General features: G+C 53.4%; 53 protein-coding genes (1 of these 53 running past the window's edge). 10 read left to right on the forward strand and 43 right to left on the reverse strand.

Annotated elements, in window-relative coordinates:
• Window positions 1–16: 16 nt before the first annotated feature.
• Window positions 17–238, reverse strand: coding sequence for a DUF1659 domain-containing protein (locus tag C7459_RS17005; protein WP_170119521.1), 222 nt, complete (start codon window positions 236–238; stop codon window positions 17–19).
• Window positions 239–513: 275 nt separating this feature from the next.
• Here C7459_RS17005 and C7459_RS17010 point away from each other — a divergent pair, with 275 nt between their 5' ends.
• The 3 genes from C7459_RS17010 to C7459_RS24195 all read left to right on the forward strand — a co-directional run bounded on the left by C7459_RS17010 (window position 514) and on the right by C7459_RS24195 (window position 2,503).
• Window positions 514–1,089 carry a matrixin family metalloprotease gene (locus C7459_RS17010; RefSeq protein WP_109690485.1) on the forward strand — a complete coding sequence of 192 codons (576 nt, stop codon included), beginning with the start codon at window positions 514–516 and terminating at the stop codon, window positions 1,087–1,089.
• A gap of 14 nt (window positions 1,090–1,103) precedes the next feature.
• Complete coding sequence (locus C7459_RS17015; protein WP_109690486.1) at window positions 1,104–1,781, forward strand: hypothetical protein; 678 nt, start codon at window positions 1,104–1,106, stop codon at window positions 1,779–1,781.
• A gap of 497 nt (window positions 1,782–2,278) precedes the next feature.
• Window positions 2,279–2,503, forward strand: coding sequence for a DUF6431 domain-containing protein (locus C7459_RS24195; RefSeq protein ID WP_425450733.1), 225 nt, complete (start codon window positions 2,279–2,281; stop codon window positions 2,501–2,503).
• On the opposite strand, the gene C7459_RS17020 is transcribed toward C7459_RS24195, so the two are convergent.
• The 11 genes from C7459_RS17020 to C7459_RS17070 all read right to left on the reverse strand — a co-directional run bounded on the left by C7459_RS17020 (window position 2,398) and on the right by C7459_RS17070 (window position 12,620).
• Entirely contained in the window at window positions 2,398–3,081 is a 684-nt protein-coding gene (locus C7459_RS17020) for a hypothetical protein (RefSeq protein WP_109690487.1), read from the reverse strand. The genes C7459_RS24195 and C7459_RS17020 overlap by 106 nt on opposite strands.
• A 27-nt stretch (window positions 3,082–3,108) precedes the next feature.
• The gene (locus C7459_RS17025; protein WP_109690488.1) at window positions 3,109–3,741 is read right to left on the reverse strand and encodes a matrixin family metalloprotease; all 633 of its coding nucleotides are present in this window, start codon (window positions 3,739–3,741) and stop codon (window positions 3,109–3,111) included.
• Window positions 3,742–3,967: 226 nt separating this feature from the next.
• Window positions 3,968–4,186, reverse strand: a complete 219-nt coding sequence (locus C7459_RS17030) for a DUF2922 domain-containing protein (RefSeq protein ID WP_109690483.1) — start codon at window positions 4,184–4,186, stop codon at window positions 3,968–3,970.
• 26 nt (window positions 4,187–4,212) lie between these two features.
• Window positions 4,213–4,434, reverse strand: coding sequence for a DUF1659 domain-containing protein (locus tag C7459_RS17035; RefSeq protein WP_170119521.1), 222 nt, complete (start codon window positions 4,432–4,434; stop codon window positions 4,213–4,215).
• 389 nt (window positions 4,435–4,823) lie between these two features.
• Window positions 4,824–5,405, reverse strand: a complete 582-nt coding sequence (locus C7459_RS17040) for an FAD-dependent oxidoreductase (protein ID WP_109690490.1) — start codon at window positions 5,403–5,405, stop codon at window positions 4,824–4,826.
• A 103-nt stretch (window positions 5,406–5,508) separates the two neighbouring features.
• Window positions 5,509–7,359 carry a WD40 repeat domain-containing protein gene (locus tag C7459_RS17045; RefSeq protein ID WP_109690491.1) on the reverse strand — a complete coding sequence of 617 codons (1,851 nt, stop codon included), beginning with the start codon at window positions 7,357–7,359 and terminating at the stop codon, window positions 5,509–5,511.
• 12 nt (window positions 7,360–7,371) lie between these two features.
• Window positions 7,372–8,445 (reverse strand): formylglycine-generating enzyme family protein, encoded by a 1,074-nt coding sequence (locus C7459_RS17050; RefSeq protein WP_109690492.1) that lies wholly within the window; start codon window positions 8,443–8,445, stop codon window positions 7,372–7,374.
• Window positions 8,446–8,461: 16 nt separating this feature from the next.
• Window positions 8,462–9,271 carry a hypothetical protein gene (locus C7459_RS17055; protein ID WP_109690493.1) on the reverse strand — a complete coding sequence of 270 codons (810 nt, stop codon included), beginning with the start codon at window positions 9,269–9,271 and terminating at the stop codon, window positions 8,462–8,464.
• Window positions 9,255–10,037 carry a hypothetical protein gene (locus C7459_RS17060; RefSeq protein WP_109690494.1) on the reverse strand — a complete coding sequence of 261 codons (783 nt, stop codon included), beginning with the start codon at window positions 10,035–10,037 and terminating at the stop codon, window positions 9,255–9,257. The genes C7459_RS17055 and C7459_RS17060 overlap by 17 nt, the downstream gene beginning before the upstream one ends.
• A gap of 2 nt (window positions 10,038–10,039) precedes the next feature.
• Window positions 10,040–10,774 (reverse strand): ATP-binding cassette domain-containing protein, encoded by a 735-nt coding sequence (locus C7459_RS17065; RefSeq protein WP_109690495.1) that lies wholly within the window; start codon window positions 10,772–10,774, stop codon window positions 10,040–10,042.
• A gap of 16 nt (window positions 10,775–10,790) precedes the next feature.
• Window positions 10,791–12,620, reverse strand: coding sequence for a WD40 repeat domain-containing protein (locus C7459_RS17070; protein ID WP_109690496.1), 1,830 nt, complete (start codon window positions 12,618–12,620; stop codon window positions 10,791–10,793).
• Window positions 12,621–13,147: 527 nt separating this feature from the next.
• Here C7459_RS17070 and ribA point away from each other — a divergent pair.
• Together ribA and C7459_RS17085 are read left to right on the forward strand one after the other, a co-directional pair.
• Complete coding sequence (gene ribA, locus C7459_RS17080) at window positions 13,148–13,774, forward strand: GTP cyclohydrolase II (RefSeq protein ID WP_109690498.1); 627 nt, start codon at window positions 13,148–13,150, stop codon at window positions 13,772–13,774.
• Window positions 13,771–14,517 (forward strand): class I SAM-dependent methyltransferase, encoded by a 747-nt coding sequence (locus C7459_RS17085; protein WP_109690499.1) that lies wholly within the window; start codon window positions 13,771–13,773, stop codon window positions 14,515–14,517. Before ribA ends, C7459_RS17085 begins: the two co-directional genes overlap by 4 nt.
• A gap of 242 nt (window positions 14,518–14,759) precedes the next feature.
• Here C7459_RS17085 and spoVT read toward each other — a convergent pair whose 3' ends face one another.
• From spoVT to yabG, 20 genes are all read right to left on the reverse strand, one after another.
• Complete coding sequence (gene spoVT / locus C7459_RS17090) at window positions 14,760–15,302, reverse strand: stage V sporulation protein T (RefSeq protein ID WP_109690500.1); 543 nt, start codon at window positions 15,300–15,302, stop codon at window positions 14,760–14,762.
• A 308-nt stretch (window positions 15,303–15,610) separates the two neighbouring features.
• The gene (locus C7459_RS17095) at window positions 15,611–16,546 is read right to left on the reverse strand and encodes a peptidylprolyl isomerase (RefSeq protein WP_109690501.1); all 936 of its coding nucleotides are present in this window, start codon (window positions 16,544–16,546) and stop codon (window positions 15,611–15,613) included.
• Complete coding sequence (gene mfd / locus C7459_RS17100) at window positions 16,533–20,075, reverse strand: transcription-repair coupling factor (RefSeq protein WP_109690502.1); 3,543 nt, start codon at window positions 20,073–20,075, stop codon at window positions 16,533–16,535. The genes C7459_RS17095 and mfd overlap by 14 nt, the downstream gene beginning before the upstream one ends.
• A gap of 64 nt (window positions 20,076–20,139) precedes the next feature.
• A complete protein-coding gene (locus tag C7459_RS17105; protein WP_109690503.1) occupies window positions 20,140–20,373 on the reverse strand; it encodes an anti-sigma-F factor Fin family protein in 234 nt (77 codons plus the stop codon).
• 46 nt (window positions 20,374–20,419) lie between these two features.
• Window positions 20,420–20,980: an aminoacyl-tRNA hydrolase gene (gene pth, locus C7459_RS17110; RefSeq protein ID WP_109690504.1), complete on the reverse strand. Its 561-nt coding sequence runs from the start codon at window positions 20,978–20,980 to the stop codon at window positions 20,420–20,422.
• A gap of 79 nt (window positions 20,981–21,059) precedes the next feature.
• Entirely contained in the window at window positions 21,060–23,018 is a 1,959-nt protein-coding gene (locus C7459_RS17115; protein WP_109690505.1) for an ABC transporter substrate-binding protein, read from the reverse strand.
• 130 nt (window positions 23,019–23,148) lie between these two features.
• On the reverse strand, window positions 23,149–23,784 hold the full coding sequence (locus C7459_RS17120) for a 50S ribosomal protein L25 (RefSeq protein WP_109690506.1): 636 nt from the start codon (window positions 23,782–23,784) through the stop codon (window positions 23,149–23,151).
• Window positions 23,785–23,894: 110 nt separating this feature from the next.
• Complete coding sequence (locus C7459_RS17125) at window positions 23,895–24,854, reverse strand: ribose-phosphate diphosphokinase (RefSeq protein WP_109690507.1); 960 nt, start codon at window positions 24,852–24,854, stop codon at window positions 23,895–23,897.
• Between the two features lie 18 nt (window positions 24,855–24,872).
• Window positions 24,873–26,258, reverse strand: coding sequence for a bifunctional UDP-N-acetylglucosamine diphosphorylase/glucosamine-1-phosphate N-acetyltransferase GlmU (glmU, locus tag C7459_RS17130; RefSeq protein WP_109690508.1), 1,386 nt, complete (start codon window positions 26,256–26,258; stop codon window positions 24,873–24,875).
• Window positions 26,259–26,509: 251 nt separating this feature from the next.
• The gene (gene spoVG, locus C7459_RS17135) at window positions 26,510–26,791 is read right to left on the reverse strand and encodes a septation regulator SpoVG (protein ID WP_109690509.1); all 282 of its coding nucleotides are present in this window, start codon (window positions 26,789–26,791) and stop codon (window positions 26,510–26,512) included.
• A gap of 200 nt (window positions 26,792–26,991) precedes the next feature.
• Window positions 26,992–27,372, reverse strand: a complete 381-nt coding sequence (locus C7459_RS17140; protein WP_109690510.1) for a RidA family protein — start codon at window positions 27,370–27,372, stop codon at window positions 26,992–26,994.
• Window positions 27,373–27,385: 13 nt separating this feature from the next.
• On the reverse strand, window positions 27,386–28,201 hold the full coding sequence (gene purR, locus C7459_RS17145; protein WP_109690511.1) for a pur operon repressor: 816 nt from the start codon (window positions 28,199–28,201) through the stop codon (window positions 27,386–27,388).
• 74 nt (window positions 28,202–28,275) lie between these two features.
• Window positions 28,276–29,124: a 4-(cytidine 5'-diphospho)-2-C-methyl-D-erythritol kinase gene (ispE, locus tag C7459_RS17150; RefSeq protein WP_109690512.1), complete on the reverse strand. Its 849-nt coding sequence runs from the start codon at window positions 29,122–29,124 to the stop codon at window positions 28,276–28,278.
• A 132-nt stretch (window positions 29,125–29,256) separates the two neighbouring features.
• Window positions 29,257–31,902, reverse strand: coding sequence for a cyanophycin synthetase (cphA, locus tag C7459_RS17155; RefSeq protein WP_109690513.1), 2,646 nt, complete (start codon window positions 31,900–31,902; stop codon window positions 29,257–29,259).
• The gene (locus C7459_RS17160; protein WP_109690514.1) at window positions 31,899–32,720 is read right to left on the reverse strand and encodes a cyanophycinase; all 822 of its coding nucleotides are present in this window, start codon (window positions 32,718–32,720) and stop codon (window positions 31,899–31,901) included. The genes cphA and C7459_RS17160 overlap by 4 nt, the downstream gene beginning before the upstream one ends.
• Window positions 32,721–32,878: 158 nt before the next feature.
• A complete protein-coding gene (locus C7459_RS17165; RefSeq protein WP_109690515.1) occupies window positions 32,879–33,061 on the reverse strand; it encodes a small, acid-soluble spore protein, alpha/beta type in 183 nt (60 codons plus the stop codon).
• Window positions 33,062–33,170: 109 nt separating this feature from the next.
• A complete protein-coding gene (locus tag C7459_RS17170; protein WP_170119523.1) occupies window positions 33,171–37,706 on the reverse strand; it encodes an SdrD B-like domain-containing protein in 4,536 nt (1,511 codons plus the stop codon).
• A gap of 25 nt (window positions 37,707–37,731) precedes the next feature.
• The gene (locus tag C7459_RS17175) at window positions 37,732–38,397 is read right to left on the reverse strand and encodes a class D sortase (RefSeq protein WP_170119524.1); all 666 of its coding nucleotides are present in this window, start codon (window positions 38,395–38,397) and stop codon (window positions 37,732–37,734) included.
• A 254-nt stretch (window positions 38,398–38,651) separates the two neighbouring features.
• Window positions 38,652–38,933 (reverse strand): biofilm formation stimulator Veg, encoded by a 282-nt coding sequence (gene veg / locus C7459_RS17180; RefSeq protein WP_109690518.1) that lies wholly within the window; start codon window positions 38,931–38,933, stop codon window positions 38,652–38,654.
• A 188-nt stretch (window positions 38,934–39,121) separates the two neighbouring features.
• Complete coding sequence (gene yabG / locus C7459_RS17185; protein ID WP_109690519.1) at window positions 39,122–39,982, reverse strand: sporulation peptidase YabG; 861 nt, start codon at window positions 39,980–39,982, stop codon at window positions 39,122–39,124.
• Window positions 39,983–40,076: 94 nt separating this feature from the next.
• Here yabG and C7459_RS17190 point away from each other — a divergent pair, with 94 nt between their 5' ends.
• Window positions 40,077–40,883 carry a glycosyltransferase family 2 protein gene (locus C7459_RS17190; RefSeq protein WP_170119525.1) on the forward strand — a complete coding sequence of 269 codons (807 nt, stop codon included), beginning with the start codon at window positions 40,077–40,079 and terminating at the stop codon, window positions 40,881–40,883.
• Here the strand turns inward: C7459_RS17190 and C7459_RS17195 are convergent.
• The 3 genes from C7459_RS17195 to C7459_RS17205 all read right to left on the reverse strand — a co-directional run bounded on the left by C7459_RS17195 (window position 40,878) and on the right by C7459_RS17205 (window position 45,401).
• A complete protein-coding gene (locus tag C7459_RS17195; protein ID WP_109690521.1) occupies window positions 40,878–41,813 on the reverse strand; it encodes a DHH family phosphoesterase in 936 nt (311 codons plus the stop codon). The genes C7459_RS17190 and C7459_RS17195 overlap by 6 nt on opposite strands.
• A 203-nt stretch (window positions 41,814–42,016) precedes the next feature.
• A complete protein-coding gene (locus C7459_RS17200) occupies window positions 42,017–43,582 on the reverse strand; it encodes an esterase/lipase family protein (protein WP_109690570.1) in 1,566 nt (521 codons plus the stop codon).
• A gap of 220 nt (window positions 43,583–43,802) precedes the next feature.
• Window positions 43,803–45,401: an esterase/lipase family protein gene (locus tag C7459_RS17205; protein WP_109690522.1), complete on the reverse strand. Its 1,599-nt coding sequence runs from the start codon at window positions 45,399–45,401 to the stop codon at window positions 43,803–43,805.
• Between the two features lie 230 nt (window positions 45,402–45,631).
• Between C7459_RS17205 and C7459_RS17210 the strand changes: the two genes are divergently transcribed.
• Window positions 45,632–47,131, forward strand: a complete 1,500-nt coding sequence (locus C7459_RS17210; protein WP_109690523.1) for a hypothetical protein — start codon at window positions 45,632–45,634, stop codon at window positions 47,129–47,131.
• Window positions 47,132–47,244: 113 nt separating this feature from the next.
• On the forward strand, window positions 47,245–48,951 hold the full coding sequence (locus tag C7459_RS17215; RefSeq protein WP_109690524.1) for an S-layer homology domain-containing protein: 1,707 nt from the start codon (window positions 47,245–47,247) through the stop codon (window positions 48,949–48,951).
• A 210-nt stretch (window positions 48,952–49,161) separates the two neighbouring features.
• On the opposite strand, the gene C7459_RS17220 is transcribed toward C7459_RS17215, so the two are convergent.
• The 3 genes from C7459_RS17220 to C7459_RS17230 form a co-directional block, all read right to left on the reverse strand.
• Window positions 49,162–49,836: an AlkZ-related protein gene (locus tag C7459_RS17220; RefSeq protein WP_109690525.1), complete on the reverse strand. Its 675-nt coding sequence runs from the start codon at window positions 49,834–49,836 to the stop codon at window positions 49,162–49,164.
• A gap of 91 nt (window positions 49,837–49,927) precedes the next feature.
• Window positions 49,928–50,413: a ribonuclease H-like YkuK family protein gene (locus tag C7459_RS17225; RefSeq protein ID WP_109690526.1), complete on the reverse strand. Its 486-nt coding sequence runs from the start codon at window positions 50,411–50,413 to the stop codon at window positions 49,928–49,930.
• Between the two features lie 59 nt (window positions 50,414–50,472).
• On the reverse strand, window positions 50,473–51,282 hold the full coding sequence (locus tag C7459_RS17230) for a Tle-like phospholipase domain-containing protein (protein WP_109690527.1): 810 nt from the start codon (window positions 51,280–51,282) through the stop codon (window positions 50,473–50,475).
• Window positions 51,283–51,682: 400 nt separating this feature from the next.
• Between C7459_RS17230 and C7459_RS17235 the strand changes: the two genes are divergently transcribed.
• Both C7459_RS17235 and C7459_RS23445 read left to right on the forward strand, forming a co-directional pair.
• Complete coding sequence (locus tag C7459_RS17235; RefSeq protein ID WP_109690528.1) at window positions 51,683–52,264, forward strand: hypothetical protein; 582 nt, start codon at window positions 51,683–51,685, stop codon at window positions 52,262–52,264.
• Window positions 52,265–52,341: 77 nt separating this feature from the next.
• Window positions 52,342–52,503 carry a hypothetical protein gene (locus tag C7459_RS23445; protein ID WP_170119527.1) on the forward strand — a complete coding sequence of 54 codons (162 nt, stop codon included), beginning with the start codon at window positions 52,342–52,344 and terminating at the stop codon, window positions 52,501–52,503.
• A gap of 106 nt (window positions 52,504–52,609) precedes the next feature.
• On the opposite strand, the gene rsmA is transcribed toward C7459_RS23445, so the two are convergent.
• The 5 genes from rsmA to C7459_RS17260 form a co-directional block, all read right to left on the reverse strand.
• Window positions 52,610–53,473, reverse strand: a complete 864-nt coding sequence (rsmA, locus tag C7459_RS17240; RefSeq protein ID WP_109690529.1) for a 16S rRNA (adenine(1518)-N(6)/adenine(1519)-N(6))-dimethyltransferase RsmA — start codon at window positions 53,471–53,473, stop codon at window positions 52,610–52,612.
• Window positions 53,470–54,021, reverse strand: coding sequence for a ribonuclease M5 (gene rnmV, locus C7459_RS17245; RefSeq protein WP_109690530.1), 552 nt, complete (start codon window positions 54,019–54,021; stop codon window positions 53,470–53,472). Before rnmV ends, rsmA begins: the two co-directional genes overlap by 4 nt.
• A 76-nt stretch (window positions 54,022–54,097) precedes the next feature.
• Window positions 54,098–55,279, reverse strand: coding sequence for an FtsW/RodA/SpoVE family cell cycle protein (locus C7459_RS17250; protein WP_109690531.1), 1,182 nt, complete (start codon window positions 55,277–55,279; stop codon window positions 54,098–54,100).
• A 178-nt stretch (window positions 55,280–55,457) separates the two neighbouring features.
• Window positions 55,458–56,705 (reverse strand): ACP S-malonyltransferase, encoded by a 1,248-nt coding sequence (gene fabD, locus C7459_RS17255; protein WP_109690532.1) that lies wholly within the window; start codon window positions 56,703–56,705, stop codon window positions 55,458–55,460.
• A gap of 10 nt (window positions 56,706–56,715) precedes the next feature.
• On the reverse strand, window positions 56,716–57,671 hold the final stretch of the coding sequence (locus C7459_RS17260) for a type I polyketide synthase (RefSeq protein WP_109690533.1). 1,297 nt of this gene lie beyond the right edge of the window; 956 of the gene's 2,253 nt are visible here — the last part of the coding sequence; the start codon falls outside the window, past its right edge; it ends in the stop codon at window positions 56,716–56,718.

Below are 57,671 nucleotides of genomic sequence, written 5' to 3' on the forward strand. Positions count from 1 at the left end.
CCATTTTGGGTGTGAGTTAGATGCGGGTCAGGTCTTGGCGGTTGAGCAACTGGATGTGGTGCAGTCGGTACGAGGTCAAGCTTGCCAGCGCTTCCCCGACCGTGTACACATCGACTTGCGTTGCCGATGGCAGCACGCGGGAGTAGGCTTTGTCCTTGTACTGCGGGGAACCTTTCTCGTCGAAGCCTGTTTGCAGACGCAGCACCATACTCGTCCAGCCTTGGTTGGAATTGATCATCTTGGCATCCCTCCTGGGTGTGTTTGGCCTTACACTCTTACCATGCAGCGAGACGGCCATTTCCGGGACAGGGGATCAAAAAAACTTTTTTTCTCTCCATATTCGGTTCAATAAAATCGCTATGATAAACACCAAAAGGAAAGACAGGCCGTTGGTGAGATCTGACTTCAGAACCGTCTTTCGGTTAAAAATTAAACATTATTGTTTCACATTACAAACTCATATATAATTATAAATCGCTAGCAGATTGTATATCACTCCAAGGAGGAGTACGTATGAAAGTAAAGAAATGGGGACTTGGAATTCTAACTGGTTTACTAGGAATATCGATCGGAACAAGTGCCGCATACGCTTGGACATTGAATTCTAGAGGCTATGCGACACTCCCGGCTTATGTCCACGCCTATAGTGGTTTTTCGCCCGAGACGAAACAAGCGATTAGTACCGCATGCGCCCAATGGAACAACGCAGGTGCAGGTGGGCTCGTCTACCAAAGTTCGTTTGAACATTCCTTGACATCTTATCCAATGCAAAACAATTCCAATGACCTGACACGTGGAACCCGTGGAGACAAATATCTGATGAACACCGCAACATTGGTTAGCTCCTCGACCAACAAAATCGTCGAGGCCGATATCGATATCAACGTCTCATATCCCTTTGCTAACGATGGGTCGAGTGGGAATTATGACATCGGCGGGAATGTTACCCACGAACTTGGGCATCTCTTAGGACTCGAGCATACCACGGATACAGAGGCTACCATGTATGGAACCAGCACGATGGGAGAAACGAAAAAACGGACACTGGAACAGGATAATAAAAACGGAATCCTGTACCTTTATAAATAGGAGGATGAACCATAATGAAGAAAAGAATTGCTACAATCCTCGCCGTTTCCACCGTAGCGGGAGCACTTGGCTATCTTGCTTGGTTTACCCCCTCCCATTCTGAGCAAGTCATTGCAGCAGTCCAACCGAAACCAGAGACACAGCAAGACAAGCCCGACAAGATGGTGGTTCATGGCATCGTTCCATCTAAAACCAAGGCGGAATTAGTCGGAGAATCTGATGTAATCATTCGTGGTAAGGTCAAAGAACTTCTCCCAAGCAAATGGAGTAATCCGAACTGGGAACGTGGTCAAGATGTTAGTAACGTTATTCAGACAGATATACTCGTCCACGTAAACGATATCTTCAAAGGAAAACCCTATGACAAAGACATCGCAGTACGAATTGATAAAGGAAAAGTCGACAACATGACCTGGGAGTCCGACGGATATCCAGACTTCTTACCCGAAGAGAATGTCGTCCTCTTCCTTCGCCAAGACAACAGTGACTTAGCCAAGCCCCAAGAAAACTACTACATTCTGACCGGGATGTTTCAAGGGAAATTCAGTCAGGACTTGAAACACCCCGAGGACATACTTCTACATAACGGCAAGGATGTCCTCGACCCAGCTACGATGTCCGAAGAGATATCAAAAGAAGGAGAAAACTACAAAAAGCTTCTGAAACCCACAGAACCAAAAGGGAACATCTAAGGATTACAAGGCAAGCCCCGAGAGATGAAGTGCTCATTTACTAAAATACAATCAAATACGAGATGAGTGCTCGCACAATGAAAAACCCTCCTGTCAGATGGGCACTTCAGTAGACTCTAGATAAAAACAGGCCGCGAATGGTAATAACCCCCATGGTAGACAAGAGAAAAAGGAAATCGATGAGATGGACTTAATCCTGTCTACCATGAGGGGATACTACCAAAATCCGGCCTGTCTTTATGTTGCCGAGATCTCGATTTTCTCGACGATCCAAATGACCCAAAGCTGAAGTTATTGCCTGTCCAAAGACTGACGGATATAGTGATCACCGCATACATCCTAAAAAGGAAAAGACGACTCTGTATGATGTGCCACTGCGCCAACAGTTGCACCAGTGTCATCCCCCAAAAACGCATCGTCATTGTGTCAAATTTTCAGCTCAAAGAAAATGGAGAACGAGGTGTTTCGTTCGGAGTGCAGAACAGCATATCTACTCTGTGTGTGAACATGACCTTTTCGTAATCGGAAGCCGGAGTCGTACAGTGCGTAAGCCCACCGGTGAAAGAATCACGTACATCATTCGACGTTTACGCTGTAAAGGTTGCGAGCGGTGCTGTTACTTCGTCTTTTTAATCTCATCTACAAGACTATTCTTGTCTTTGCCAGCAAATTCGTTTTGCAGAAAGAAAAGGTCTCCCGTTTCATTGCGAATCTCGTTTTGAACTGTGGCTAGTATCTGTCCAGTCCCTTCATCGAAACGAATTTTGCCTTGGACAGAGCCTGTGATGGTGAAACCCCATTTGGGATCTTTGGTGTCTTTTAGAAAGACGATGTATGAATATCCTGGCTTGATGACGGGCGACCCTTCGCGAGTAACCTCTTCGATGCCTGCAGGCTTTTCGTGACCGCTACTACGTACTTCGTTACCCTTTAGTTTCGAGAAGTCGGAGATACCACCGGACTCTGTAATCGGCACCGTTTTCAAGTTGACATCGCCTTTATATACTTGCTTTACCAGAACATGGGACAAGGTTTGTACGGATGCTGCCGTGTCGCCAAGAATCGTCTCCTGATCCTGTACCTTTACCTCTGCAACAAGATCTGAATTTTGATATAGTTCAACCACGCTCGAATACAGCTTCTCGTAGCTCGCATGAGTTACGACCGCCGGATCTGTAGTTTCATCAATCGCAACAGGCACAGCCGAGCTATTTCTACTCGTTAACCCCACGAAGAGATAAGCAGCAGCACCTACAACCAGAAACATTCCAGCTATAGACCATTTGGTAGTCAATTTCATTTTGCAACCATCCTCTCGGTAGTCGAATCAGTACAACTTGCCGTAAATCTCTTGCACACCGGCAACCTCGTCGTCCGTCGGGCCTTTGGTTCCATAATTGTCGTAACTCGAAGAAGTCTGCAACATCAAGCGATTCGCCGTCCACGAATAGGTTCCGATGTGATCCAAGCCGAATCCATGCCCTGCTTCATGTGCCAACACATGCTGTTGCTTGCCGTTAGGGTCATGATAGGTTGCAGAGGAGTTGAACCAAGAGATTGCAGAATTCGAGTTAATATGCATCTGAGCCCAAGACCATTTCGTCACTCTAGGATCACACGGACTGTTCCCGTCATAGAATGCGGTCCAACCCAATTCGTTCACATCTGCATGATACTCGGAATGGAAGTCCATTACCGAAGCTTTTTGGTCTGTCGTCTGATACATGTAAACTTTCGTGTTCGGTGTCGAATTCCATGCATTCATCGCGAGATTTGCATTGTTCTGTGCATTATAGCCGCCCAGATTCGTTGTAACCCCACCAACCCAGTAATACAAATGGTACGGATCCTGCGTTAACCGCTGGCCGATTTTCGCGTAAGCAAAAGCACTTGAAGCAACACTCAGAGTTACAGCCCCCACCAAAATGCCCACTATCTTTTTCTTCACTTTCATATTCATTTTCCGACCCCCATATATCCGATATAATTAATATAGAATACTGTATTTTCTATTTAAAAGAAACAAGCGTCAGACGTTGTCATTTTATTAATAGTGAATCCTTCTTGTCGATTCTGATAAAAACAGATTTCAAAATATGCCAACGCTACTGGTTTGCCACTATTAGACCTACAAAGGTGTTTTAAGCAAAAAAGACAGGCCGCGAATCCGGCCTGTCTTTTTTGCTTTAGATCTCGATTTTTTCGACGCTCGACTCGACGATGCGAGCGGAGAGTTTTTCCACGGCCAGTCCCTGCGGGAAGCCAAAGATGCCTTTCTGGATCACGAGGTCCATGACGTCTTGGATTTCGGCGGTGGTCAGATCGTGCCGCGGTTCGGGGATCACCAGTTTGACTTTTTTGTTGAGGTTGGTCGAGAAGTACAGTTCAAGGTCGCGTTTTTGCATGAGCGTTCCCTCCATTTGGGTGTGAGTTAGATGCGGGTCAGGTCTTGGCGGTTGAGCAACTGGATGTGGTGCAGTCGGTACGAGGTCAAGCTTGCCAGCGCTTCCCCGACCGTGTACACATCGACTTGCGTTGCCGATGGCAGCACGCGGGAGTAGGCTTTGTCCTTGTACTGCGGGGAACCTTTCTCGTCGAAGCCTGTTTGCAGACGCAGCACCATACTCGTCCAGCCTTGGTTGGAATTGATCATCTTGGCATCCCTCCTGGGTGTGTTTGGCCTTACACTCTTACCATGCATGACGAAGGGCCATTCCGGGACAGAGAACTCAAATTTTTTCAATAGAAAAAGACAGGTCCATGAGGGGGACCTGTCTTGAATAGATAGATGTTGAGTACGATAATAATTATTGCTCCATCTGTTTAGCGAAGAAGCCGGCTGCCGTTTCGGCGAGCTTGACCGCAATCCCAAACCGGATTACCTTCTACATCGCAGTTTATTCTAGTTTGCTTGACTTACTGCAAGAGGTTCGAGGTGTTATATTCTTGCTGTTGGCAGTGATTGCACTACGACTTACTATCGTCTGCGGGGCAATTCTCAACAATCTGAAACCTGTTTAGCACATCTTAGCAGACCTAATTTTAATCTTTCTTTGGCGATTGGTGCACATGTACACGGTTACCTACACGGTCGCTAATCAAGTTGAGCGCAGTTTGTGCACCATGACCTGCAGCGACAATCGCTTGCGATGCCACGCCAACAGCAATTCCGGTTGCGTAAACATTCCTCCTAGTAGTACGACAACGATCGTCAATTTTAATTTTTTGTTTGACGTACGGTTCATCGTTCTCAATCACTTCAACTCCCGCTAATTCTGCGGTGCCGAATACAGGACCTTGTCCGTTCGCCAGAATCAGTTGACTAGACAGATAGGTTCCTTGTTCGGTGGTGACTCGGATCTCGTCTTCTGCATAAACAATCGCAGTGACAGTCTCGTTGAGAACCGTGACCCCGCGATCCTCTTGCACTTGCTTCAGAGCGGTTTCCAAAAGGTTGGCACCTAAAAATGACTCTCGAATTCCAAGATAATTACCCACCCATGCAGATTTCATCATGCTTCTACCATCGCCTATTACAAGCGTGTTTACATCTTTGTCAGCTAGGAACATAGCAGCACTGAGTCCAGCCGGGCCTGCACCTAAAATAATAACATCGCACTTCACCTAAAGACACCCCTTTACATATTAGAAGAAGACTCTATTAATTCATAATGATATCAATAGCGTCAGAGTTTGTCCAGTGATGTTTTCGGATATCAACAAGCGTTTATCCTTGTAACTGTTTTACGAGAAACTCAGTAGATTCAAGGTTTCGACATATCGTGTTGTGGTAGATACCGATCATATTGCCCTCCAAGTCCCAACGTCCAACCTGTGCATCCCAAGAACCAGTGAAAAATTCTCGGCTGTCTTGAGACCAGGTGACGTACGCTATTCCAGATTGGTGATGTTTCACATGCAATACCTTTTCACCTGTCTGGAAATCCCACAATATCGCAGTGTTGTCGTACGAACCAGTCAAGATATATCGCTTGTCCGGAGAGAATGCAACAGATTTAATCGACTTACGGTGTGCCTGTTCTTTGAAAATGAATCGTTCACGAGACTCTACGTCAAACACTCGGACGGAGAGGTCACGCGATACGGTGACAACATGACGACCATCCAAAGTCACATCAATCGAGTTGATTAGCGAATCGTGCATCTTGATTTGTTCCTTCAATCCCCATGTTGTAGCATCCCAGATGCGAATGTAACCGGAATTATAACCAGAGAAGAGTTCGTTGTTCACCCACACGACAGCTTTGCACTTGTATCCCGTGCCATCAACCATTGTGGCGATATTCGCTCCAGTGGCAACATACCAAACTTTCAAGTCACCGTCATAACCGGCCGTCGCTACTCTTTTCGAGTCGGGGCTCCAAGCAACACTATTTACTATCCCATCATGGGCCACGATGGCCTGGATCAATTCTAAATTGCTCATCTGGAAGATACGCAGTGTCCCATCGTAAGAGGTCGTTGCAATCATCTCTTGGTTCGGAGATATAGCCAACCCTTGTACGAGGCTTTCGTGTACCAATTTTTCCAACATCACTTCGCCGCTTTCACGATCAAATACGCGAAGGACGAAGTCGTCACCACCAACGAAAACACGCTGGTTATCTGGAGATAACTTCACGACATTTACGCCGTGAGTTTTGCCCATCGGAGTTGCCACTTCTTCGCCGTTAAAGGGATTAAACATGCGGAATGATTCGCCGAACGAACCACAGATCATGTACTGGCTAGTCGGATCCCAAGCCAGCGAGTTTTCCCATTTGTGGTAGCCTTCGATGGTATGGAGGCACTGGTGAGTTTCAAGGTTCCAAAGTTTGATCGTCCTGTCGTAGGAGCCACTGAGAAGGTACTTGCCGTTCGGACTCAACGCTAGGCGCTTGATTGCACTTTTGTGCCCTGTGCATTCCCCGAGTAGTTCTTGGGTAAACGGATTCCAGATGACAACTCGACCGTCATGTGCACCAGTGGCGATAAGATTCATATCGTCTGAAGACCAAACCACCGAGTTGATGTGTCCTTGATGTCCAGCAAGTTCCGCGATTTCCTCACCTGTATTTGCATTCCAAATCACAACTCGGGAATCGTCACCTGAAGTAGCGATATAATTCCCATCCGGAGACCAAGTAGCAGAGTTTAAGTAATTGTTATGTCCACCGAGAGTTAAAATGACGCGACCTGTGTCAATGTCCCACACCTTGGCCGTGTGGTCGAGGGATGCTGTTACAATGCGCTGGTTGTCAGGCGAAAATACGCACCACATTAGATCATCAGCATGTCCCCACAAACGACGGTATACAAGCCCTGTCTTGAGGTCGATGATTGCAGCCGATGCATCGGCTGCAGCAGTTGCCAAGTACCGTCCGTCTCGCGAGAAATCTACCGCTTCAAGCAAGTCCGTGTGGAAATCCCAGGTGAACACCACTTCACGCAGTTTGGCATCCCACAGCTTGACTTTTTTGTCGTAAGAGCCAGTTGCGATCCACTTGCCATCTTGGGACCATGCTACCGCTCGAATCACAGATTGATGCAAGTTTGAGTTCGTTTTCTCCCAGAACATGTTTTGTCCTCCTTAAACGGTCTTCATCACCTTGTTGAAAGAAAGACCTTGCATGAAGCGATCTAACTCGTCCATGTTGGGTCTATGACAGACAACGATGTCACTGGCTACATCCATAACTTTCAAAATGATCTCAGAACGGCTGTGCAGGTTGGCGAAGACGTGGAAGTCATGTTCAGTAAATTCCTTCGCTTGTGCAATCCCTGAATGCTGGTTGCCCAAGTCTACGCAGACTTCCTGATCATTTACGTAATTAATAGAAGCGTAGATCCAATCTCCGTTCTTCAGCAAAAAAGGAGTTGGTTTATTCGGCACTAGTAACGGTTGCGGACGGCGGACGACGCGAAATCCAGTAAACCGACTTGGATGTTTACCGTGGCGACGAGCACAGCGGGCTAGATCCAATAGATGCTCGGCCGTACCTCCGCGTAAGATCCGATACTTTAGATAATCAGGGATCTGAATTGGCATCCCTTCATAAGGGGCATTGAACGAGCGAGTCATCTCTTCTACATTCCCAGCGATGTCATAAAGACCATATGGAGAATTCGCTTTTGAGGTATGGCGGACAGGGAGCACGTGCCCGTGCCCGCACTCCCGGGTGTTAATGCGTTGCGGTTGCTCAGCATCGCCCCACGGAAACTCGCGCGAATCGGTGCCGCGTGCAGCTTTCTCCCACTCTTCTTCCGTTGGCAAATCGTACGTATATCCATCATCGTTCTTTGTCAGCCATTTACAAAAATCTTCCGACAATCCAGCAGTTGTAGGATACACAGGATGGTCCCCTGGAACCGTGCGCAAATTTTCTTGAAGGAGTTCCGGCAATCTCTTCACAGGATAGTCGGTTTCCCTGATAAAAGCTCGCATCATGTCGAACGTTACGGGAATTTCCGCGATATCATACGCAGGCAGTTCAAGTTCACGTTGCGGAACTTCCTTGATAAACCAGTCCACGAACACCGTGTATTTTTCCATGAGGTATTCCATGTGATTTCGGTCCCACGTAGTCCCCATCAAGAATGTACCTGCCGGAATGCTTACAAACTGTAGATTGTTCAAAATGTCTTCTCGTGAGAGAGAGAGCATACGGGGATCTCTCCTGTCAATTTTGGTATTTAACACAGGACTTTTTGATAAGGTGATTCAGACCTACCGCCCAAAGAAGCAACACGCCAACCCCAAGCACAAATGCAGTGCCCAACGAAAACGGAAACTCAGGTGGCACTATGTTGGTTGCGATAATAGTCGGAAATGCGGTAGCGAAGTAAGCGGGGTAGATCAGCACCAAGATGATTTGTATCGGTAACGACCTCAGCACGAGATGTATCGGACGCGTGTAGAAACGTGTAGCTGGGCTGCCCAACCGAATTGGTCGCGTGGGGTCCCAATACGCTTGAATGATGTGAAACGCAGAGGTGAGGATCATATGGGTAAGTACCCCAGTCAGGAGGACAAGCAACACCAAAAACGGGTTACTATCACGCTCGACGACTGAAAGCCCTATCGCACCCAGTCCGGCCAAGGCACAGAACGCGAACTTGGTGGTGTCCGTCCGGAAAAAGAAGATCTTAAGCAGAGGAGTACCGGGTGTCAGCAAAAAGTAGACCGTTTGTCCACGTACTAAGGAGGTGCAATATTCATGAATGCCAGCTAAAAATATTGCATCACCACACCCATCGACGCAGATCATGATGCCGATGAAGATTAGCAGATCCACCACTGGAATCTCAACATGATTGATCACGTGGAACAGGGAGAACACCGTCACTGCTTGCATAACAAAAAAAGAAATACTTGGTAAAAATTGAAAAAATTCACTAACAAATCGATTGGAAATCGAGAATACGGTCGCCTTCCAACAACCCTTTATGACTTTTAAGTTATCGGCCCACGAACTACGAATAGATTGCATAACGTCTCGTCCTTTCTGCTCGAATGGCAATTAGCAAGAAGAGGAACAGCCAAATTATGCTGGACATAAACATGATCAGTTGCATATGGATCATACGATTCTCACTCATGTTAGGATCGCCGAGTATTGCCAAAATAGGTGAAGTTACAACGGTGGAGAAGGGATTCAGTATCAGCGAAAGAACGGAATTCTTAGTTAATATTCCAATCGGGAACAAAGCGCCCGATAGCAATGTTGACGTAGAACGCACAATGGAATTGATGATATCGCGGTAACCTCGAGGAGAATAGTAGCGTGTAAAGACACCAAACAGTATCAGGTTGACTGCACCGATAACGATGTTCAACAGCATGATTGGAATGATGTAGATCGGAGCGCCGTGCGCAACAGCAAGCACGACCAAGATGATCAACCACAGATGAAAGAGCCATAACTTTGCCAACTTACCTAAGTAATGGCCCAAAAAAATCGGGGTAGCACCACCGGGCAGCAGATCTACGACATGCCATCGACTCATCTCCATCAAATCCACTTGTTCTTTGCCGACACCTTTGATAGAAACCAATGTCCACAGTGGGAACGACATAAGCGAGTATTGAACAAGATACATCCAGTCGTAATCGCTGAGTGAGCCCGATTGATACCAGATCACGCAGTCCGTCAGAAAAATTAAGAGGATGAAATACAACATACTTCTCCAATCGTTAGCGTCAGTGTTCGACTTTCTCGCCCAGATGAACATGTTGCGCAGAACGTCACCAGTCAAGTTCAAAACACCTCCAGATAACGACGTTCCAATTCGTCTGCGTCGATCTCAGCCGATAAGTATTCGTTTGTGATGTAACCGTCTTGCAAAAAGCCACCTCGTACACAGGTGGTAGTCAAGTCTTTAAGGTTGTGAGATGTCATAATCCCGCAAGCATTGTGTAGTTCTAGGTAGTTGTTGACCATCTTACGTATTTGCAAAATGGCCGCCGGATCCAGACCGACAGTCGGTTCATCCAGAATCAGAATTTCTGGCAAACAAGCCAATGTCAGCGCAAGTTCAAACTTGATTCGCTCCCCAAAAGACAACGAAGAAGCCCAACGCTTCAATTTGTCATCGATTCGGAACTCGACCAATTTTTCTCGGAACCACTTATCATCAAATCTATCGTAGATGGCACTGTACATGGCTACATGTTCACCAAGTGTCATGGTGGAAAACAATCGGGAAGAAGCCCCCGATACATTCCCGATACGACGTTTCCATTGCCCGTCGTGCAGATTCGGACGCTTCTTTCCGTCAATTATTATCTGACCCTTACTTGGTTCGTAGATTCCCATGATCAGTTTGGCAAGCGTAGTTTTACCACAACCATTCGGTCCAACTAGACCGTATAGTTCGCCACGCTGGAAATCTAAACTGATATTCCTCAAGATCGGAGGGCGATTTTCTGAATTTCTTTTCAATATTTTCTTTTTTTCTTTATATCCAAACTCCAAATTTTGAATCGAAATCATGAGAATCCCTCACCATTTAGAGTATTTTGTGGCGGATCAGTCGGGTCATGCCATCGTCGCTAACACGATACGCACGCAGATAATTACCGCGACCTCCGATTAGCAACAGAGCAGAACCATTTTCGTCGACGCGTGCTGCCATTGATTTCGGGAAGTCAGGCATCTCACGCGAGTAACCATTTAAGGTTACGTTACTATAGCTGTACGAGGCGACTTGAGAAGAGTAAGAGATGCATAGGACATGGTCTTTCAGCAGAACGCAATCTTCAACCGTGTTCTGCGTTCCACCCGTAAATTCATGAACAATATCCAAGCCATCTACATCGAGTTCGTAAACAGAATTCCCACCTGCCAAGAACAAATGGCCGTTCTCTAGACGCCGGAAACGCTTGCTAATCCCTCTGATTTCGATAACACCATATTCAGATAGATCTGGATTGAACACATCCAAGTAGACCTCGCGTCGTGCTACTACAATTTTGCCGGAAGCACTATACCCACAGGTCCAGATCGCATACGGCAACTGTTTCGTTTGCATAACTGCACCGGTCTCAACGTCCAACTCCCCAAGCAAACCCTGGTCGTTTGCAAAGAGCACCCGTTGAAGGTCCGGTGAAAAGTCGATCGCTTTACCCAAACCGTAAAAATTCTTGCGCCAGAGAAGCGCCCCATTTTTCTTGGCGCGGAATACCCAACCAGTGCCTGTGATGGCGACAAATGAGCCGTCTGCCAACGGTTTTACACGGTACAAGCGACCAAAGTCGTACTTGAAGTGAGCTAGCTCCTCGATGTCAATTTGGCCGTACTTTCCATTTTGGTAACGAATGATACTCAACGAGCCGTCTTCCATTGCGCAATATAACGTGCTGTTATCTCCGGGTAGCTCTTCCATCTGCCAGATCGCGTTCGCCTTGTCTTCGAAGGTGGAGGCGATGATAATACCTTGCGAGTTAAAACGAATCAGTTCACCGGACTGCAAACTAGTGTAGATTTCGTCGTCATGTACATGAATGACGTTCGTAGTTTGATATTTGAAAGGTCCGATAACGTTTTCCAGTTCCGGTTCCAAACCTAAGTTACTGAACACGTACACGTGGTGGTCAAAGCAGGAGACGTACGCACGGGAGCAGTCTTCGTCGAACGAAATCCATTCAATATCGTCATTGGTGAACTCATACAGTTTTGCGTTCTCACCATCAAGGTCGATGGTCCCAATTGAGTTGCTATCGTCAGTCGAGAACCAGAAGCGATCGTGACGCTTGTCATAGGTGACGCAGTGAGAGGAACCGCGTGCAGGTTTGACTAGTTTGGAAAAATCGCCATCCTCCATGTTGCCAAACATCATAGTACCGCGATAGTCTGAAATGACGTGTCGGGTAGGATGTTCCAAACAAATACCATCCAAGAAAGGACCTACTACTGCGAGGTCCAGGACGCGAATGACATTCATCGTTTTATCTTCATATTCAACGAATTGACCGAAAGCGTTCAGCGTGTAGACAGAATCATTTTGGTTAAGTAGAAAACGCGAGGCGGTCCAATTCAGATCGTCATCTTCTTCGTATGCTTGCTGATCTGTGACGCCGTCGCCTGTGACCACATCAAGCAATTCCAACGTATGAAGATCCCACTTCAAGAGATTGAAGTGGCAATCCCGCGTGAAGATAAAGTTCTCACCTACCGTTATCGCGGTTGCGGCTGCATGAAAAGGCGAGGCTGGAGAGGAAGCTACAAGCTGCAAGTCGGAGTCAAACGCATGAACACGTCCAAAAATGTCACCTCCTATTACTTGTTGGGTTACAGAAGAGTATTTAATTCGTCGGATTCGATCACGTATCTGGGCCATGAGCAATCTCCTTACTATTAAATATATTTGTTTTAAAGGAGTTCGTTTATATAGTGAAAGGCCGAAGGCATCTACCTTCGGCCGAGGGCACAGCTTGCAATTACTTCGAAGCCGGTTTGTCATTGAAACGGATCGGGCCTTTTGCCTTTTTCATTTGCGATTCCCCCCTAACTTTATGTAAAAAACAAACTCGTAAGCAACAATTGAATATGTTGCTAGTATTGATAATATCCATTTTTTTATAAATAGTCAAATTTGGCAAAATCAAGATATTCGGTGAAAAAGTGAGGAAATATCGGTCTAAGTCCCAAAACCAAAATAAATCAACTATTTCGCACTCATTATTAAAGTGTGTTATATATATACGACCGATTTTATTTGTCCTGTTATATTCTAAGATCATTCACATTTACATCCCCCACCCGAAAAAGCCTTTACAAATGTTCCCTTTTTGATTACTATACCTACACAATACTAACTAATAAAGCACTTCAATCCGTTCACAGGTTTAGGAGGTAGCAAGGAACATGGCACAGACCCAAATCGCTGAAAATCAGTCTATTCAACTCCCTACGCTGTTCGGGGACTTTATGATGAAAGCTTACGATCCCGAGGTGTTAGGAGAACAACCGACAGTCGTCATTTTCAAGGGAGATCTGCAAGGGAGAGAAGACGTGTTGGTTCGTTTCCACTCCGAATGCCTAACCGGTGATATTTTTGGTTCATTACGATGCGATTGTTGGCAACAACTACAAGAAACGTTAAAGATGATTCATGAGGAAGGTTCAGGTGCTGTCATCTACCTGCGCCAAGAGGGTAGAGGCATTGACTTGGTCAACAAACTCAAAACGTACATCCTGCAAGAGCAAGGGTACGATACGGTCGAGGCCAACGTAGCACTGGATTTGCCGGTGGATGCACGGGAGGACAGCGCATGTCTTCGTGTTCTGAACGATTTAGGAGTCCGCTCTATTCGCTTGGTAACCAACAATCCTGACAAAATTGAAAAAGCCAGAGAGTTAGGCATTGAGGTCACCGATCGTGTAGAAATTGAAGCTGGCGTCTGTGATGCTAATGAACGATATCTACAAACTAAGAAGGAAAAAATGGGACATTTCCTGAAAAAAAACCAGCAGGAAGGATTTTTGATATGAGCAAACTAATTTTGCATTCTGGGCCTACTTTCTATGACGACCCTGATATCTCAAAAGCCTACTGGGAACGTCGTAAACGTGGGTTAGGGGCCAACACCCTTCTTGAGTACCCAATTTTCACCGAGTTGGTAGGATCTGTTCAAGGATTGCGAGTCTTAGACTTGGGGTGTGGGAGCGCTCAGTATGGGGTGGAGCTCTTGAACCAAGGATGTGAGGCTTATGTAGGGTTGGATGCTTCGGTCAACTGCTATGAGATGGCGAGAGAAACGCTCGCTGGGACTTCAGGAGAAGCCCGATTTGGTACAATTGAAGAGATTGACTTGCAGACGGAGAAATTTGATTTGGTGGTCTCTCGACTTGCCTTGCATTACATAGAAGATTTGGAGGCCATTTTTCAGAAGATCTATCAGTGTTTAACTTCAGGTGGACGGTTCATCTTTTCGGTGGAGCATCCAGTGATTACTTCTTGCAATGATAGTTATGTTGAGGGGCAAATTCGTGGACGATGGATTGTCGATCAGTACTTCGTTACGGGACGCAGGGAATACGATTGGCTGAACGGAAAAGTAGTGAAATATCACCGTAAGGTGGAGGATTTTTTTCTTCTGCTTCGAAACTCTAGATTTAGAGTGGATTTCTTAAGGGAAGCGACGCCCAACCGCGAGCATTTCGCTACAGAAGAAGAGTATGCACGTTGGGTAAAGGTCCCGATTTTTATGTTCTTTTCCGCTACAAAATCATAATTACAAATCGCGATGCTTATTTCTATGAAAAAGAATTTTTAGGTTGATAGTGCCTTTCTGGTCGCACAAATTGTTCATGAATTGCAGGCTGAATTAGTGAAGTTCGAAGTCTAAACAAGTCACGCAAAAAAGGAGACCTGCCGATGGCTTGTCTCCTTTTTTCTATCGATGTGTGCTCAAAGAAAAGACAGGCCGTTGGTGGGACCTGTCTTCAGGCAGATCGATGTTGAGTACGATGATAACTATTGCTCCATCTGTTTGGCGAGGAAGCCGGCAGCCGTTTCCGCGAGCTTGACTTCGAGGTCGCCCATCTTGGTGTTCTCTTCACGCGAGAGGATGATGACGGTTCCGATCGGGTCGCCACCGGCGATGATCGGTGCGATGACTTGGGAGGAAAACGGTTCTGGTTTCTCACGGGTGATGCTAAACTCGCCTGCTACAAAGCTCGTTACCGTCTTGCGGTCTTCCATCGACTTCTCAACGTCGCCGCCAATCGGTTTCTCCAAGAAGTCTCGCTTCGGTCCACCTGCGACGGCGATGATCACATCGCGATCGGTGATCAAGGTGATGTGACCCAGCGTCTCACTCAACGACTCCGCATATTCCTTGGCGAATGTACCCAGCTCGCCAATCGGCGAATACTTTTTGAGGATGACTTCGCCATCGCGATCGACGAAGATCTCCAGCGGGTCACCTTCACGGATGCGCAGCGTTCTACGGATTTCCTTCGGAATTACGACACGGCCCAAATCGTCGATTCTGCGTACAATACCTGTGGCTTTCATGTCTTCGATTCGACCTCACTTTCCGTTGGGAACGTTATGTTTTTTCGAAGATAGGTTGGCTGTATGTGTGTTCTACTAACTACTATCATCGTTGGTATTATCTTGTCCAGTTGTCGGCGTTTTTACCAAGAAACTGTTCTGGAATCTACTGGGTGCTCCTCGATCCTCCTTTCAAGTGGCTCCTTTTTTTTGGGGGGAAAGTGAGGATAGTATGGGGTGCGGGCAGAAGGTTTATACACGAATTGGCAAGACATAAAAAATCCACCCGGTCAGGTGGATTTTTCGCTACATTTGGTTACTTCGGTTGGTTACTTCGGCAAGATGATCTGAATGCCCGCACGTTGTTCGGTCTGTTCGTAGTACGCTTGCCACACAGCATTCTGTTTGTCTTCGAGCGCTTTTTGCTCCGCATCTGGCTTGACATCTTCGAACTTCGGGTTGGAGCGCTTGTCCACGCGCAGGATGTGCCAGCCATAGGCGGTGTGTACCGGGTCAGAAAGCTGTCCCACCGGAGCTTGGGCCGCCGCTTGGCGGAAGTCCTGTTCGAAGCTGTCGAACGTGACGTTCGCCATCGTCCCACCGTTGAGCTTCGCCGTCGGATCGATCGAAACTTCCTTGGCGACTTTGGCGAAGTCCTCGCCTTGGGCGAGACGGTCTTTGACTTTTTTCGCCTCCTCCTCGCTGGCGACGAGGATGTGCGAGACGGTCCCCGTCAAGAAGATCGACGGATCGTGGTCAAAAAATGCCTGGGACTCCTGCGGCGTCACCGTTACGTCCTTGGTCTTCTGCTTTTTGAATTCGCGGAGGTAGTAGTCGTCCACGACCAGTTGCTTGATGTCGCCGTCGCTGAGCTTGTACTTTTTCATCTCCGCTTCTAACTTGCTGCGGTCACCGCTGAATACCATGTCGGTCACTTGGTCTTTGTACTGCTCGATGTCGCCGGAGATGGTGGTCTCGTCGATTTTGACACCGGCTGTCTTCGCTTCTGCGACCAGCACTTTGTGCAGGGTGATGTACTCGTGGAGGAAACTTTTCTTGTTCTCCTCCGACTCTTGGTAGCTTGGCAGGAGCAACGAACGCTGGAAATGGAACTGCTTCATCATCTCCGCTTCCGTCACTTCGCCGCCCTGGTAGGTAGCGACAACGGTCTTGCCCGCGTTGCAGCCCGCCGTCGGAACTAGCGCGACGGCGAGACATGCAAACAGCGAGAGTGTGAGCGCGAGGCTTTTTTTACGGCGAGACATTCTCCAAGTCCTCCTGACGTTTGGGCACGACCTTGTACAGCTCCATGAATTTTTCTAGCATGGAGAGGATCTCTTCGTCCTTGAGACCCTTTGCCTTGAGCGTCACGATGATCTGCTGTTGCGCGGTGAGCTTCATCCGGTTCGGGAACTCACGCGTCATCGCGAACAGCTTCTCCCCGTCGATTTGCTTGTTCTGGGATTCGTCGAGTTTGAGCAGGATCTCCCCTTGCGGCGTCTGCTTGATCTCATTGAAGCGGTACTTGAGGGCATACGCCTTGAGCCTCGAGACGGCCAGCAAGTTGCGAACTTCCAGCGGGATGTCGCCGAAGCGGTCCTCCACTTCCTCTTCGAGATCGCGAACGTCTTCCAAGGCGCGCGCACTGACGAATTTTTTATAGATTTCGATCTTTTGCATCGAATCTTCAATGTACGTCGTCGGCAAGTAGGCGTCGACCGACAGTTCCACCACCGGGTCCGGCACTTTCTCTTCCTTGACCCCACCTTGCTTCAACTCTTCGATCGCTTCCGCCAGCATCTGGCTGTACAGGTCGAAGCCGACCGATGCGATGAAGCCGTGCTGTTGAGCCCCTAGCAAGTTGCCCGCGCCCCGGATCGAGAGGTCGCGCATCGCGATCTTGAAGCCGGAGCCAAGCTCCGTGAACTCCTTGATCGCTTGCAGTCGCTTCTCTGCCGTCTCGTTCAGCACTTTGTTGCGTTGGTAGGTGAAGTAGGAGTAGGCAATCCGGTTGGAACGTCCCACGCGACCGCGCAACTGGTAGAGCTGCGAGAGGCCGAGGTGGTCGGCATCCTGTACGATCAGTGTGTTGACGTTGGGCACATCAAGCCCAGTCTCGATGATCGTCGTCGAGACCAACACATCAGCTTCCCCTGACAGGAAGTCGAGCATCGTGCGCTCCAGTTCGTCCTCTGGCATCTGGCCGTGGCCGACGAGAACTTTGGCTTCTGGCACCAGTTGCTTGATGTGGTTGGCCGTCTCTTGGATGCCGTTGATCTTGTTGAAGAGATAGTAAACCTGCCCGCCGCGTCCCATCTCGCGCTCGATCGATTCGCGCACGATGCCGTCATTGTGTTCGACGACGTAGGTCTGCACCGGGAAGCGGTTCTCCGGCGGCGTCTCGATGACGGAGAGATCGCGCACCCCGATCATCGACATGTGCAGTGTTCGCGGAATCGGCGTCGCGGTCAAGGTCAGGCAGTCGACGTTGGTCTTGAGCTGCTTGAGCTTTTCCTTGTGCGTAACCCCGAAGCGCTGCTCCTCGTCGATGATCAACAGGCCGAGTTCCTTGAATTGCATCGTCTTCGAGAGCAGGCGGTGCGTGCCGATCACGATGTCGACCGCGCCTTCCTTCATGCCTTTTTGCACTTCGGTGATCTGCGCTTTGGAACGGAAGCGGGAAACCAGTTGCACGTTGACCGGGAACCCGGCCATGCGCTCGCTAAACGTTTGGAAGTGCTGCTGCGCGAGGATGGTCGTCGGCACGAGCACAGCGACTTGCTTGCCATCCATCACCGATTTGAATGCGGCGCGGATCGCCACTTCGGTTTTGCCATAGCCGACGTCGCCACAGAGCAGGCGGTCCATCGGTCGGATGCGCTGCATGTCTTTTTTGATCTCCTCGATGCAGCGGATCTGGTCCTCCGTCTCGTTGTACGGGAACATCGCCTCGAACTCGCGCTGCCACGCCGTATCTTGAGAAAACGCGTGTCCACGCGTCGCTTCCCGTTCTGCGTAGAGCTTGATCAGGTCTTCTGCGATGTCTTGAACCGCCGACTGGACTTTGGTGCGCACGCGCTGCCAGTCGGAGCCGCCGAGGGCGTAGATTTTCGGTTCCTTTTCCTCGGAGCCTACATACTTCTGCACGAGGTCGATCTGTTCAACAGGGACGAACAACTCGTCCTTGCCCTTGTACTTTATATGCATATAATCCTTGTGTATGCCAAGGATGTCCTTCGTTTCGATGCCCATGTACTTCCCGATGCCGTGGTTGATGTGGACCACGTAGTCCCCGACCTTGAGGTCTTGGTAGGATTTGATTTTTTGCGCGTCCGATAGCGTTTTCATTTTGCGCGTCTTTTTCTTGGTCGTGAAGATCTCGGTCTCGGTGATCACGGCGATCTTCATCGTGCTCAGTTCAAAGCCGGTCGCGAGGTTGCCTAGCACGATGATCGGTCGCGTGCGCGTACCGTCCCAATTTTTCACGATATCCGCTTGCATCAGATAGTCTTCGAGCACGCGTTGCAGGCGTTCGGCCCGCTCTTGGTTGGCGGCGAGGAACACCACTTGGAAGCCCATTTTCGTCCAGCGGTCGAGTTCGGTCTTCAACACGTTCATCTGACCGTGGAAGTTCTGCATCGAGCGGGTGTTGGTGTTGATCACCGCTTGCGGGCTGACCCCTGGAAGCGCGCGGGTGAACAGCGAGAACAGCAGTTTCTGCTTGGTCTTGTCGGTGAACAACAGATTGCGGTTGTTCTCGCTGACCAGCCCTGGCAACATCTCGCCGTGTTCGAGCGCGGAGAGGAACCATTCCTGCTCCTCGCGTTCGACGACCTTGATCGTCTCCCGCAGGCGGGATGGCTCGTCAAAAACCCACAGGGCATGCGGGGAGAGATAGTCCATCACGGTCGGTTTGCTCGGTTCGAGCAGTTCGATGTAGCGCACGAGGTTCGGCGTCGGGATGCCTTCCTGCATCGTCTCGATGTCTGCGCCGATGTTCTCGCGCAATTTGCTCACGATCTCCTCGTCGTTGATTTTGGCGATCTGCTCGTTGAGACGCAACGCCAACGCCCCGGCTGCGGCCCGAATGCGCACCGGTTCCGCGATGAATTCGCGGATCGGGTAGAGGACGACGTCGCTGATTTTTTCCAGCGAGCGTTGGGTGGTCGCATCAAAACTGCGGATCGAATCGATCTCGACGTCAAAAAACTCGATGCGCACCGCTTCATCACGAGTGAGCGGGAACAGGTCGAGGATGCCACCGCGCACGGAGAACTCGCCTTTGGACTCGACCATCTCGGCGCGTTCGTAGCCGAGGTAGACGAGGTGCTCCAGCAATTCGTCGAGACTTACTTCATCACCGACGCGCAGTACGCGACTGGCGCTGGCAAAGTGGCTCGGGGCGGTCAGCGGCTGGTGGAGAGCCGCGATCGGTGCGATGACGAGCGGCAGTTCGCCGCGAACCAGCGCTTCCAATACGGAGAGGCGATTCGAGGCGAGTTCTGGCGAGTACGCCATCACATCGGCAAACCCCATCTCGCGCTCGGGAAACAGCCGCACGGTATCTGCGGGCAATAATTCGATCAGGTCTTCGTAAATCTGCTGGGCGCGGCCCATGTTATGGGTAACGATCAAGAGCGGACGCGCCAAAGAGCCTCGCAAAGCGGCGAGGCAAAGATGTTGGGCCGACCCGGTCAGCCCGGTGATCAATTGTTCCTTGAGTCCTTCTTGACAACCGGTCAGGATACGCTGAAAGTCCTGATCCGTGCGGATGACTTGTACCAATGATTGCACGTTGTTCCCCCTCCAGCAAGCAAAAAAAGCCTTGAGCATCGCCAAGGCTTATGGGATCTATCGGCTACTGCAAAGGATTGCTCAACAGGTTTAACTCTGGATGAGCCTCCAAAGCTTCCTGGCAGTGTTCGCAGACCGTTTTGACGTAGGTTGAATTTTGAATCGAGTTATAAGAAATTATATCGGCGGCTTCCTCGGGAGTCAAGGAATGCAACCCAAGGCGCGCGTCATGGACGTGCGAGTCTGGCAGTTCGCCGATCTGGTGCTGGCAATGACGGCAGTAGTAGATGATGCTCATACGGTGTCCACCTCCTCCGTAGAAGCATACCCACTTTTTGCCGTGCTTAGCCGTTGAAGCGGTTCATCGCGATGGTAAAACCTTGGTCGATAATACAGTCTATGACGTTCGGGATTTTTGAGACCGCTTCATCCATCGGTTCCCACTCATCGGGACGAAAATTCATCAGGACATGCTTGATCACATCGGTGCCCGGATGTGGACGCCCGATGCCCATGCGCACGCGCTGGAACTCCTGTGTGCCCAGATGTGCAATCAACGACTTGATGCCATTGTGCCCGCCGGCGCTGCCCTTGGTGCGCAGACGGAGCTTGCCAACTGCGGTGTCCATATCGTCGTAGATCACGACGATGTCCTCCGGCTTGGGCTTGTACCACGTAAGCGCCTGGGAGACCGAGTCGCCAGAGCGGTTCATGTAGGTCATCGGCTTGAGCAGGACGATCTTTTCGCCCTTGTGCATGCCTTCGCCGTACAGTGCTTGAAATTTGTTTTTGGTGACGTCGATGCGCAGGTCTGCTGCGAGCTTGTCGATCGCCATGAATCCGATGTTGTGTCGGGTCTTCGCATATTCCGGACCCGGATTGCCCAATCCGATGATGAGCTTCATAGGATAGAAGTCCCTCCTCGCGTTACCTTTCTAACGATACAGAAAAGAAGACCCGACCGCAAGCGGCTCGGGTCTTTTTTTACTTGCCTTGGATGGTCACGTTCTTCAAATCAAAGTTCCGGCCCTTGCCTACATAGTGGAAACCTCGGACATAGGGTTTGATTAAGATCTGGCCCTCTCTGAAGGTCAACGGAGTGACCGCCGCGTCCTGCAAGACAAGTTGCTCCGCTTGGACGAGCAGTTGCGAACGCGCGCTGGCCTTGCGCTCGGCGTTGGCTTGTTTGAGCAGTGCGTCATACGCTGGATTGCTGTAGCCGGCTTTGTTGTCGATGCCATTGGTGCTGAACAGGCCGAGGAAGGTCATCGGATCGTTGTAGTCGGCTCCCCATGTGTTGAAGCAGATGTCGTACTTGCGCGTATCTTGGAGACGGTACTTGTCGGTTGCGCTCACGAGGTTGATTTTCACATCGATGCCCAGTTTGTCATGCCACTGCTTCGTGAGGAACGCAGCGATCTGTTCGGATAGGTCGGACTGTTCAATCGTGAAGGTCAGCGGCGGCAATTGGGTCAAGCCCGCCTCCCGCAACCCATCGGCTAACAACTGCTTCACTTCTGCGTCGTGGTTCGCGGACTGTGAGACAGTGCCCGCATGTTGGCGGAAATCCCCTCCGCCACTGCCGTCCGACACGCCCGACGGGACGAGCCCAACAGCTGGCTTGGCGCGACCTTGGAACAAGGTGGATGTGTACACACTCGGGTCGATCGCGTAGCTGAAGGCGCGGCGAATCTTGGCGTTTTTCAGCGCTGGGTTGCTCTCGTTGTAGATCAGGTAGGAGGTGGTTGGTTCGGGTACCATCTGATAATCTCGGTTGTTTTTCAGCGCGTCGTATTGAGCGAGCAGCAGCGGCATCTCATCGATTGCACCGCCCTCGTACAGGGTGTAGAGGAACTCGTCATTGAACGCCGGGGTCAGTTGCACGTGTATCTGATCGAGTTGCACATGCTCACGATCCCAATAGGTCGCGCTCTTCTCCATTTGCATATCAAAGTACGGAAACCACTTTTGAATCGAGAACGGCCCGTTGGTGAGGCTGAATGTCTTGCCGTCAGCGAACTGGTTTTTCTGTGGGGAAAAAATCGGTTCTGCGGTCAGGAGCGGGAACCACGGCATCGGGTGCTCGAGTTTGACGGTCAAGGTGCGGTCATCGGTGGCATGGATGCCCACCTCGCGCAAGGCGCCTGGACCGTAGTGATAGGAATGCACGCCTTGGATCTCGTCGAACAGGAAGGACAGCGGCGATTCGGACTTGATGTCGATCGCTTGCTTCCAACCTGTTTCAAAATCGGATGCGATCACAGGGGACCCATCTGACCATTTGGCGGACTCGCGCAGGTGGAAAGTCCAGGTCAGGCCGTCATCAGACGTTTCCCACGACTCGGCAACGCCGGGGATTGCCTTGCCTTGCTCGTCGACATGGGTCAATCCTTCATAGAGTTGTTGCAACAAGTTCCACTTGTATTCGTTCGTGACGAAGGCCGGCGCAATCGTGAGCACGGGATCGTTCATATACATGTTGAACTGCTTTGTGGTGGTAATCGGCTCTGGCGTCGAGGTGATCGAGACGGTATTCGTGTTGCCATCCCACTTCACATCCGCGCCCAACGCTTCGACGAGGAAGCGCAGCGGGATCATCGTGCGTTCGTTTTGCAATTCCGGCGGGGCATCGAGCACTTTGACCGCTCCGTTGACGGTCGCCACGCTTTGATCCGGCATGAGCGTGACGAAGGTGTTGCCTTTTTTGACGATCACTTGCGTCAAAATTTCGTTCCAGAACACGTGCGCGCCGAGTTTTTCCAGCACACCGCGCAGCGGGATGTAGGTGCGGTCGTTTTTGACATACGGTGCGACGTCAAAGGTCTGCACGACCCCATCGATCACGATGTGTACAGGATCGGCAGCGTGTGATGCGGTCGGAAGGGTCAAAAGTGAAAGTGCGGTCAGCACAGACAAGGCAAGGGGCAGAGATTTTGTTTTCATTCGTTGTCCTCCAGATGGGAAAATTCCCAATATTTACACTGCTATAAACATACACGAATATCAACATAAATGGAAGTAAAAAAAGACATGTCCCCGTATGGGAACATGTCTTTTTTTCGCGCTGGATTGCTTAGACCTTGGTTTCCTTGCCCTTGCCTTCGGTGTCGTGGACGAGTTCTGGTTCCTTGGGCTCGATCTCGGTTTCCGGTTCTGGGTTTTTCGCTTCGATCGCCATCGCGATCACTTCGGTCAGGTCGTGCTCAAGCGCGACGTTTTGCGGCAGTTTCAGATCGCCACAGGTGGAGTTCTCCCCGACTTCGAGGGTCGAGATGTTGTGCAGGATGTACTCTGGCACTTGCGTCGGCAGGCAGCGGACGGTGACTTCGCGCAGGAGTTGTTGGATGACCGCGCCGCGCTTTTCCACCGCTTCCAGCCCGTCGAGGATCAGTTGCACATCGACGGAGATCGGTTCCCGCAAGTTGACGGCGTGCAGGTCGATGTGGATCGGGCGGCGGTTGATCATGTCGCGCTCGACTTCGTTGATCATCGCGGAGATCGTGCCCGAGCCATCGAGTTGGATATCGACCAACACTTTGCCATGATTGCGGAGTTGCTTAAACGATTCGCCCTTGATGTAGATCGGAGTCGGCGCCTGTTCTCTTCCATAGACGATCCCCGGAATGTCGCCCACGGCGCGGATGCGGTTGCGTTCGCCCTTGGTCATCGCGGTGCGTCTGTGTGCTTCCAATGTAATGCGGTCTGCCATCAGTAAGAGTCCCTCCCGGAATACGGTCTGTACGTGCATACTTGGTCAGGATGTCCACTTTTGGGCAAAATAAAACACGGCCTGCAAACTACAGGCCGTGTGGTGTCCACTTATTCCTTGTCAAAAAGCGTCGAAACCGACTCTTCCTCATGGATGCGGATGATCGCATCGCCGATCAACGGAGCGATCGAGAGCGTGGTCAGCTTGGTGCAGCCGTTGCGCTTCTCCTCGTCGACTTTGATCGAGTTGGTGACGACGACTTCCTTGATCACGGAGTCTTGCAGGCGTGTCATCGCCGGGCCCGAGAGCACCGGATGTGTGCAGCAGACGTAGACTTCACGGCAACCGTGTTCCATCAGGTATTTTGCACCTGCTGTGATCGTGCCGCCCGTGTCGATCATGTCGTCGATCATGATCGCAATTTTCCCCTTGATGTCTCCAATGACATTCATCACTTCGGAGACGTTCGGCTCCGGGCGACGCTTGTCGATGATCGCAATCGATGCGCCCAGACGGTCTGCCATGCCGCGTGCGCGCGTGACGCCGCCCATGTCTGGCGAGACGACGACGATGTCCTCTAAGCCCTTGTGCGAGAAGTAGTCCGCGAGGATCTTCTCGCCCAGCAGATGATCGACCGGGATGTTGAAAAAGCCCTGAATTTGACCTGCATGCAGGTCCATCGTAATCACACGACCTGCACCTGCCGTCGACAGCAAGTCTGCGACCAGCTTCGCCGTGATCGGCTCGCGGGCGCGGGCTTTGCGGTCTTGGCGCGCATAGCCATAGTACGGGATGACCACGTTGATCGACTTCGCAGAAGCGCGCTTGAGCGCATCAATCATGATCAGGAGTTCCATAAGGTGTTCGTTTGCAGGTGCCGAGGTCGGCTGTACGAGGTAGACGTCACAACCGCGCACGCTCTCGGTGATCTTCATTCGAATTTCGCCATCGCTAAAGCGAATTACGCTTGCGTTGCCAAGGGGCACACCTACGTGATGGGCGATTTCTGCAGCCAGTTCCGGATTCGCATTGCCGGTGAAAATCTTCAACTTCGCATCGCTATATCCCATTTTCGCGCAAGCTCCTTACTACTCTTTTTGATCCCGCAAGCGGGCTTTCAATTTGTCGGTGTAGCCTTCTTTGGTGGTTTGACGCTCACGAGCAACGGCCAGCGCTCCGTCTGGCACGTTGTCGGTGACTGTCGAACCGGCCGCCACATACGAGTTGCTGCCAATCGAGATCGGCGCGACCAAGTTCGAGTTGCACCCGATGAACGTGTTGTCGCCCACCACGGTCTTGTGCTTGTGGAACCCATCATAGTTGACGGTGATCGTGCCACAGCCGACGTTGATGTTCTCACCGAATTCCGCATCGCCGATGTACGACAGGTGCGAAACTTTGGTGCCGGCACCGATCTTGGCGTTTTTCACCTCGACAAAGTCGCCGATCTTGGCGTTGGCGCCGATGTGCGCCTTCGGACGCAGGTACGCAAACGGGCCGACGGTCGCTCCGGTCTCAACCACACAATCGGTGAGCACGGAGTGCTTGATCTCGACATCATCCGCGACTTGCGCGTTCGTCAGATGCGAGTTCGGGCCGACGACACAGCCGGAGCCGATCGCCGTGTTGCCTTCAAGAACGGTGCCCGGCAGAATCACCGTGTCGCTGCCGATGGTCACGCCAGCATCGATGTAGGTGTTCTGCGGGTCGATCAGCGTGACGCCGTTCATCATGTGCAACTGGGCGAGGCGTTCACGGATGATCGCATTGGCGACCGCCAACTGTGCGCGGTTGTTGATGCCGTGAATTTCCTTGGCATCGCCCGTGATGTACGCCGTGACGATCTGCCCCTCGTGGCGGAGCACTTCGAGGCAATCTGTCAGGTAGTATTCACCTTGGGCATTTTGGTTATCAATCTTCGACAGCGCCGCGAACAGCAAGGCGTTGTCGAACAGATAGACGGAGGAATTGATCTCGCGAATCTGACGTTCCTCATCGGAGGCGTCCTTCTCCTCGACGATGCGCAGGACGTTGCCGTCCGCATCGCGGATGATGCGGCCGAGGCCAAACGGATTGCTCGCGACCGCCGTGAGCACGGTGACCGCCGCACCTGTTGCTCGGTGATGTTCCTGCATCGCACGCAGCGTCTCGCTGCGGATGATCGGAGTATCCCCTGCGCAAATCAGCGTGGTGCCCTCCGAGCCTTCCAGCATCGGGCGCGCCATCATCACCGCATGCGCTGTGCCGAGCTGCTCCTCTTGGACCGCATATTCGCGATCCCCCAGAGCTGCCATCACTTGCTCCTTGAGCTTGCCGACGACGACGATCTGTCGCTCCACACCGGTCTCGGTCAGCGTATCCAGAATGTGCTGGATCATCGGCTTTCCGCAGATCGGATGCAAGACTTTGTGCGTGTTGGATTTCATCCGTGTGCCCTGACCAGCCGCCAGAACGACCGCAAAGGTCCCTGCCATATCCATCCTCCTGTCTGGGGTTTCTTCTATCTATAGGTATAAAAAACGGATTTTCAAAGCGTATCCCTTTCACACTATATCTTAAAGGAATATTTCTTTCAACCGCGTTCACAGGATCGTGAGAAAGTTTCGGGAAGCCTTTGAATATCGACGGAATCGGTGTTCGTTTTCAACAGACAAAAAGACGTCTCCGGCCAGCGGGGGGCTCGGCCTTAGACGTCTTTTTGGATACGTATGTGTTTTATAACGAACTACGCGATCGTCGCTTCTTCTTCCGCGTCTTCGGTGCGGTTGAAGACATCCAGGACCGCGTCTTGGATTTTCTGACGGGTCTCGGAAGAGATCGGGTGCGCAATGTCGCGGAATTCGCCGTCCGGCGTGCGTTTGCTCGGCATCGCAACGAACATACCGTTGTTGCCGTCGATAACGCGAATATCGTGGACTACGAACTCATTGTCAATCGTGATCGATGCAATTGCTTTCATACGACCTTCGGTGTTCATTTTACGAAGTCTGACATCAGTGATTTGCATCACGGTTCACCTCTTCACCCATTTATGTTTGTACGTGTTGCCTAACTTAATCTTATAATATCACAATTCAGTGCTTAATGTCTGCATATTCAGCAATATTTCATAAGAAAATTTTCGCATTCACTATTGTTTCATTACTTCGCCCTGTAGCCAAGTAATAAAAAACGCTCCCCCAAGGCTTGGGAGAGCGTTTTTCAGGCTTATTTCGTGATGGCCACGAGGTCGATTTCCACGCCGACATCCTTCGGCAGGCGTGCGACTTGTACGGTCGAACGCGCCGGGCGATGGTCGCCAAAGTACTGTGCGTAGACTTCGTTGATCTCGCCAAATTGGTTCATGTCCGCGATGAAGACGGTTGCTTTGACCACGTCGTTCAGCGAGGAACCCGCCTCTGCGAGCACCGCTTGCAAGTTCTTGAACACTTGGTGCGTCTGTTCTTGGATCGGGCCGGTCAGCAGCTCGCCGTTGGGCAGGAGCGGGATCTGACCCGAGGTGAAGATCATGTTGCCAGCCTTGATCGCTTGGCTGTACGGGCCGATCGCGGCCGGTGCGTTGGTGGTTGCGATGATTTGCTTTTCCATGTGAAAAAACCTCCTATGCAAAATACGTCCCTGGCGTGATCGCCACTTCGCGCGTCGCCTCGTTCATCTCGGAGAGCGTCGCGAGTGAGACGTAGTTGTCGATCATCTTGTCTAACGGGTCGATCGTCGAGATGAAAACGCCCACGCCGACCACTTCAACCTGAAACTCGCGCATCAGATCTGCGAGCGCTTTCGCCGTGCCGCCAGCCTTCATAAAGTCATCGATGATCAAGACTTTGGTGCGCTCCGGCAACGAGCGGCGGGAGAGCGACATCGTCTGGATGCGGCGCGACCCCGACACGTAATTGACGGAGACAGACGACCCCTCGGTGACTTTGTGGTCGCGGCGCACGATGACCATCGGGACGTTCAAGTACTTCGCCGTGGCGACGGCGAGCGGGATGCCCTTGGTCTCCACGGTGACGACGAACTCGGCACCGGCTTCCCGGAAGCGGCTGGCAAACATCTTGCCCGCCGTGTCGAGCACATCCGTTTGACCCAATACGTCCGACATGTACAGAAACCCGCCCGGCAAAATGCGATCGCCGCTGCACAGCCGCTGTGCGACTTGTTGTACGAACTGCTCCGCGAGATCAGCGCGCAGCCCTGGCACATAGCGCACACCGCCCGCTGCCCCCGCCTGGGTCTCCAACGTGCCCAACCCTTCAGCTTCCATCACATCCCGAATGATCGCCAAGTCCTCACTGAGCGACGACTTCGCGGAGGCGAGCTTTTCCGCCATCTCGGTCAACGACAGCACGCGGTGCGGGTGTTCCAGGAGAATCTGCGTCAGCCGCACGATGCGCTCACTGCGTCGCATTTTACTCACAAGCTTATCCCCTTCCAAAACACGAACATTGATACAAGAAATATATCACTTCTTTCGTGTTTGTGGCAACTGATCTAGAAAAAGCGGCAGAGGTACACCTCGCGTGAGAATCCGCGCAGGGCGTTGCAAATTCGGATCGCCTTCTGTTCGCGCTCGACGAGGGCGAACAGCGTCGGTCCGCTGCCAGACATCAGCGCCCCTTGGGCACCGAACTTCAGAAGTTGCAATTTCAAACGCTCAACTTCTGGGTACATCGCGAACGTGACATTCTCCAGCACGTTGCCGAGCTTCGAGGAGATCTGCTTGACGTCTCCCGTGAGCAACGCCTGCATCATGCCCGCTGTGTCGGGGTGGTGAACGATCTGATCGGCGCGCAATTTGCCGTAGACATCGGCGGTCGAGACGGCGATCGGCGGTTTGACCAGCACGACCCACGTCGGAGCGACATTGGGCAAGCGCTCGATGAGTTCGCCTCGCCCACGCGCGATCGCGGTGCCGCCGTAGATGCAGAACGGCACGTCAGAGCCGATTTTCGCGCCTAGCAGGGCGAGTTCATCGAGCGAGAGGCCGAGGCCCCACAGACGGTTCAGCCCGCGCAGCGTGGCGGCGGCGTCACTGGAACCACCTGCCAGTCCGGCTGCGACCGGAATGCGTTTTTCGATATGAATATGGATGCCCTTCGAGACACCATACGTCTCCTTCATCAGCTGGGCTGCTTGGTAGACGAGGTTCCGTTGGTCTAGCGGTATGTACGGAGCCGTACAGTTCAGCACGATCTCGCTGTCAGACCGCTCAGTGAATTGGAGATGGTCAGACAGATCGACCGTCTGCATCACCATCTCCACCTCATGATAGCCGTCGGGACGCTTGTAGTGGACGTCGAGGGTCAAGTTGATTTTCGCTTGTGCTTTTTCCGTCAACATGGGCTTGCATGACCTACCTTTTGGAGTAGCGTTCGTTCAAATTGATTTCGTAACAACTTCAATAGGGTAGGCCAATTTCCTGCCACAGAACGTGAAAAAAAGCGTGAAACACGCTTTTTTTCACGCCGCCCTTTAGACTTTGGCGTACTTCAGCGACATATGCGAAACGGAGACCGCCTCGTGCCTCCTCAAAACGTCCATCACCGGAGCCAGTTTTTCATAGAAGACCACGACCAATTCCCCGTCTTGGAGATCGGACAGCGCCGCTTCCAAGGCGTGTACTTCGTTGTGGATCACCCGGCACTCCTTATCGGGTGAGACGCTCTGGATCGCACGCTCCAACAGATTCGCCACCTCGCCCGGACGACGTCCGCGCAGATCGACATCCTCCTTGACGAACAGCCGATGGAATCCGTTCGCCGCCGCTCGTCCAGACTCGCTGACGATGTCGTCGTTGCGATCGCCCGGCACCCCCACCACCCCTGTGACGCGGACGTTTGGCAAGCGGCCCGCCATCTCACAGATCGCTTGGAAGGCATGCGGGTTGTGTCCATAGTCAACCAGCACATAGGAGTTGCGCACTTGGTAGAGGTTGACGCGCCCTGGGTTGTGTACATCGCTGCGGAATTGGCGCAGCGCCGTGGCGATTTTTTCCCGTGTCATGCCGTGGGCGCGGCAGGCTGCGATCGCCGCCATCGCGTTTTGGACATGGAAGTGGGCGGCGCCAAGCATCGTCACGGGGATCTCTTCGGCGCGCAACACGCGGCGGGCATGTTCTCCACGGGCTTCCATGATCCAACCGTCCTTGAAAAAGTAGCCGGTGCCACCCTCTGAGAGGTGGCGTTTCAGAACGCGCGAGTTCGGGTGTAGCGTGAAATAGACAAACTTGCGTCCGGCACGGTGGCGCGGCTTCATGTTGCGTGGCAGGTTGGCGAGAATCGGATCGTCAGCGTTCAAGATCACGGTGCCGCCCGGACGCACGCGTTCGGTGACCAGCGACTTGACTTGGATGAGATCCTCGACCGTCTCAATCCCGTCACAGCCGAGATGATCCGGCTGGATGTTCGTGATGATCCCGACATCTGCCCAGTCAAAACCAAGCCCGGCGCGCACGATGCCGCCGCGGGCCGTCTCCAACACCGCGACATCGATGCCCGGATCGCTCAGAATCGCACGGGCGGAACGCGGGCCGGTCGTGTCGCCTTTGGCAATGCACTTGCCATTGATATAGATGCCATCCGTCGACGTCATGCCGACCGTCTTGCCCGTCGCTTGTATGACATGCCCGATCATCCGGGTCGTCGTCGTCTTGCCGTTGGTGCCTGTGATCGCGATCACGGGAATCCTCGATGGGTGGTTGGCCGGGTAGAGCATGTCGACGATCGCCTCCCCCACGTTGCGCGGATCGCCAAATGACGGGCTCTCGTGCATGCGGATGCCCGGCGCTGCGTTCACTTCGATCACACAGCTGTTGAGTTCATCGAACGGTTCCGCGATATGCGGGCAGACGAGGTCGATCCCGCAGATGTCCAGCCCCACGATGCGCGCGGTGCGCACGCAGACTTCTGCAATCGTCGGGTGGATGTCGCCCGTTACATCGATCGCGATCCCGCCTGTGGAGAGGTTGGCGTTGTCGCGCAGGATGACGATCTCGCCCGCATGCGGCACATCGGAGAATTGACGGCCCTCACGTGCGAGCACGTTGTGCATCACATCATCGATTTTGATCTTGGTCAGCGGTGCTTCATGCCCATCGCCACGGCGCGGGTCTTGGTTTTCCTGTTCAATCAATTCACGGATCGTATGAGTGCCATCGCCTGTGATATGTGCAGGCATGCGTTCGGCTACGGCGGCCACTTGTTCGCCGACGACCAGCACGCGGTAGTGACGTCCTTCGAGGAAACTTTCCACGATCACCGCTTCGGAGTAGCCCTGTGCGATGCGAAACGCCTCGCGAACTTCTTGCTCGGTGACGAGATTCAGCGAGACACCCTTGCCTTGGTTGCCATCGAGCGGTTTGACGACGACGGCGCGTTCAATCCCCCGAAATTCCTGCACCGCTTCGTCCTCGGTGTACGCGACACCGCCAAAAGGCACCGGGATCGCCGCGAGGTCGAGCATCTGCTTGGTCAGTTCTTTGTCACAAGCGATGTCAACCCCGATACAGGAGGTGCGCTCCGTGATCGTCGCTTGGATGCGTTTCAGATAGCGGCCGGTGCCGAGTTGAATCAACGAGCCCGTGTTCAAGCGGTAGAAAGGGATGCCCCGCTTTTGCGCCGCTTCCACCAGCGCTTTGGTCGACTGGCCCAGACCTGTGCGTCCCGCCTGTCGCTTCGCCTCTTCCAACTCGGGTTCCCAGTTATAGGACTCCCCGCGCGTGAGAGCCTCGACCAGCGCAAACGCGGTGCGCAGCAGATGCGCCATGCCCGCTTCGTTGGTACACTCGACAAATACATCGTAGACTCCCTCTGCAGCAGAGGTTGTCTTGCCACGATTGGCACCGATCCCAACAAGTTCGGCCATCTCAAGCGCCACATGTTCGATGACGTGTCCGATGTAGGTCCCTTCGTCCAATCGCTCGACAAAGCCACCTGGCTCGCCCTTGGCGCAGTGGTGATTGCGCAATCCAGGGAAGAACTCAAGCAACTTTTGATTAAGTCCTGCGAATTCGTAGGACTCCTTGCCTGCGCATTCTTGCAGATCTATGCGCATCACCATCGCCGGGAGATGCGAGTAGAGATTCGGTCCTGAGATGTACCGAATATCCTCGATTTTCATTCGTTGTCCACTCCTCGTTGTCTTGCAATCGTGGTCCGATCGCGCAAGTGAAAGCCGTAACCGCTCGGCAAGATGTGCACGTTGATCCCGCACAACGCCAAGTCATCGCCTGCCCGCACATCTTCGATATTGGAATGGGTGAGTTGGCCCGCGTCGATCACGTTGATCGCGCCAGTTCCGATGACTTGAAACTCCAGACCGTCGACGATCATCGCCGTGTTCTCATCGATGCCAAGGCCCAGATGGTGCGGATACTGCGCCACGGCAGAGAACAAACGTCCGAAGCGCCCGCGTTGGGCAAAGTGCTGGTCGATGACCACGCCTGAAATAAACTCCATCCCCGGAGCCATCTCGACGATGCCGATCTTGGGATTCGTCTCACTGACGCCCGAGACGATCATCGTGCTCGACATCATCGACGCCCCCGCGCTGGTACCCGCCAGCAACAGACCGGACTCAAAGCGTTCATGCAGCGCCGCGTCCATTTTCGTGCCCCCGAGGAGCTTGGTGACGCGAACCTGATCGCCACCTGTGAAAAAAACGCAGGTCGCGTCTTCGATCGCTTTGATTGCACTGTTGGCATTGGCCGCCTCGCGAGTCGAGACGTCAAACATCCGCACATCCGCAACACCGATCCGGTCAAACACTTCGATGTATTCGGCTCCGACATCAATGGGGAGTTCCGTCGCGACAGTCATCACGACGATGCGCGCATGTTTGCCGCCTGCGAGGCGGACCACTTCACGGAGGATTGTCATGTCGTGCTTTTTGTCCTCCGCACCGCCGATGATGACCAATTTACCACGTCGTGTACTCAATCCGCTTTGCCTCCTCGCTTGGGTACGTTTCAAGTGTGCGTGGGCTTGGAAACTCTGCTGGAAATAGTGCCTCAGGATGTAAGTCTTCCCTCTTATCCCCAGCGCTTATTCATGATTTCATGGAAAGACCAGAGCCAGTTCGCGCTCTGGTCAAGGAATTACCGCTCTTGGTCGGCCATCGCTCGTTCTGCGATCTGCAGGGCTCGTTTGACCATGTTTCCCGCGTCCTTCGCTTTGATACCGCCCCAGCCTTCCTTTTGGACGGTTTCGTAGATGCCCATCTCCTTGGCGATCTCATACTTCAGGTGTTCCGACATCACGCCACGACGCTTGCGTCCCATGATGGAATCCCTCCTTGTCACCTTTGAGGTACGCGGGTAGTATGCCCAGACAAAACAAAAAGCGTCCTCCTGCAGGGAACCCTGCTAGAGGACGCTTTTTTGTCTGCGATTATCTGGCGTACTTGCGGATCAGAAGCAAGCCGCCGGCCAACAGGAAGAGCACCCATCCCACCACTTGCAGGAGCGACTCCTGCTCACCCGTTTGCGGGAGCATCTGGTGACCATTCCATCCACCTACTCCCGGCTTTGCAGGAGTAGCCGGATTCCCCGAGTTGACCGGGTCAGGGGTTCCCGGATTGCCCGATGGAGCAGGAGTACTCGCATCGTCCGTTTTGACGAGTCCGGCGTCAATCGAGAGATTCGCCTCCCCTTCACCCAAGGTGATCTGCTGGGTCCAACCTGTCGCGGCAGCATTGGAGTCCGACTGAGCGTCTCCGCTGGCCTCCGCGACCGTGAACGCGTATCCGACTGGTGCGATAAGTTTCAATCGGTACTCGCCCTTTGGCAAGTCGGCAAACAGATACATGCCCGGCTGGCCCGAATCTCCGCTGGTCAAGGCGGTGGACAGCAGCGTACCACTCTCGTCGTACAACTGAACGGTCACCCCGTTCAGGCCGCTTTCTCCTGCCTCCTGAATTCCATTTGCATTCGTGTCAAGCCATACGCGATCACCGAGTTTGCCAAGCGCGTTCGGCTTCTTGCCTGGGAGCAGACCGGCATCGACAGACAGGATGTTCTCTCCGAGACCCAGCAGGAGGGTCCCGGTACGTCCGGTTGCTGGATCGACGTCCGAATCTCGTTCCATAGAGTCGCCTTTGCGGGCTTCTGTGAACGAATCGGTCGCAGGCAGTTTGAATCGGACTTGGTAATTCCCCGGATCGAGGTTATCGAAAAGGTAATACCCCGGTTTTCCATCGTGGTCAGCCGTTACAACGGAGCTGACCCGTTCGTTTTTGGCGTTGTACAGCTCAACGGTAATACCATTTCGACCTTTCTCACCGGCGTCCTGTACCCCGTTGGCGTTCGCATCGTTCCAGACTCGATCGCCCAGACTGCCTTTTGTCAGCGTCGAGAGACCGCCAGGCCAAGGGATGTAGACCCCCGCATCGATCGTGTCGAGGTTCTCGCCCGGCAGGAGGGTCAGGAGTTCTGTCCACCCTTGTGTATCCGCATCCGAGTCCTTGTCTTTCTGCGCACCTACGTGCTTGCTCGTGAGTGCATACGGCACGAGGAATTTTACATAATAGTTGCCCGTCGTCAAATTATCGAACAGATAATAACCAGCCGCACCTGCACGGTCGGCGGTGACGGTTTGCGCGACGAGCACCTTTTGATCGTTATACAGTTGAACCTTCACTTGATTCAAGCCTTTTTCAGTCGGATCTTGAATCCCGTTGTTGTTCATATCCATCCATACGAAATCGCCAATCGACCCCACAGGCAGTTTGACGAGACCCGCGTCAACCTTCAAATTCTCTTCGCCTTGTACCAGTGTGATCGTATCGGTATACCCCGTGTCCGGGTTAACGTCTGAGTCGAGGCTGGTGATCGCTCCTTGATTCTTTGGCACAAATCCATACGCGGTCGACGGTAACGCGACCTTGACTTTGTACGTACCTGGGTTCAGCTTTCGGAAATCATAATAGCCGTCTTGGCCGTTGTTCGTGGCGGTCGTCGTCGTGGACAACAACAGACCCGCTCCGCTATACAACTCGACTTTCAGTCCGTTCATGCCGGTTTCAGCGGCATCCTGTTGCCCGTTGCCATTGGCATCGAGCCATACGTAGTCACCGAGAACCGCTTTTTTCAGAACCAATCCGGCGTCGACAGCATGGTTTTTCTCACCGTCTGTGAGCGTGATCAAACCGGTGGTCCCGTTTGCAGGATTGGCGTTCGAGTCTTTTTCGGGGTCTGCTCCTACACCCGCTGCCGTCACGCCTTCATAGGTAGCCGAAGGGCGGAACACGATATAGTAGTTCCCCGCGTCGAGGTTCGGGAACAGATAGTATCCCGGATTCCCCGCGAAGTCGTTACCTGTAAGCGTTTCGGAGAGCTTCGTGCCCCCTTCGCTATACAATTCCGCCTTGACGCCATTCACACCCGGTTCGGCGGCGTCTTGGAGGCCGTTCTCGTTTTGATCCAGCCATACATAGTCACCGATTTCGGCCTTCGGGCTCGCCAGAATTTTGATGCCGATCTTGAGCGGCTCGGACGGCAGAACCGACCCGCCGCCTGCTTTGTCCATCTTGTACCCGAAGGAGTTCCAAGCGAGTTCACCGCCGGTCGGTGCTCCTACCGGCGCCACCATCGGCCACTCAAACGTCATGCTGTCTAGCGGATCGATGACGTAGTTGTCATCGAACACAAATTTGATGGCGGTGACAGACGTCAGGTCCTGTGGCGGTTCTTGCGACCACACCCCGTTGTCTGCGCCCGTCGTGGCGTTCATGGTGACCCCGGTTGTCGTGGAATAGTACGGCGTCACGTAACTCGGAACGACGACCGGCCCCGTCAAGAGCGGACCCCACTGACTGCTGCGTCCGACCGAGCCATTCAAGACCGCATTGTCACCGATGCGAGCAAACGTGTTGACGATCGTCAATTTGTTGGTGGCGATATTCCCGACATTCAAAATTTTCAATCGGTACATCGCGCTGCCTCCGGGCGCTGTCAAACCGCTGTCGGGGTATTTGCTCCAGTCGCTGTCCAGTTCGCCCTTCACCAACATTTCAGATTGCAGCGCGACATCCTCATTCACATTCACGCCCACCACTTGGAGGAGTGAATAAACGCCATCGCTCGGGACGCAGCTCGGGCATTTTTTATTGTTGAACTTGGTATCATTCAGGTACTTCGAAGAGAGGACCTGGAACCGATTCGCAATCGACTGCTGTTTCGTTCCAGCTTTGAGCTTGGCGTCGAACGATATGCTGATCGTCTCACCGATTTGCAAGTTACCCGGATTGGCATCATCCCAAGCCCATGTCAACTTGGTTGTGCCGTCCGCTTGAGGAACCGCCGTAAATGTCGGAGCCGAAGCCATGCCTGCAGGCTTGGTGATCGTCCAAGTGTCCGGCTGGTATTCAAATTCTGCGGGAAGCAGATCGACGAGGATTGGATTTTCCAATTTGTCGCTGCTGGTGTACGTCTCATTGGAAACTTTCAGCGTATACTTGGTGGTTTCCGTAGGAATCAAGGACGCTTTACTGCTGGTTTTTTCGAGTTTGAGCAAGGGGCGGCTGCTGACGATATCAACCCCAGAATTGCTCGTTGCCGTTTTGTTGATGCCGTTAAATTCATAGTCCAGCGTGACGTAGTTTTTCACCGTTTCCGTGGAGTCGGCCGGCACCACAAAGGTAGCGGGAACCTTGTACGTCATTTCAATCGGTTCACTTTGCACGAAATTGATCGGTAGCGTTCCGATGCGGAATTGAACTCCCTTGACGTTGCCCAGCGCTGTGGCATCCAACGAGGTCGGCGGCGAGGCGTTCACATGAGTCCAGAGGTTCCAATCTGCGCTGGTCGGGTTTTCGACGAGCGTGTAGTACACGTCATAGCTGCCGACCCCCGCAAAAGCAGCCGTTTTTACCGTCTGCAATCTAAAATCGATGGGCGTGCCGTTTACCGTTTTCGTCGGGGTCATATCTTGAATGACACCGGAGTTCAACGACAGATTCGCCTTGTTTTCGAGGCTTGCGATGTAAAACTTGACCGTCTGCCCTGGAGAGATTTCCCTTTGACCGGAATTCGTCCCTTTGGCAATGCTTGTGCCCAAGTCAAGTGGCGTGGTGACAAACCCATGCTTCACTTGAGCGGTGACCGTGGTCGGAGCTTTCCCAAGCGGCGTGTAGAGCGCTTCTGCTTGATTGGTCACCTCGGTGGCTGAGATCGAATCCGGATAATTCACGATCAACGTCACGCGTTTGCTGTCGCGCAGGTCGTCGTCGAGATGCCAGACCACCGTGTTATCCGGCCCCGGCGCTCCGCCATTGTCAGCGGAGACAAACACCGCGCCATCCGGTAATTTGTCGGTCACCACGATGTCTTTGAGATTCAATTTGCCAAGCGATGTAGAAGTCGTGAGGTCGCGGAACACGATCTCATACTGGACGTCGGAGCCTTTAAAAGGTTCAGGAAGAGGGCGGATTTTTTTCTTTTCAATCGTCCACTTTGCATCCGCTGTCGCCGTAACGGTGACTTCATTGGATTCCAGTTCAACAGGGGAGCCGTCAACGACGGCCTGATAGATGATTTTGCCCGTTGCAGCCGTTCCGTCTGGTGTCACGTAGTTTTCGAATTTGCCGTTTACAACCAGCTTGCCTGCGGAGCCGGCTGGCAAAACGCCATTTTTAAAGGCGAAAGTCACTTCTTTTCTGCCTGGAAAAGCAACGCTGTCCCCGACCGTACTCGACGTGTTGGTACTGTCCGTCTTGCTCGTATAGGTGACCCCTTCCGGCAAGGTAAACGTAATTTTCGGGTCTGTAAAGTTACTGACCGTGCTGGAGGCGCTGTAATTGATGATGTAGCTGAATTCTTCCCCAGCGGCTACGACAGGCTTGCTTGCCTCAAATTTCAAGATCAGACCTACGTCCACCGCATCGGCGGCTTTTGCGCTGAACGGAGTCAGCACTTGCATCACAAGCATGAAGATGAACATCAATACCAGAGGTTTATTTCTTGTCTTCCACGGTTGCAACTTGAGTTCCCCTTTCTTGGTCTAGCGTTGCTTTGACGATGAGTCGATGGGTTGGATTGCGCATCGGATGACAGGTGATCAGGGTCAAGTCCGCCTCGCCGGGCCGGGAATCCAGAACGCTCAGATCATCCGGGTCCACCAGATAGGACGCTTCAACGGAATAGGTAAACACTCCGTTGGCCGATTCGATCTCGATCAGGTCCCCGCGCTCCAATTCACCCAGACGGTTAAAATGCTTGCCGGGCTTCAAACTCCGATGTCCCGCCAGCACAAAATTCGTGGGTTCGCCTGGCAGCCTGTCCTCCTCCACCACACCGATGCCAACCTGCAACGGAAGTGGGTCGGCCCCTTTTAACAAGGGCTCATGCAAACCTACCTTGGCTATGGTGATCGACCCCATGACGGGAATCCCGTCGATATCCTTCCACAGCGCGTTCGGACGCTCTTGAGCAGAATGGGGCAACGGCGCATCTGTGGTCGCCCGGCTCTGAGCGGTCCAACCGGCCAAGAGCTCGTTCTGCTTTTGTTCCTGCATGATTTCATCGATGCGTGGTACAGCGATCATCAGGCTACCGACCACCAACAGGAGCCAGAGGATGATCGGAACGGCGCGGCTATGTTGCCAGACAGCCTTCAGCACAGACGTTTCCTCCCTGCTAGCTGGTTCTAGGCCTTTTATCCTATGTATTATAGTATATAAAATGATTCTGTACAAATTTTTCAACTCTTTTATGAGCTGAATTTTTGATATCATATTAATAGTAATTCATGGTATTGATCGTACTGTTGTAGGCACAAAAAACCACCCATGCCGATGGCGCAGGTGGTTTGGTAACGAAAAAAACTTCTCCCACGACGCCCTCTGGCGCACTGGAGAAGTTTTTCGTGGTTCATTTATGCATCGTGCCCATTGAGGGTTACACGTACTTGACCCTCATCACTGCAGACCATCAGTTCCACCGTGGAGGTGAGGATGTCTGCGTAGCTGTAGGAGACGCGCTTAAAGGAGTTCTCCTGGTCCAGCTTGATCACAAAAACAGAAGGGTATGTTTCTTCGAGAACGCCGGTGCGCTCGATGGTTTTGCGGCGTCCACCGTTGGCACGCAACAAGATCTTCTCACCTACGTGACGATCCAAATTGCGCTTAATCTCGTTCAGTGCGTTTTTCGCTGTCATACACACCACCTCTTTCCATCACTGAGTATAGCATGCATGACGAAGATTGTCAAATGGGGTTAATTATTATATCAGCGACCCGAAAAATCTGTCAATGGCTTTTATGTGGAATCTTGGCTACTTAAGTCGAGCTGAACTGTCAGAATGTTCTATCTGACTCCATTATTCTCTTTATTTTAACTTATTCCTTAATAAGGAGAGCGCGGCAACCCGATGCGATACTTGCCGCGTGTCTCCAAACCTCCCAGTCCGTCGGTGCCGGTGATCGTCGCTTTGACCACGTCGAAGATGTTCACCGTCTGGTTGATCGGCGTGTAGGCGATTTTTTCCGCGATGAAGACCGGGTCGAGCGCATGGATGAGGATGCGGTGCGGCGAGGAGGCGAAATTGGCCCCGGAATCGAGCAACGCTTCATAGTGCGACTGACAAGCCCCGGCAAAAATGATCAGGTCGTCAAAGGAGCGCTCGTAGCGACGCGCAGCACGCACCGCTTTGATGAAGTTCTCCGAGTTGCGGTAGTTGTACACGTTCGACAAGTCCTGTCCCTTGCGCAACAGGCCGTCATGCCCCGTCAGGATCAGGATGTCCGGGTGGTACTGCTCCAGAAAGTGCGGCAACACCTCTGCCATCCGCGCTTCGCTGACGTGGTGGCCGATCGCCGGGATGCGCAGCTCTTCATAGAACAGCAGGCACTTCTCTAAGTACGAGCCATCGCCGTCTATATGCAGAACCCGTCCCGGCTTCTCAAAAAAATCATGGCTCGCTCGAAATTTGGCGTCCGAGCGCAGCGAGCGCTTTTCCTCCTCGATCAGCCGGCGCATCCGAATCAAGCGCAAGGCGTCATCCTCTTCACGCCGGTAGCCGGCGGTATAGTCGCGAAGTTCTGTCTCCGTCACAGATTCCAGATCGGTCAACGGGGCATCGGCGAGCAGGCGGACTTCCATGCCTTTGAGGATCGCGACGTTTTGGCTGCGGTCGATTTCCACGATGTGAAAACAGATGTCTCGACCATACGACTTGCGGGAGACCAGCTCCCCGACCTTCCACATCTCAGTCCCTCCTTTTCAGTGCGTGATTATTGTATGACACCGCTCGCCAGATGGTCACTTGCCGCATATAGTAGGGAGACAGGAGGTGATGCTCGTGTTTGCCGTGATCCCTGCCCGCAATGAAGCCTCCCGCATCGCGTCTGCCATTCGCAACGTTCGACTCGCCGGAGCGACTCGAATTCTCGTGGTGGTCAACGGATGTCACGACGGCACGAGAGAGGTCGTCCACGCGTTGCAAGCGGGCGACCTGACGATGCTCACCTTCCGCGAGGCGCTCGGCGTCGACGTCCCCCGCGCCATCGGTGCCGCTTATGCGTACAGCCGTGGTGCCCGCCACGTGCTTTTTTACGACGGAGATCTGATTGGGCAACACCGCGATGAATTGGCGCGGCTGGTGCGCTCTGCGCAGCGTTTTGATGTGGACTTGGCGCTGACCGATACCTACGGCATCGCGCACGACGCACAGGAGGCTCGCGACACGCTGATCAGGCTGCGCTATGAACTCAACCACAAACTAGGCCTGTCCGCACGCCTCGGCCTCAGCAACCCTGCTCACGGCCCGCACATCGTGTCCCGGCGGCTGATGCGCGAAGTTCCGCTGGCCTACTTCGCCAAACCACCGCTGCTGCTGACCAGCGCCGTGCAACAAGGTCTGCACATCGACACCCTCGCCCACATCGCGCACGCGCGCCTCGGTTCTGCACACAAAGGCCCCGCCCATTATGAACGCATCCGTGAGACGATCATCGGAGACCTGCTCGAAGCGCTGTGCCTCACCCAAGACCGCCCGCCCTCGCGCGAGTTGCGCGGGCTTGCGTTCGATGGCTACAATTCAGAGCGCAGGTTTGATCTCTTGGAGCGCTTTGTGCAGTCGTTGCAAAAAAAGACTCCGCTCTTATGAGCGGAGTCTTTTTTCAAATGCCTTCACGATGTTCTGGAGCAGAATCTTGAGGTCGCCCTTCGCCCGGTAGCCCGCAAAAAGCGAATAGCCCCAGACGATTCCTTGATCCATCCCATCGACTGTGCGAAACACAGCGGCGGCGTCAAGTTTGTGCTTGATCGAGAGCTCTTGGCGGATGTACATCCGAATCTCCACTTCCTCGCCACGCGCATACCCGACCACCGATACATCGGCGCCGAGATCGAACAGCGCCCGAGCCGCGAAGGTCGGGATGTTCGAACCGATCTCCGTCACCATCACATGATAGCCGTCCATCTCATGGCGCTCCGCTTGGATCGCCGCTTGGCAGATCGCCCCGCGGTCGCGGCGTTCATCCGCCATGTAGAGGCTCTGAATCTCCTCATGCGTCAACCCACAGGTGTCCAGTATCTCCCCAAACGTGCGGAACGCTTCTGCGTCCCCTTTGTGGAAATTGATCGTGTCGGTCATGATCCCCGCCGCCAGCGCGAGGCCGGTTTTGCGATCCAGCGGGGCATCTAGTTCCTTCAATAGACGGTAGACCAGCTGGCAGGTTGACGACACCGGGTCATACAGACCCCCGAGCGCCAACTGCTGCAAGTCGTTCTGCGGATGATGGTCGACAAACCAAAACCGTTCCGGCATCGACTCCCGCAGTTGGACCGGTGAAGCCGCATCCACGACCACGACATGGAGATAGGAAGTGGTGTCTGGCGCGATGACCACAGGCAACTCCAATTCTTCAATCAGTCGGTGCGTATGGGTTGCCACCGCCTGCGGAACGCCGACATCTCCCCCGATGTAACGGGCGAGCGCATAGGCCGCTCCGATCGCATCGCTATCCGCTTGATCATGGCAGAGCAAGAGTGTATGCTCACCTTTCATTTTCGCGATCGTCTCAGAAAACTTCATGAAACCGTTGCACCATCCTATACATTTATATGCACTATATGCACGAATCCAGTAGAGTTTCAAATCTTATTATATAGGATATGAGTCCACGAGGAAATGCGTGATTCTTGTCTTACTTTCTATCATCCCCGAAAACACGAGCTACATCCGCCTATTGTAGCACAAAAAAGGACCAGTCTCCGCAGAGAGCTGGCCCTCGCCTGTTACTTCAACTCGCCTTTGGCATCGGTGACCGCGAAGTTGTAGTTGACGGAGCGGGTGAATTCCTCGCCCTGTTCATTGATGCCCGTGATGTCAAACGAAACGTTGTACACGCCCGGCTCGGTCGGGGTGGCAAAGGCCGTTTTGTACGTGCCGGTGCTGTCTTGCTTCAGCGAGATGTCGCCGAGCATCGCATTGTGACCGTTTTGGTTCGCTTTGATCAGCTTGGCATTTTTGACAAGGCCCTTTGCTTTGACCCCTTGGAGGTTGACGTCGAAGGATACGGTCGGGTCCTTGACCGGATTGTGGACTTTTTTGGTGGTGGTGACCTTCGCCTGTGTGCCACCCTCGACTTGGGCGAGCATGAAGTAGGCGTCTTGGCTGCCCTCCGCTTGGAGCGTCCAGTTGCCTTTTTCCGGTTTGTCGATCTTGATGACGTTATGCGAAGCTTTGGCGAACAGCGCCGCGGTGTCACCCTGGGCTTGTGCTTTTGAAGCGTTGTAGACCTTGCCAGAAGGCGAGATCAGCGAGACGTTGCTGTCGGTGGAGGCCGTCATGATGTCGACCGTCGCTGTCTTCAGACCGGATTCCAGCGAGAACGTGTTGGTGGTCGCCCCGTCGATCAACCCACCGAGCATGATGTTGCTGGAGAGTTCCGGCAGTACCGCGCTGCCGCCTTCGAGGCTGGTCTTGTTCGCCGAAGCGGACAGCATCGGGTTCGTCAGCGCTGCGAAGGAAGTGGTGCCGAGCTTCGGCTTCACTTGCCACCAAGTCTTCGATGCATAGGTCATCTGGGTGTGCGAGAGACGTTGCGAGCCATTGTCGGTGAAGCTGTAGACTCCGTTCGGCAGGCCGAGTGCTGAGTAGGTCGAGACCGCCCCATCATCGCTGCCCGGCAATACAGCGTGCGCGTACCAGTACGCGGAGAACCAGCCGTCATCGCCGGTGCCCGCCGACATGTAGGTGCGGGTGTAGTTGTTCTCCGTCGCACCGTCTGTCCAGCCGCGGAAGTTGTTCATATAGGAAGTTTGCAACGAGTAGACCGCATCGTCCTGCTGGCCCATGATCCAACCGATCCACCATGTCCACGACCCGTAGGAGAGGTCGGCCAGCTCAGAGCCTCGGTTCGGCGTGGAAAGTTGGTGAACGACGTTGACATACGGGTACGCCCCGTAATACACCAGCGCGGTTTGTGTGTCGATCCCGCCCTTGGAATGTGCGATCACGTTGATTTTCGAACCGCCATAGTAGGAGGAGACTTTGCGGATCACGTCGGCCAGCGCCGCACCGTTCGTCCACATGTCCCCACCGCCACCGTCTGCATCCTTTAATTGAACAAACGCGGTGCGATAGCCTGCGTTGTACGCCGCATCGTAATAATTGTCCCCACCGTTATACCAAGTGGTGTAGTCGGAGTGCAGGCCTTGGACAAACAGGATCACCGGCTTGGAATTGTCCACGTTCGGCGGCACCGCGCCCGTGTACCAATCCCCGAATTTCCCATAGCCATTGTCATCATGCAGAGCTGGAGCCGGGGCTGCTGCAAAAGCCGCTTGCGGCACGACCATCGCACCGAGCAGAGCGGCGGAAATTGCCAGTTTTACAAATTTGCGCTTCAAAGTTATTACCTCCTTTGTAATATTTAATTCACTTTCTGTTATAAGTACAATGTACCACTTTTTTGATGGTTGTAAATACATGGTTCATAAATATTTTATTGAGAAATGCGATTTGCGCAAAAAAACACCCTCGCCAGTTGGCAAGGGTGTTTTTTCAAGAAGGCTTGTCCTATTTCAGGTCGTTGTTGCTGTCGAGAACTGCGAAGTTGTAGTTCACGGAACGGGTGACTTCTTCGCCTTTTGCGTTCAGTGCGGTCACGTCCATCGAGACGTTGTATACGCCCGGCTCAGACGGAGCTGCGAGTGCGCCGTGCAGCGTGCCATCCGCGTTGACAGACAGGGTCACATCTTGCATGACGCTGACTTTGCCGTTTTTGTTCGCCTTCGCGAGTTTCGCTTTTTTGGTGGTGCCGTTTGCTTTTGCACCGTCGACTGCAACGTCGAAGGAAACGGTGTTCTCAGACTTCGCGAGGACTTTCTTCGGCGAGTTCAGTTTTACTTTGGAACCGCCTTCAAGAGTTGCCATCATGAAGTATGCATCGTATTCGCCTTCGGTTTGCAGGGTCCAGTTGCCTTTTTCCGGAGCGGTGACCGTGAAGACGTTGTGAACCGCTTTGTCGAACAGGATCGCATCGTCAGTGCCTTCGGTTTGGGTCGCGGTGTAGACTTTCCCAGACGGAGAGACCAGTTTGACGCTGGTTGCTTTGGAGGAGGTCATCACGTCGATGTTCGCGCCTTTGAGACCGCTTTCCAATTGGAAGGAGTCGGTTGCCGTGCCGTTGATCGGGCCACCGCGCATGATGTTGTTGGACGCTTCAGCGACCATGCCTTCGAGTTGGGTTTTGTTCGAGGAAGCGGTCAGGTTGGCTGCCGGTACTGCACCGAATACTGCGGTGGACAGTTTCGGTTTCACTTGCCACCAGGTTTTGGACGCGTAACGCATCTTGGTGTGCGAGAGGCGTTCCGAGCCGTTGTCGGTGAAGGAGGAGACGCCGTTCGGCAGGCCAAATGCGGAGTAGATTGCTACTGCGCCATCGTCTTCGCCCGGCAGGAACGCGCGGGAGTAGTAGGTGGAGGAGAACAAACCGTCATCGCCCGTACCGCCCGACATGTAGGTGCGAGTTTTGCTGTTCGCAGCCAGACCGTCCGTTTGCGCACGGAAGTTCGCCATGTAGGACGTTTGCAGCGAGTAGACTGCATCGTCTTTTTGACCCATGATCGCTGCGATCCACGAGGTCCAGGTGCTGTACGCCATGTCCGCGATCTCCGAGCCTTTGTTCGGGGTGGAGAGCTGGTGAACGAGGTTTACATACGGAGCTGCACCGTAGTGAACCAGTGCGGTTTGCGTATCGATCCCGCCTTTGGAGTGTGCGATGATGTTAAGTTTCGCACCGCCGTAGTAAGCGGAGATCTTTTTGATCATGTCAGCCAGAACCGGACCGTTGGTCCACATGTTCCCACCGTTGCCGTCTGCGTCACGAAGTTGAACGAAAGCGGTGCGGTAGCCTGCATTGTAAGCGGCATCATAGTAGCCGTCGGAAGTGTTATACCAAGTTGTATAGTCGGAGTGCAGACCTTGCACGAACAGGATGATCGGCTTGGAGTAGTCTACGTTCGGCGGAGTTGCACCGATGTACCAATCGCCAAAGTTTGCTGTTGCGTTGTCATTGTGCAACGCCGGAGCTGGTGCTGCGAACGCAGCTTGCGGGATCGTGAAGCCGCCGAGCAGTGCTGCAGCCATTGCCAACTTAACAATTCGTTTAGCCATTTTGGAACGCCCCCATTGAGATATTTTTTGACTTACAAGTTACCTGACTCTTATTTACCAGAAAACACTGAATGGTAAGAATATGCTTTAATAATAGCATGTGAATTTTACATACCTGACTAGTCAGTACAAAAATAAGTATTTTCTCTAGACCTGAGCCCTACACCAGTTATAATAAGAAGTGACAGCTTTGTGGCAACAGCTCGACTACTTGGGGGATATTAAAAATTATGAAAAAACTTTGGGGGAACCAACCAAAAGTCTTGATTTTGACCGCGTTGGCGCTGGGGATTACGATGATCGGGAGCCGTTCAACGCAGCCGGTTACGGAGACCGTGAACTTGACGACACCACAACAGCTTGAGAAAAAACCGGTGATCGAGGTCGAGGAGATCGCTCCACAGGACGAAGACGCCTGGTTGAATCGCAAGCGTCTCGCCAAAGCACAGGTGCCGGACAATTTGAAGGTTGCGTTGCAAAGCGGCAAGCCGACTGGCAACCTTTTGCGCAAATTTCCGTACCCCTTCCGCTCGATGCTGGCGCTCACGTCTGACATTGATGACACGACGCCGGAGGAGTTTTCTGACTATCATCGCTTTTTAAACACCAAGGAACAGACCGAGGGGGGCCCCGGTCTTGGGCTTGATGTCGGGGATTCGTTCTGGATGTTCATGGCGAACAACCAGCCGAACCACACCGACAGTTACGACCACGGACTGGACGGCGTGATGACCTATTTCAAAGGAACCGACTCCACGCAAAAGCACTTCGACGCGGAGATCAAACACTACTGGAAGGTCGGCTGGATCGATTCCATGCACACGTTCGGGGACTTCTCGCGCAAGGATCACTACGATCCGGTGTTCAAGCGCGAGTACGCAGTCGCCGCGTGGGATGCGTTGAAACAGGACGGCATCAACCTCGAAGTTTGGATCAACCACGGCAATGAGGCCAATGTTGATGCATTTGGCGGGTACGACCCGCATCGTTTTTCCGCGTATCAAGCGGGTGACAACCCGAGTTCGCCCCACTACCACACCGATTTGACGGTGAAAAACGGCATCCACTTCGTCTGGAATTCGATTGGTGAGCCGCAGATGGGGTGGGAGTCGCCGCTGTTCGAGATCAAATTGCGCGATGGGCAGAAGCTGTGGGGCTTCCACCGGTACACGCATGACCTCACCAAAACCGGCCTCGATTGGAACTGGGTGCCGCGCGAAATTCACCGCCAGATCAACACCGGCACGCTCGACAGCCTCGTGGAACATCAGCAGTACGCGCTGCTCGCCCAACATTTCGGCGGCTACGACCTGCGTTTTCCATTTGATGAAAAAGGCGTGCAGGCGCTCCGCTTGCTCGCCCAGTACCAAGACGATGGCAAAGTCTTGGTCGCCCGCACCACGCGCCTGTTGAAGTACGAAGTTGCGCGCAAGTTCGTGCAGGTGGCGACGGCAGAGCAAGGCGATGAAACGTGGCTGAACGTCACCGCGATCCAAGACCCGATCTTCGGTCCGCAACCGCTGTCGATCGATGCGGTGCGGGGCTTGACCTTCTACGTGCAGAACCCGGAGAAGACCCACCTGTTGGTCGACATGAAGCCGATTCGCCCGGAGGACTACCAGTTCAACCCGCCGGATGCGACCGGCAAGGTCAGCATCGGATTCAAGTGGTTCAAGCCGGACTACACCGATTACTCGTTCACCTCGACGCGGGACGCTTCTGCTCTCTAGAAAAAACAGCTCGACTCCGCGGAGTCGAGCTGTTTTTGTTCATACAAATTCAATAACTCCCTTCTATAATAGAGTCTAGAATCTATCACCGAAGTTCGGGAGTGAATGACGAGATGATCAAACGCATCAACAAGTGGCTGGCAGCAACGCTCGTGTTGACCACGGCCCTCGTGCCGAGCGTCGCATCGGCAGCAACCTTTACCGATCTCACCAGCGCGGACCTGTGGGCACAGGCCGCGATTGTAGAAGGCCAGAGCGCAGGACTGTTTGCTGGCGATCCAAGCGGACAGTTTCGCCCATTGGAGACCATTTCCCGTCAAGAGATGGCGAAGGTGTTCGCCAACGTGTTGAGTCTGAACCCGCTGGGCAGTTCGCCAAGTGCATATTCGGATGTCGCAGATGCCGACTGGGCGCACGGAGTTATTGAAGCGTTGCGTGCCAAAGGCTTGATGACAGGCGACGGAGACGGAACCTTTCGTCCTGACAGCTCCATCACCCGCGAGGAGATGGCGGTGCTGTTGGTCCGCGCTTTCGGACAGGCAGATGTGACGGGACGGGGCACGAATTTGACCGTGGCCGATCGCAAGCAGATCAGCAGTTGGGCGCAGGATTACGTGCAGGCGGCGATCGACCTCGGGTTGATGAAAGGCGACGGGGCCTACTTCCACCCGCAACAAGCGGCCACGCGCCAAGAGGTGGCGGTGGTGGCGATGAACTTGCGCCAGGCGTTGCAGGTGCCGATCACTGCCTCTGTGGTCACCCAAGTCACCAGCGGTGGCGTGACGATCGGCGGCATGAAGTACGGGGTGAGCGAGGGCTTGAAAAGTCTGTTCAGCCCGGCGAACGCAGCCGCGCTGCGAGGAGCAAAAGTCGATGTCGAAGTGAAAAATGGCGTCGTGACGCGGCTCAAACACCTCGAGCTCACGGCGGCAGGACTCGCTCCGGCCGACAGCGCGGCAGAGTATAGCGGCAACGTGGTCTTCAACGGGCATGGACAGACGGTGGACGGAGATGTGCGGGTGCTTGGAGACTATGTGACGCTGCAGGATGTTGTGGTCGCTGGCGACATGGAAGTGGCGTCCACGGTGCAAAATGACTTTGCGGCGAACGGGGTCAGCGTGCAAGGTACGTTACGGATCAACGGCGGGTCGGCGGACACGGTCACGCTCACGGATGCCCACCTGAACGTGGTGGAAGTCAACAAACCCTCGGTGCATGTCGTGGCGGCGGGACTGACGACGTTGCGCGATCTGACCGTGAAGTCGGATGCGTATCTCTCGGCGGAATCTCGCGTGTTGATCCCCTCGCTGACGATCGGCAGCGGGGTGACCCATGTCGATCTCAACGGGAAGTATGCCAAGGTCAAAGTTATAGACAAGCAGACGCGCATCAAACTGGTCGGGACGGTGAAACTTGCACAAGTGACGATTCCAGCCGATGCGCAAGTCTGGACGGTGTTCCAAGATTACGGTACTGTGCAAAGCATGATCGACCTCGTGAATGGCGAACCTGTCGATCATACGAAGATCCCGGATGTGGTGACAGGTACGGTGACCGTTGCCCAGTTGACGATCTCCGCGATCAACAAAGCGGCCGATGCGAGCGTGATGCAGAGCCTGTTGGAGCACAACGCGAACACGCTCGGGATCGTGGTGAGCGCAGGTTCTGAGTATGCGATGCTGACCGACAAGTCTGTCGTTGCTACTGCCGTGCTGAACGGCAAAGGCACGGGGTATCTGACCACCGCGCAGATCAAGGTCGCATTTGAAACCGCCGTGCAAGCGGAAAAAGCTCTGGAAGCACAAGTTCCGCTACCTTGATAGAAGAAAAAACCGCTCGGGTCGAGGACCTGAGCGGTTTTTTTAAGTATCCTAGATTGCCAAAAGTATAAAGAATCACAGTCGATAAGAGAATCAACGGTGGGTCTCGTCTTGTACGACAAGTCAATCATAGAAGGCATTGTAGACATCAAGTAGGATGCGGTTGCCATCGGCAAACATGAGTTTGACTTCAGTATGAGTAGAAAAGCACTACTTGAACAACTTGCGGAAAAACGCCAGCGCTGGCTCGGTGCAGACCTGCTCCAAGTGTGTGAACAGGTGCGCCTTGGCTTCCTCGCGGGAGAGCTCCCGCACAGCGGAGCCTTTTTGCTCCAACCAGCGGTCGGCAAGTTCGTAGCAGGTGGAGTTCCAGCCGTTTTTCTGGCCTTGGTCGTTGAGGCGTTCGGCGATGCCTGCAATCACGAGATCGCCGGATTCTTGGAGTTCGACCAACGCTTTGTCGTAGTCGTTTTTGGAATCCTTGTCCTGCATCCCGACCACTTTGCGCAAGGCTTTGGTGTCGATCCCGCCATCAGCCGCGACCGCCTCATAGACTTTTTTCGCCGCATGGGACAGTTTGCCATCCGCATAGCGTTCCTCGACGGTCAACTCGTCACGAAGCACCGCCTGCAAGTAGGGGTACAACTCAAGCGATACGAGGATCGGTTTCTTTTTGAAAAAGCGCCCGTAGGCCGCCACGCCCTCGCCGGCCACACGGTCACGCCACAGCCACGGATCTGTTTCCGCGCCGGTGTGCCACGCGTCCTTGGGCGTGATCGATTCGAGCGACGGATGTTCCGGGATGAAGGACGACAACGGAAGGATGCCGACCTCGCGAATAGTCTCGCTCACTTGCTCATATGTATGTACCACTGTCGCGATCAAACTAGTACCTCCATTCGAAATTTCCACACTGTTTTAGTAACAGTATAACCTAAGAATCAAGAAAAAAGCACCCAACGGGGTGCTTCCTGACTTAGACTCGTGTGAAGCGATCGGCAACTTTGGAAGCGACAAACGACTCGGGCTTGATTTTCGCCTCATAGCCGCTGCCTTCGACCCAGCCGACCAGATCCTTGATCAGCACTTGTGTCGCCCCGTTGCGACCGACATCGAGATGGACTTCCAGATTGCGCTTTTGCTCGCGGTTCAGGAGCGCCAACTGCTGACGCAGTTCACCGCAGACCAGCAGCGAGAGCGAGGCTTCGGTGAAGATGCGTTGGCGCATATTGTTGATCAACGGACGATGGCGACGGTGGAAATAATACTTGGCGCCTTTGCCGATGCGATGTACGATGATCGCCGTCACGAACGTGGTTCGGTGGCGCGATTCTTTGTTTTGCGAGTCGGAGCCGATGATGATGCGGTAGTCGCTCTCCGGCGCTTCACCAACAAAGTCCAACATGTCCCGCACGACGAGGGGCAGCGAGAGCATACCTCGCGTTGGGTTCATAAATTCCATGGGAAATCACCGCCCTTTAGAGCTAGTTTATTCGGACGGTGCTGGAATCATGTAAGCGATCAACCGAAATGGGCGAGCAGACTTTCGGCGGTGTCGCGGATGATCGACGGTTTGTCTTCGAGGCGTACTTTGACGACGTGCGCTTCGTTGAGCGAGCCGTCCGGGTTGCAGTCGCCGTTAAAGTTGACAATCGGGTGGAAGGCGAAGTGCAGGATTTTTTTGACATCCTCAACGCTCATGCCCAGTTGATCCTCGTTGAGCACGATCACCTGACCGGCATGGCGGAGCAAGCGGTTGTTGCCGACGAAAATGTCACCCGACTGCACATAGTTTGAGATCACGTGATCGTAGTCGCCACGCAGGAATTTCATGTGCTCCTCATGGTTGGCTGCGTGGAGCGCACCAGGTCCATTGAAGGTAGTCGCAACGGTGTTGAACGACATCGCCGCTTTCTGTGCAAGTCCGCCGCCGAGGGAGTGCCCGGTGATCGTGAGGGTGTGATCCGGGTACTCTGCTTGTACGGCGCGGAACAAGTCGATTGCATCGTCCATCTGCGGGTTGAGACGCTCCATCAAACGGCTGGCAAACGCCGCATCCGCCACCCAATCGCCGATGTTGTCCGGCTCAGTGCCACGGTAAGCGACGATCACCTCGTCGCTTTTTCGAAACGCAGCCCCGAAAAAGCCGGACGCGGGCCTGTCCATCAGATAGACCATGCGCCAGTTCCCCACGACTTCAAGATCAACTCCCGAGCGCCAGTTCGAAAGCGCGGGCTGCATGTCTGCGATGGTCTGCCCAGCGGGTATTGTGTGCAGGTTGTCCGTGTAGACGAAATTGCTGAGTTGTACGTATTCTTGGAATGTTGCCATCTCGATCGACCTCCGCTTACTTTTTGTAAAGTGATTACTTTCATTATAACCCGTTTGATCGATAAGAGAGTAGGGAAAAGCCGAACCGCTGGGAGCAATATGCCAACCTTGACACCTTTATGTATTCATTGGATACTTATGATAGATTGATCGTGTAAAAACTAGTTTTAGTTATCTGGTTTTTACCATTTCATGATGCTAAGTAAGGAGTGATATGATGCCGATAATGAAGAATCCTAGTGTAGATTTCGTGCCCTCCGTTATTACGGGTAACCTAGCCAAAGAAATATCTTCCGAAATAAACCGTCCGGCTGGTGGACGTCAGGTCGCCGCATTGAAAAAGGCGATGAACAATCGCGTGGCGAGTGGGAAACGCATCAAGTAAGGGTGGGTAATCAACTTGGTCATTAACCGATCCGATTTAGATTGGGAAACTCTTGACGTGGAGAAACATGACGTTGGGGGTTTCCTTTTTGATAAGCATGAGGACAACTTCAATCACTACTTGAAACATCAAGCCAACATTGATCAGGCAAATGGTGTAAAAAGAACACGACTCCTGATTCATAACGAAACAGAAATACTGGGCTTTTACACAAGTTGCTGCTCAAAAATTCGAGTAGACCATAGTGAGGCGCAAAGTGTCAATGGACGAGGAGACGATTTGTATGTACCAGCACTCGAGATCCCTTATCTGGCAGTAGATCTTAGGTACAGAAAGCATGAATCAAAAATCGGAACCCTTGTCATTGATGAGATCCTTGGGTATGCCTACGATCTCTCTCAAGAAGTTGGGTGCCGATATGTGTTTCTTCAAGCGATAAACGAGCAATGGCTTGTACAATGGTATTGGCACAACGGGTTTGACGTTACCCAAATACCGGGCAACCGAAGTGATGGTTATACGGTACTCATGCGTTATGCGATCCCTCAGGGGATCATTTTGCCTGAAGAAGATATTGAGGCTGAAGCCGGGATTTAAAAACTATCATTTTTGGACAGACTGACTCATAGAATGGCATCTATACAAAACACAAGCGAAAAGGGGCGTGTTTTGTCGTGGCGCATGATCATGAGTACGTCATCAAGGGTAAGCAGGCAAAAGAGATACTCGATGAGCTCCATCGGCCTCCAGATCAGGCGAAGGTAGACAGAATGAAAAAAGCGTTAAAAAACCGTGTCGGCAAAAAACAAAAAGGTTCCGAAAAAAGATCCTACTAGGCTTGCTCAGTTCACTTCTCCATTCGTGATCCTGTGTGTGCCTTTTTTTTGCAAAAAAAGAGACAGACCCTCATCCGAAGGTCTGTCTCTCGTTACTCGATCTAACCTACACCAACGCATCCGCCAGCAAGGCGTACTCTTCCAAGGAAAGCGTCTCCCCGCGTCGGGTCGGGTTGACACCGGCGGTTTCCAAGGCGGCGAGGATCGTTTCCTTGTCCCGCTTGGGCTGGAGGTTCGCTTGCAGGTTGTTGAGGATCGTCTTGCGGCGCTGGGCGAAGCAGGCCTTGACGAGGTGGAAGAACAGTTTGTCGTCCTTCACCTGCACCGCCGGCTCCTTGCGCACTTTGAGCTTGATCACCGATGACTCGACATTGGGCGCTGGCATGAACGCCGATTCTGGAACGCGGGTCACGATCTCCGGCTCTGTCCAGTACTGCACGGCAATCGACAGCGTGCCGTAGTCCTTGCCACCCGGTTTCGCTGCCATCCGTTCCGCCACTTCGCGCTGCACCATCACGACGATGTTGCGCAACGGGAGTTTCTCCTCCAGCAACTTCATCACGATCGGCGTCGTCACGTAGTACGGCAGGTTCGCCACGACCGAAACTTCCAGCCCGTGGAACCACTTCTCAAAAATCGCAGGCAAGTCCGCTTCCAACACGTCATTGTGCTCGATATGTATGTTTCCGTACTCCGACAGCGTTTCCTTCAGCACGCCCAACAGACGGCCGTCCTTCTCCACGGCGACAACTTGCTGTGCCGCTTCACACAGTTCTTGGGTCAGCGTGCCGATCCCCGGCCCGATCTCCAGCGCGCCTGCGCCTTCATCTAATTCAGCCGCTTCGACGATCTTATCCAAAATGTTGCCGTCGATCAGGAAGTTCTGCCCTAGCGATTTCTTAAACTGGAATCCGTGCCGTGTCACCACGTCGCGCGTAACGGACGGCAGGACGAGACGTTTTTCCGTCATGAGGTACTCTCCTCCTTGATCTCGGTGAAACAGGCTTCGAACTCCTCGCGGGAGACCCCGAGCATGTTCAGCTTCTTCCACATCGCTTTGGCGTTGCCATATCCGATGCCGAGCTTCTCGCCCAACACCATCCGGCGCTGTGCCGCAAATTCATGTGCAGTCAATCCGTACTCGATCATCTCTTGCCACGAGAACTCGGACTCCTGCCCCGACCACTCCGTGCGCACGCTCTCCAAGGCACGGCGAATCGACTCCGGCGAGGCATTCTCGATGCCGAGATCCCCGTTCAACGTCGCTTCCCGCTTGGGCAAAAAAGCGTGCTTACAGCCCGGCACACGTCGTGAAACCAACCGCCGAATCCGCTCCCCTGGCCCATCCGGGTCGGTGAAGACGATCACCCCGCGCTCCCGTGCCGCGCGCTCCACTTGTTTTAAGAAGGTTTCGCTGACTGCAGAGCCGTTCGATAACAGACAATCGGCCTCTACCGCCGCGTCGATCGCCTGTTTGTCGTGGTAGCCCTCAACGACGATCACTTCCTTGATTTTCATACTCACGGTTCACCTCATGTTTGGAAAAAAAGCGAGGACCGTGACCGGCACTCGCTTTGCATGCGCTGCATGTGTGTTACGATACGAAACTTAGCTTCCGCCGCCGGAGCCCGATGTTCAGGACGATGCCGGTCAGCATGAAGTTGGTGAGGACGGACGAGCCGCCATACGAAATAAACGGGAGCGTGACGCCGGTCATCGGCATCAATTGCAACGACATCCCGATGTTCTCGAAGATTTGCAGGGTAAACATCCCCGCCACCATCGAGCAGATGTACATTCCTGTGCGGTCACCCGCTTGCAGGCCATTGGCTACGATCCGGTAGATCATCAGGAAGAACAAGAAAATCACCGCGACCGAACCGACAAATCCCAACTCCTCACCGATCACGGTGAAGATAAAATCGGTCTGCTGCTCCGGCACCCAACTGCCTTGCGTCTGGGAACCTTGGTAGAGACCTTTGCCGAACATCTGACCAGAACCGATCGCAACTTTTGCTTGGTAGACTTGATAGCCTGAACCAGCCAAATCGCGCTCAGGATAGATGAAACTCTCGAATCGCCCATATTGATGCTGTGCGAGAATTCCCTTTTTCACCAAGGTATCGAGCAAGGTGAGAAACTGATCCGGATACATGAAGACCGCGACGACGACCACGGCAAGCACCACGAGCGCAATCCCAGCCAGCGTCCAAAACACCCGCGACGGCAGATGCACAAACATCGCAGCCGCGAGGATCGCCATCAGCACCATCGTCTGCCCAAGATCCGGTTCTACGACGATCAGACCGATCGCCAGCACACTGTAGACCGCGAGGAACAAGTAATTGCGGATGGGGTCTGCACGACGCCCTTCCTCGTCCTCCTGTTCATTGGCCAGATACTTCGCCACCATGAGGATGAAGACGACTTTGAAAAACTCGGACGGCTGCAACGCAAACCCGCCGAGTGGAATCCAACCATGTGCCCCATTCACCCGTTCAAAGAAAAACACGAGGATCAGCAACACGATCGAAACTCCATACCCAAACTCGACATAGCGGGTCAAGTTGCGATAATCGGTGCGAACCAACCAGATCATGACGCCGAGGCCGATCAGACCCCAGACCACTTGCTTGATGACATACGTCTTGCTACCGCCCTCCAAGCTATGTGTAGCGCTGGAGATGGCGAGCATACTGACCGCGCAGAGTGCGAGGACCACGAGGATCAGGAAAATATCGAGATCCTTAAACCAACGAACTTTGTAGCTACTCATAGGTCGTTCTCTCCTACTAGTAGTCTGTACTCATATCTGACGTACCGTCCCATTATAACAAAACAGGTCGGGAAAGAGGAGAAGAAAACCGTTATTCTCTAGATTTCCCAACGAACTCATCGTCATGCACACAAAAAAACCAGCCGAGAATCAGGCTGGATTCCGTATTGAATTTCCCTCACCCCAACTCGGGGAACTCATAGTAGGTTCCCGTCTCCTCGCGCAGGAGGTGCAACCATTCCTTTTGTTCTTGGAGCGGGGTTTGTTTGTACGTGAAAATCGTCTGCAACAGCTGGAGCGCTTCCTTCATCTGGTCGAGCGTGGCCGGCTGGTCACTCTGTTCAATCGTGTGCTGGATCGCCTCGATCCGTCGATAAGGAGCGATCACACACCGCTCGTAGTCGCGCGCATCAGGATTCAGATTCGGCGTGGAGACGGCGATGGTCAGGCACCGACCGAGAAAGTGCGGCACATGTTGTTGCTCGATGCGCCCCGTGAAAAACTCCACCAACTTCTGGCGATCCGTTCGTTGGTCGAAACAGTACGCCTGCATGTCCTCCACGTTGCGCGACACGAGTGTGGTGAGGACGTTTTTCGGGCCGATCTCGATCGCTTTGGTGATGCCTTGACGGTGCAGGTAGTGCATCGTTTTTTGCCACTGCACGGGTTTCGCGATCTGTGCGGTCAGGAGGTCGACGATCGACTCCGCACCAGGGTAGGGAGCACCTGTCACGTTGCTGATCACTGGCCAGCGCAGCGGATAGTACGTGTGCGCGGACAATTCCTCCCGCAACCGATCTGCCGCCTCCTGCATCAGCGGGCTGTGATACGGCGGCGAATCTGGCAAGCGCACGACCGAGCCGCCATTGGACTCCACCCATCTCTCCAACTCGCGCACCGCCGCTTCCTGCCCAGAGACCGCGACTTGGCTATCTGCGTTGTAGCAACTGACCCCCACCATCCGGCCTGCTTGCGTGAGGCGGCGGCACTCTGCTTCCACCTGCGGGATCGAGACTTTTTTCAAAATCGACATCGTCGTTCCGCCCTGCTCGACAACTTCTGCCGCGAGACGGCCTCGGCGTTGCACGATGCGCAGGGCATCAGCGAACGAGATCGCACCGCTGCACGTCAGCGCCGCGTACTCCCCTAGACTATGGCCCGCACAGAACTCGGGCAGCACGCCAATCTCCTGTTGGAACACGCGAAATGCCACCACGCTCGCCGTCAGCACCGCGGGTTGCAAGGTTTCCGGTTTGGACAGTTCCTCGGGACTGCCGTGCTGACAGATGCGGGCGAGGTCGAGCCCGAGCACGTCGCTCGCTTCTTCCATTGTGCGTCTGGCCATCGGGAACTGATCGTAGAACCATTGAGTCATACCGGGGTATTGCGACCCTTGCCCGGGAAATAATAACGCGATTTTCTCCATATGTCTGCTGTCACCTCAATGATTCGAGATACTTCGCCACGCTCTCGATGGTCAAATGCTTGAGAAACTCACCCGTCTCCATCTGCAACCCCAACTGTTCATTGATCCGGTGCAGAATCCGTATTCCGATCACCGAGTCTCCGCCGAGGTCGTAAAAGTTGTCCTGAATGCTCAATTCTGGAATGCCGAGCGCTTCACACCAGACGCGCGCGATGGTTTGCTCGATTTCCGTGTACTCGCCTGTGGGACGTCCCCTGAGCTGATCGGCATAGGCGATGAGTTCAGGGGAGCCTTGCTTGGTGGAGGTGGAGTCCAATGCAGGTGCGGTTTCCGGGATGTTCAGCCAGCACCGCGTTTTCTGAAAGGGATAAGTAGGGAGGCTGACCTTGGCGTGAGTTTGTGTGTACCCTGCCGACCGCGCGTGCCAGTCGATGACTGCACCGCGAACGTACTGGACGCAGAGTTTCTCCAAGTCGTTGCGCGGCGCTCGCTCGTGCTGTTCAAAAAACACCCCGTCAAGCGGGGTGTCCAAGCCCTCTGTCCGAAGTCGGTGCAACATCTCCAGCACTTGCGCGCGATCCTGCACCACCAGCGCCAACCGGTGCTCGTAATGCCCACGCCCCGTCTGTGCGGTGTAACAGATGTCGCGCAGCGCGGGGACGTACTCTTTTTCGAAAAAGTCACAGTAGCGGGCTACCAAGGCCTCCAAGGAAGCACGACTCTTGGCCGAAAGTGGCAGGATGTCGAGACCACCCTGCCCGTGACTTGCGCCTGCTTCGCGATACAGATCAGCATTCGTGATCGCACCGGGTTGCCCCGATGAAGAGTCTCCGCTGAGGCGGACAGACTCTTTTTTCCCCAGCGGGGGTTCCTGTAGCACGAGGTGGCAGTTGGTGCCGCTGAATCCAAAGGAGCTGATGCCGAGCCGTCGCGGAGTGCCAACAGGTGTGCGCCACGGGCGCAGTT

The sequence above is a fragment of the Tumebacillus permanentifrigoris genome, from assembly GCF_003148565.1.
Classification (GTDB): domain Bacteria; phylum Bacillota; class Bacilli; order Tumebacillales; family Tumebacillaceae; genus Tumebacillus; species Tumebacillus permanentifrigoris.

What these genes read in the sequence shown, in the direction of transcription:
- C7459_RS17005 (WP_170119521.1), bottom strand. Translation starts at nt 238, where the DNA reads ATGATCAATTCCAACCAAGGCTGGACGAGTATGGTGCTGCGTCTGCAA.
- C7459_RS17010 (WP_109690485.1), top strand. Translation starts at nt 514, where the DNA reads ATGAAAGTAAAGAAATGGGGACTTGGAATTCTAACTGGTTTACTAGGA.
- C7459_RS17015 (WP_109690486.1), top strand. Translation starts at nt 1,104, where the DNA reads ATGAAGAAAAGAATTGCTACAATCCTCGCCGTTTCCACCGTAGCGGGA.
- C7459_RS17020 (WP_109690487.1), bottom strand. Translation starts at nt 3,081, where the DNA reads ATGAAATTGACTACCAAATGGTCTATAGCTGGAATGTTTCTGGTTGTA.
- C7459_RS17025 (WP_109690488.1), bottom strand. Translation starts at nt 3,741, where the DNA reads ATGAATATGAAAGTGAAGAAAAAGATAGTGGGCATTTTGGTGGGGGCT.
- C7459_RS17030 (WP_109690483.1), bottom strand. Translation starts at nt 4,186, where the DNA reads ATGCAAAAACGCGACCTTGAACTGTACTTCTCGACCAACCTCAACAAA.
- C7459_RS17035 (WP_170119521.1), bottom strand. Translation starts at nt 4,434, where the DNA reads ATGATCAATTCCAACCAAGGCTGGACGAGTATGGTGCTGCGTCTGCAA.
- C7459_RS17045 (WP_109690491.1), bottom strand. Translation starts at nt 7,359, where the DNA reads ATGTTCTGGGAGAAAACGAACTCAAACTTGCATCAATCTGTGATTCGA.
- C7459_RS17050 (WP_109690492.1), bottom strand. Translation starts at nt 8,445, where the DNA reads ATGCTCTCTCTCTCACGAGAAGACATTTTGAACAATCTACAGTTTGTA.
- C7459_RS17055 (WP_109690493.1), bottom strand. Translation starts at nt 9,271, where the DNA reads ATGCAATCTATTCGTAGTTCGTGGGCCGATAACTTAAAAGTCATAAAG.
- C7459_RS17065 (WP_109690495.1), bottom strand. Translation starts at nt 10,774, where the DNA reads ATGATTTCGATTCAAAATTTGGAGTTTGGATATAAAGAAAAAAAGAAA.
- C7459_RS17070 (WP_109690496.1), bottom strand. Translation starts at nt 12,620, where the DNA reads ATGGCCCAGATACGTGATCGAATCCGACGAATTAAATACTCTTCTGTA.
- ribA (WP_109690498.1), top strand. Translation starts at nt 13,148, where the DNA reads ATGGCACAGACCCAAATCGCTGAAAATCAGTCTATTCAACTCCCTACG.
- C7459_RS17085 (WP_109690499.1), top strand. Translation starts at nt 13,771, where the DNA reads ATGAGCAAACTAATTTTGCATTCTGGGCCTACTTTCTATGACGACCCT.
- spoVT (WP_109690500.1), bottom strand. Translation starts at nt 15,302, where the DNA reads ATGAAAGCCACAGGTATTGTACGCAGAATCGACGATTTGGGCCGTGTC.
- C7459_RS17095 (WP_109690501.1), bottom strand. Translation starts at nt 16,546, where the DNA reads ATGTCTCGCCGTAAAAAAAGCCTCGCGCTCACACTCTCGCTGTTTGCA.
- C7459_RS17105 (WP_109690503.1), bottom strand. Translation starts at nt 20,373, where the DNA reads ATGAGCATCATCTACTACTGCCGTCATTGCCAGCACCAGATCGGCGAA.
- pth (WP_109690504.1), bottom strand. Translation starts at nt 20,980, where the DNA reads ATGAAGCTCATCATCGGATTGGGCAATCCGGGTCCGGAATATGCGAAG.
- C7459_RS17115 (WP_109690505.1), bottom strand. Translation starts at nt 23,018, where the DNA reads ATGAAAACAAAATCTCTGCCCCTTGCCTTGTCTGTGCTGACCGCACTT.
- C7459_RS17120 (WP_109690506.1), bottom strand. Translation starts at nt 23,784, where the DNA reads ATGGCAGACCGCATTACATTGGAAGCACACAGACGCACCGCGATGACC.
- C7459_RS17125 (WP_109690507.1), bottom strand. Translation starts at nt 24,854, where the DNA reads ATGGGATATAGCGATGCGAAGTTGAAGATTTTCACCGGCAATGCGAAT.
- glmU (WP_109690508.1), bottom strand. Translation starts at nt 26,258, where the DNA reads ATGGCAGGGACCTTTGCGGTCGTTCTGGCGGCTGGTCAGGGCACACGG.
- spoVG (WP_109690509.1), bottom strand. Translation starts at nt 26,791, where the DNA reads ATGCAAATCACTGATGTCAGACTTCGTAAAATGAACACCGAAGGTCGT.
- C7459_RS17140 (WP_109690510.1), bottom strand. Translation starts at nt 27,372, where the DNA reads ATGGAAAAGCAAATCATCGCAACCACCAACGCACCGGCCGCGATCGGC.
- ispE (WP_109690512.1), bottom strand. Translation starts at nt 29,124, where the DNA reads ATGTTGACGGAAAAAGCACAAGCGAAAATCAACTTGACCCTCGACGTC.
- cphA (WP_109690513.1), bottom strand. Translation starts at nt 31,902, where the DNA reads ATGAAAATCGAGGATATTCGGTACATCTCAGGACCGAATCTCTACTCG.
- C7459_RS17165 (WP_109690515.1), bottom strand. Translation starts at nt 33,061, where the DNA reads ATGGGACGCAAGCGTCGTGGCGTGATGTCGGAACACCTGAAGTATGAG.
- C7459_RS17170 (WP_170119523.1), bottom strand. Translation starts at nt 37,706, where the DNA reads ATGCTTGTGATGCAAGTGCTGACTCCGTTCAGCGCAAAAGCCGCCGAT.
- veg (WP_109690518.1), bottom strand. Translation starts at nt 38,933, where the DNA reads ATGACAGCGAAAAACGCACTGAACGAGATTAAGCGCAATTTGGATCGT.
- yabG (WP_109690519.1), bottom strand. Translation starts at nt 39,982, where the DNA reads ATGTGGAAGGTCGGGGAGCTGGTCTCCCGCAAGTCGTATGGTCGAGAC.
- C7459_RS17195 (WP_109690521.1), bottom strand. Translation starts at nt 41,813, where the DNA reads ATGAAGTTTTCTGAGACGATCGCGAAAATGAAAGGTGAGCATACACTC.
- C7459_RS17200 (WP_109690570.1), bottom strand. Translation starts at nt 43,582, where the DNA reads ATGGTCGTGCCGCAAGCGGCTTTTGCAGCAGCCCCGGCTCCAGCTCTG.
- C7459_RS17205 (WP_109690522.1), bottom strand. Translation starts at nt 45,401, where the DNA reads ATGGCTAAACGAATTGTTAAGTTGGCAATGGCTGCAGCACTGCTCGGC.
- C7459_RS17210 (WP_109690523.1), top strand. Translation starts at nt 45,632, where the DNA reads ATGAAAAAACTTTGGGGGAACCAACCAAAAGTCTTGATTTTGACCGCG.
- C7459_RS17215 (WP_109690524.1), top strand. Translation starts at nt 47,245, where the DNA reads ATGATCAAACGCATCAACAAGTGGCTGGCAGCAACGCTCGTGTTGACC.
- C7459_RS17225 (WP_109690526.1), bottom strand. Translation starts at nt 50,413, where the DNA reads ATGGAATTTATGAACCCAACGCGAGGTATGCTCTCGCTGCCCCTCGTC.
- C7459_RS17230 (WP_109690527.1), bottom strand. Translation starts at nt 51,282, where the DNA reads ATGGCAACATTCCAAGAATACGTACAACTCAGCAATTTCGTCTACACG.
- rsmA (WP_109690529.1), bottom strand. Translation starts at nt 53,473, where the DNA reads ATGACGGAAAAACGTCTCGTCCTGCCGTCCGTTACGCGCGACGTGGTG.
- rnmV (WP_109690530.1), bottom strand. Translation starts at nt 54,021, where the DNA reads ATGAAAATCAAGGAAGTGATCGTCGTTGAGGGCTACCACGACAAACAG.
- C7459_RS17250 (WP_109690531.1), bottom strand. Translation starts at nt 55,279, where the DNA reads ATGAGTAGCTACAAAGTTCGTTGGTTTAAGGATCTCGATATTTTCCTG.
- fabD (WP_109690532.1), bottom strand. Translation starts at nt 56,705, where the DNA reads ATGGAGAAAATCGCGTTATTATTTCCCGGGCAAGGGTCGCAATACCCC.